At 63.4% G+C, this 52,207-nt stretch carries 44 protein-coding genes and 1 pseudogene; 30 read left to right on the top strand and 15 right to left on the bottom strand.

Features of this window, described 5'->3' with window-relative positions; translation table 11 throughout:
- Positions 1 to 203: 203 nt before the first annotated feature.
- Entirely contained in the window at positions 204 to 1,154 is a 951-nt protein-coding gene (locus ACIP02_RS24400; protein WP_400621783.1) for an aliphatic sulfonate ABC transporter substrate-binding protein, read from the bottom strand.
- Between the two features lie 198 nt (positions 1,155 to 1,352).
- Between ACIP02_RS24400 and ACIP02_RS24395 the strand changes: the two genes are divergently transcribed.
- The 14 genes from ACIP02_RS24395 (at position 1,353) to ACIP02_RS24330 (ending at position 18,988) form a co-directional block, all read left to right on the top strand.
- Positions 1,353 to 2,243, top strand: a complete 891-nt coding sequence (locus ACIP02_RS24395; RefSeq protein WP_400621780.1) for a LysR family transcriptional regulator — start codon at positions 1,353 to 1,355, stop codon at positions 2,241 to 2,243.
- Positions 2,244 to 2,413: 170 nt separating this feature from the next.
- Positions 2,414 to 3,547 (top strand): acyl-CoA dehydrogenase family protein, encoded by a 1,134-nt coding sequence (locus tag ACIP02_RS24390; protein ID WP_400621777.1) that lies wholly within the window; start codon positions 2,414 to 2,416, stop codon positions 3,545 to 3,547.
- Positions 3,544 to 4,488 carry a D-isomer specific 2-hydroxyacid dehydrogenase family protein gene (locus tag ACIP02_RS24385; protein ID WP_400621774.1) on the top strand — a complete coding sequence of 315 codons (945 nt, stop codon included), beginning with the start codon at positions 3,544 to 3,546 and terminating at the stop codon, positions 4,486 to 4,488. The genes ACIP02_RS24390 and ACIP02_RS24385 overlap by 4 nt, the downstream gene beginning before the upstream one ends.
- 17 nt (positions 4,489 to 4,505) lie before the next feature.
- Positions 4,506 to 5,300, top strand: coding sequence for a class II aldolase/adducin family protein (locus ACIP02_RS24380; RefSeq protein ID WP_400621771.1), 795 nt, complete (start codon positions 4,506 to 4,508; stop codon positions 5,298 to 5,300).
- 152 nt (positions 5,301 to 5,452) lie between these two features.
- On the top strand, positions 5,453 to 7,081 hold the full coding sequence (locus ACIP02_RS24375) for an ABC transporter substrate-binding protein (RefSeq protein WP_400621768.1): 1,629 nt from the start codon (positions 5,453 to 5,455) through the stop codon (positions 7,079 to 7,081).
- Complete coding sequence (locus tag ACIP02_RS24370; protein ID WP_400621765.1) at positions 7,078 to 8,028, top strand: ABC transporter permease; 951 nt, start codon at positions 7,078 to 7,080, stop codon at positions 8,026 to 8,028. The genes ACIP02_RS24375 and ACIP02_RS24370 overlap by 4 nt, the downstream gene beginning before the upstream one ends.
- 1 nt (position 8,029) lies before the next feature.
- Positions 8,030 to 8,923, top strand: a complete 894-nt coding sequence (locus tag ACIP02_RS24365) for an ABC transporter permease (protein WP_400621762.1) — start codon at positions 8,030 to 8,032, stop codon at positions 8,921 to 8,923.
- On the top strand, positions 8,920 to 10,539 hold the full coding sequence (locus ACIP02_RS24360) for a dipeptide ABC transporter ATP-binding protein (RefSeq protein ID WP_400621759.1): 1,620 nt from the start codon (positions 8,920 to 8,922) through the stop codon (positions 10,537 to 10,539). Before ACIP02_RS24365 ends, ACIP02_RS24360 begins: the two co-directional genes overlap by 4 nt.
- Positions 10,540 to 11,040: 501 nt before the next feature.
- Positions 11,041 to 12,375: an LLM class flavin-dependent oxidoreductase gene (locus ACIP02_RS24355; RefSeq protein WP_400621756.1), complete on the top strand. Its 1,335-nt coding sequence runs from the start codon at positions 11,041 to 11,043 to the stop codon at positions 12,373 to 12,375.
- 32 nt (positions 12,376 to 12,407) lie between these two features.
- Positions 12,408 to 13,508: an LLM class flavin-dependent oxidoreductase gene (locus ACIP02_RS24350; RefSeq protein ID WP_400621753.1), complete on the top strand. Its 1,101-nt coding sequence runs from the start codon at positions 12,408 to 12,410 to the stop codon at positions 13,506 to 13,508.
- A gap of 380 nt (positions 13,509 to 13,888) precedes the next feature.
- A complete protein-coding gene (locus ACIP02_RS24345) occupies positions 13,889 to 15,451 on the top strand; it encodes a flavin monoamine oxidase family protein (protein WP_400621750.1) in 1,563 nt (520 codons plus the stop codon).
- A gap of 18 nt (positions 15,452 to 15,469) precedes the next feature.
- Entirely contained in the window at positions 15,470 to 15,964 is a 495-nt protein-coding gene (locus ACIP02_RS24340; protein WP_400621747.1) for a RidA family protein, read from the top strand.
- Between the two features lie 34 nt (positions 15,965 to 15,998).
- Positions 15,999 to 18,410 carry a TonB-dependent receptor plug domain-containing protein gene (locus ACIP02_RS24335; protein ID WP_400621744.1) on the top strand — a complete coding sequence of 804 codons (2,412 nt, stop codon included), beginning with the start codon at positions 15,999 to 16,001 and terminating at the stop codon, positions 18,408 to 18,410.
- A gap of 224 nt (positions 18,411 to 18,634) precedes the next feature.
- Entirely contained in the window at positions 18,635 to 18,988 is a 354-nt protein-coding gene (locus tag ACIP02_RS24330) for a RidA family protein (RefSeq protein ID WP_400621741.1), read from the top strand.
- Between the two features lie 36 nt (positions 18,989 to 19,024).
- Here the strand turns inward: ACIP02_RS24330 and ACIP02_RS24325 are convergent, their stop codons facing one another.
- The 4 genes from ACIP02_RS24325 to ACIP02_RS24310 all read right to left on the bottom strand — a co-directional run bounded on the left by ACIP02_RS24325 (position 19,025) and on the right by ACIP02_RS24310 (position 21,955).
- Complete coding sequence (locus tag ACIP02_RS24325; protein WP_400621840.1) at positions 19,025 to 19,774, bottom strand: amino acid ABC transporter ATP-binding protein; 750 nt, start codon at positions 19,772 to 19,774, stop codon at positions 19,025 to 19,027.
- Between the two features lie 11 nt (positions 19,775 to 19,785).
- Positions 19,786 to 20,445, bottom strand: coding sequence for an amino acid ABC transporter permease (locus ACIP02_RS24320; RefSeq protein WP_201200838.1), 660 nt, complete (start codon positions 20,443 to 20,445; stop codon positions 19,786 to 19,788).
- Positions 20,446 to 20,455: 10 nt separating this feature from the next.
- On the bottom strand, positions 20,456 to 21,103 hold the full coding sequence (locus tag ACIP02_RS24315) for an amino acid ABC transporter permease (protein WP_400621738.1): 648 nt from the start codon (positions 21,101 to 21,103) through the stop codon (positions 20,456 to 20,458).
- 63 nt (positions 21,104 to 21,166) lie between these two features.
- Positions 21,167 to 21,955, bottom strand: coding sequence for an ABC transporter substrate-binding protein (locus ACIP02_RS24310; protein WP_400621735.1), 789 nt, complete (start codon positions 21,953 to 21,955; stop codon positions 21,167 to 21,169).
- A gap of 286 nt (positions 21,956 to 22,241) precedes the next feature.
- Here ACIP02_RS24310 and ACIP02_RS24305 point away from each other — a divergent pair, with 286 nt between their 5' ends.
- On the top strand, positions 22,242 to 22,682 hold the full coding sequence (locus tag ACIP02_RS24305) for an Lrp/AsnC family transcriptional regulator (RefSeq protein ID WP_400621733.1): 441 nt from the start codon (positions 22,242 to 22,244) through the stop codon (positions 22,680 to 22,682).
- Positions 22,683 to 22,911: 229 nt separating this feature from the next.
- On the opposite strand, the gene ACIP02_RS24300 is transcribed toward ACIP02_RS24305, so the two are convergent.
- The gene (locus ACIP02_RS24300) at positions 22,912 to 25,959 is read right to left on the bottom strand and encodes an aminotransferase class III-fold pyridoxal phosphate-dependent enzyme (protein WP_400621730.1); all 3,048 of its coding nucleotides are present in this window, start codon (positions 25,957 to 25,959) and stop codon (positions 22,912 to 22,914) included.
- 143 nt (positions 25,960 to 26,102) lie between these two features.
- On the opposite strand from ACIP02_RS24300, the gene ACIP02_RS24295 reads away from it, so the two are divergent.
- Positions 26,103 to 26,543 carry an Lrp/AsnC family transcriptional regulator gene (locus ACIP02_RS24295; RefSeq protein ID WP_400621727.1) on the top strand — a complete coding sequence of 147 codons (441 nt, stop codon included), beginning with the start codon at positions 26,103 to 26,105 and terminating at the stop codon, positions 26,541 to 26,543.
- A gap of 117 nt (positions 26,544 to 26,660) precedes the next feature.
- On the opposite strand, the gene ACIP02_RS24290 is transcribed toward ACIP02_RS24295, so the two are convergent.
- Both ACIP02_RS24290 and ACIP02_RS24285 read right to left on the bottom strand, forming a co-directional pair.
- Complete coding sequence (locus ACIP02_RS24290; protein WP_400621724.1) at positions 26,661 to 27,038, bottom strand: nuclear transport factor 2 family protein; 378 nt, start codon at positions 27,036 to 27,038, stop codon at positions 26,661 to 26,663.
- Complete coding sequence (locus ACIP02_RS24285) at positions 27,010 to 28,401, bottom strand: MFS transporter (protein WP_400621721.1); 1,392 nt, start codon at positions 28,399 to 28,401, stop codon at positions 27,010 to 27,012. The genes ACIP02_RS24290 and ACIP02_RS24285 overlap by 29 nt, the downstream gene beginning before the upstream one ends.
- Before the next feature lie 96 nt (positions 28,402 to 28,497).
- On the opposite strand from ACIP02_RS24285, the gene ACIP02_RS24280 reads away from it, so the two are divergent.
- A complete protein-coding gene (locus ACIP02_RS24280; protein ID WP_400621718.1) occupies positions 28,498 to 29,400 on the top strand; it encodes a LysR substrate-binding domain-containing protein in 903 nt (300 codons plus the stop codon).
- Positions 29,401 to 29,406: 6 nt separating this feature from the next.
- On the opposite strand, the gene ACIP02_RS24275 is transcribed toward ACIP02_RS24280, so the two are convergent.
- The 3 genes from ACIP02_RS24275 to ACIP02_RS24265 form a co-directional block, all read right to left on the bottom strand.
- Positions 29,407 to 30,024, bottom strand: a complete 618-nt coding sequence (locus ACIP02_RS24275) for a dTMP kinase (RefSeq protein ID WP_400621715.1) — start codon at positions 30,022 to 30,024, stop codon at positions 29,407 to 29,409.
- Between the two features lie 224 nt (positions 30,025 to 30,248).
- The gene (locus ACIP02_RS24270) at positions 30,249 to 31,352 is read right to left on the bottom strand and encodes a P1 family peptidase (RefSeq protein ID WP_400621712.1); all 1,104 of its coding nucleotides are present in this window, start codon (positions 31,350 to 31,352) and stop codon (positions 30,249 to 30,251) included.
- Between the two features lie 12 nt (positions 31,353 to 31,364).
- A complete protein-coding gene (locus tag ACIP02_RS24265) occupies positions 31,365 to 32,729 on the bottom strand; it encodes an APC family permease (RefSeq protein WP_400621709.1) in 1,365 nt (454 codons plus the stop codon).
- 224 nt (positions 32,730 to 32,953) lie between these two features.
- Here ACIP02_RS24265 and ACIP02_RS24260 point away from each other — a divergent pair, with 224 nt between their 5' ends.
- Both ACIP02_RS24260 and ACIP02_RS24255 read left to right on the top strand, forming a co-directional pair.
- The gene (locus tag ACIP02_RS24260) at positions 32,954 to 33,742 is read left to right on the top strand and encodes a LuxR C-terminal-related transcriptional regulator (RefSeq protein WP_400621706.1); all 789 of its coding nucleotides are present in this window, start codon (positions 32,954 to 32,956) and stop codon (positions 33,740 to 33,742) included.
- 81 nt (positions 33,743 to 33,823) lie between these two features.
- Complete coding sequence (locus ACIP02_RS24255; RefSeq protein WP_400621703.1) at positions 33,824 to 36,379, top strand: HWE histidine kinase domain-containing protein; 2,556 nt, start codon at positions 33,824 to 33,826, stop codon at positions 36,377 to 36,379.
- Positions 36,380 to 36,459: 80 nt separating this feature from the next.
- On the opposite strand, the gene ACIP02_RS24250 is transcribed toward ACIP02_RS24255, so the two are convergent.
- Together ACIP02_RS24250 and ACIP02_RS24245 are read right to left on the bottom strand one after the other, a co-directional pair.
- Positions 36,460 to 38,019, bottom strand: coding sequence for a diguanylate cyclase (locus ACIP02_RS24250; RefSeq protein WP_400621700.1), 1,560 nt, complete (start codon positions 38,017 to 38,019; stop codon positions 36,460 to 36,462).
- 275 nt (positions 38,020 to 38,294) lie between these two features.
- A complete protein-coding gene (locus ACIP02_RS24245; RefSeq protein WP_400621697.1) occupies positions 38,295 to 39,938 on the bottom strand; it encodes an acetolactate synthase large subunit in 1,644 nt (547 codons plus the stop codon).
- A 185-nt stretch (positions 39,939 to 40,123) separates the two neighbouring features.
- On the opposite strand from ACIP02_RS24245, the gene ACIP02_RS24240 reads away from it, so the two are divergent.
- From ACIP02_RS24240 to ACIP02_RS24195, 10 genes are all read left to right on the top strand, one after another.
- Entirely contained in the window at positions 40,124 to 41,005 is an 882-nt protein-coding gene (locus ACIP02_RS24240; protein ID WP_400621694.1) for a LysR family transcriptional regulator, read from the top strand.
- Positions 41,006 to 41,220: 215 nt separating this feature from the next.
- Positions 41,221 to 42,186 carry an amino acid ABC transporter permease gene (locus ACIP02_RS24235; protein WP_400621691.1) on the top strand — a complete coding sequence of 322 codons (966 nt, stop codon included), beginning with the start codon at positions 41,221 to 41,223 and terminating at the stop codon, positions 42,184 to 42,186.
- 15 nt (positions 42,187 to 42,201) lie between these two features.
- The gene (locus ACIP02_RS24230; protein ID WP_400621688.1) at positions 42,202 to 42,966 is read left to right on the top strand and encodes an amino acid ABC transporter ATP-binding protein; all 765 of its coding nucleotides are present in this window, start codon (positions 42,202 to 42,204) and stop codon (positions 42,964 to 42,966) included.
- Positions 42,967 to 43,027: 61 nt separating this feature from the next.
- Positions 43,028 to 43,867: an ABC transporter substrate-binding protein gene (locus ACIP02_RS24225; protein WP_400621685.1), complete on the top strand. Its 840-nt coding sequence runs from the start codon at positions 43,028 to 43,030 to the stop codon at positions 43,865 to 43,867.
- A gap of 96 nt (positions 43,868 to 43,963) precedes the next feature.
- Positions 43,964 to 45,259 carry an NAD(P)/FAD-dependent oxidoreductase gene (locus ACIP02_RS24220; RefSeq protein ID WP_400621682.1) on the top strand — a complete coding sequence of 432 codons (1,296 nt, stop codon included), beginning with the start codon at positions 43,964 to 43,966 and terminating at the stop codon, positions 45,257 to 45,259.
- Between the two features lie 19 nt (positions 45,260 to 45,278).
- Positions 45,279 to 45,749, top strand: a complete 471-nt coding sequence (locus ACIP02_RS24215) for an Lrp/AsnC family transcriptional regulator (RefSeq protein ID WP_400621679.1) — start codon at positions 45,279 to 45,281, stop codon at positions 45,747 to 45,749.
- 274 nt (positions 45,750 to 46,023) lie between these two features.
- A complete protein-coding gene (locus ACIP02_RS24210; protein WP_201207070.1) occupies positions 46,024 to 46,197 on the top strand; it encodes a hypothetical protein in 174 nt (57 codons plus the stop codon).
- Positions 46,198 to 46,313: 116 nt separating this feature from the next.
- The gene (locus ACIP02_RS24205; protein WP_400621676.1) at positions 46,314 to 47,498 is read left to right on the top strand and encodes an MFS transporter; all 1,185 of its coding nucleotides are present in this window, start codon (positions 46,314 to 46,316) and stop codon (positions 47,496 to 47,498) included.
- Between the two features lie 374 nt (positions 47,499 to 47,872).
- On the top strand, positions 47,873 to 48,724 hold the full coding sequence (locus ACIP02_RS24200; protein ID WP_400621673.1) for a LysR family transcriptional regulator: 852 nt from the start codon (positions 47,873 to 47,875) through the stop codon (positions 48,722 to 48,724).
- A 96-nt stretch (positions 48,725 to 48,820) separates the two neighbouring features.
- Positions 48,821 to 49,816, top strand: a complete 996-nt coding sequence (locus ACIP02_RS24195; protein WP_400621670.1) for an aldo/keto reductase — start codon at positions 48,821 to 48,823, stop codon at positions 49,814 to 49,816.
- Here the strand turns inward: ACIP02_RS24195 and ACIP02_RS24190 are convergent.
- Entirely contained in the window at positions 49,809 to 51,074 is a 1,266-nt protein-coding gene (locus ACIP02_RS24190; RefSeq protein WP_400621667.1) for an ATP-binding protein, read from the bottom strand. The two genes, ACIP02_RS24195 and ACIP02_RS24190, sit on opposite strands and share 8 nt — an antisense overlap.
- The gene (locus tag ACIP02_RS24185; RefSeq protein WP_400621664.1) at positions 51,071 to 51,772 is read right to left on the bottom strand and encodes a response regulator; all 702 of its coding nucleotides are present in this window, start codon (positions 51,770 to 51,772) and stop codon (positions 51,071 to 51,073) included. The genes ACIP02_RS24190 and ACIP02_RS24185 overlap by 4 nt, the downstream gene beginning before the upstream one ends.
- Positions 51,773 to 51,969: 197 nt before the next feature.
- On the opposite strand from ACIP02_RS24185, the pseudogene ACIP02_RS24180 reads away from it, so the two are divergent.
- Positions 51,970 to 52,207, top strand: a pseudogene (locus ACIP02_RS24180) (outer membrane assembly protein); the annotation flags it as partial.

The raw sequence follows: 52,207 nt of genomic DNA, 5'->3' as shown, positions 1-52,207 counted from the left end.
CCGGGCGGCCCCCCCCCCCCCCCCCCCCGCCCCCCCCACCACACCCCCCCCCGCCCCCCCCCCCCCCCCCCCCCCCCCCCCCCCCCCCGCTCCTACAGGTAACGTGTGAACCCTAAACCTGAGCAGTACCTGTAGGAGCGGCTTTAGCCGCGAACACCGGCGCAGCCGGTGCCATACATGCGAGCGGTGCGGCCCTCGGGCTTTCACTGACCCTGCGGCTCATACAGGCTCACCGCCTTGGCATCCACGACCTTGGGCAGCAACCCCTCGCGGTAGAACGCATCGGCGATACGCTGCTGTTCAGCCAGGTTCTCCAGCCTCACCGGCTGCACGTCGTAACTGCGCCGGGCATTGGCCTGTTGCACCGTGGCACTGTCCAGGTTGCCCCACAGTGGGCCGAGGATGCGCGCGGCCTCCGCCGGGTTGGCCTTGGTCCAGGTACCGACTTCGCGCAAGGCCAAGTAGACCTGCTGTAACACGTCGGGGTGGGCCTTGGCGTAGTCGCTGCCAGCCAGGTAGTAACGCTGGTAGCTGGCCAGCTCGCTGCCATCGGCCAGGATGCGTGCATTCTGCTGGCGCTGGGCACTGGCCACATACGGGTCCCAGGTCACCCAAGCATCGACTTTATGGTTCTCGAAGGCGGCTCGGCCATCGGCGGGAATCAGGTAGGCCGGGGTGATGTCCTTGAAGGTCAGGCCGGCCTTGGCCAGGGCCTGGATCAGCAAGTAATGGCTGCCCGCAGCCTTGGTCACCGCCACGCGTTTGCCTTTGAGGTCGGCCAGGGTCTTGAGCGGCGAGTCCGCCGGCACCAGGATCGCCTGGGCAGTGGGCGATGGTGTTTCCCGGGCGAAGTACGTCAGCTTGGCACCTGCCGCCTGGGTGAACACCGGCACAGTGTCGGCGACATCTGCCGACAGGTCGACATTGCCCAGGTTCAACGCCTCCAGCAGTGGCAAACCGCTAGGAAACTCGTGCCAGGTAACTTGTATGCCCTCGGCCTGCAGGCGTTGTTCGAGGCTGCCACGGGCCTTGAGCAGAGTCAGCAGGGTCGAGGATTTCTGGTAGCCGATGCGCAGGGTCTGCTCGGCGGCGCTGGCCTGGCCTGCCAGCAACACTGCCGCAGCAAGGGTCAACAGTTTCGTTCGAATGGACATGGCGCTCCTCGGTGGCTTGGCGGGCGGCTTCATGCGGCCCGGCCAGGCGACTCTAGCGAGAACGACAAAATAAATTAAAGTAGTTTTAGGAATAACCTAATATGCGTTTTCATCCTTACAAATCATGCAGATGGCATTTCCTGCCATTGCGATTATGCTGATACCTTATTTTTACGTTTCATCCTGTGAGCGCCGATTATGAAAATCGATGATATGGACGCCTTCGTCGCGGTCATTCGTTGCCAGTCGACCAACCTTGCCGCCGAGGCCCTGCAACTGACGCAGCCGGCCATCACCCGCCGGGTGCAGAACTTCGAGGAAGACCTCGGCGCCACCCTGCTCGACCGCAACACCAAGCCGCTGAAACCTACGCCCATGGGCCTGCGGGTGTACGAGCAGTGCAAGGCGATCCTGCGGGAGATCGACTCACTGCGCGAACTGGTGGCCAACGATGGCGCACCGTCGGGCACCCTGCGCCTTGGCGTACCGCAGACCCTGGGGGATGTGGTGTTGCTTGACGCCCTGGCACAGATCCGTGAGGCCTACCCACAGCTGCGCACCCAGGTCAGCAGTGGCTGGGGCAGCAGCCTGATCGCGCGCATGGAGAACGGCGAACTGGACGCCGCTGCCGCGTTGTTCCCGCCCGGCAAGATCTTCCCCGAGGGCATCGCCAGCCAGTCCATCGCACGTATGCCGCTGAAGGTGGTGGCGGCCAAGGGTAGCGCGGGCAAGCGCAGCTACAAGCTCAAGGACTGCTATACCCGCGGCTGGGTGCTCAACCCCGACGGCTGCGGTTTCCGCGCAGGGCTGCAGCGAGCGCTGAGCGAACAAGGGTTGAGCCTGTCAATCAACCTGGAAACCTTTGGCACCGAGTTGCAACTGGGGCTGGTCGCCAACGGCCAAGGCCTGGGGCTGGTCCCGGAACCGTTGTTGCAAGCCAGCCGGCATCGCGATGCACTGGAGGTGCTGAATGTCAGCGATTTCAAGCCGCACGTGGATCTGTGGTTGTTCCATCCGCGCTACCTGGGCAACTTGCAGGAGCCGGTGGGACTGTTTGGCGAAGTGGCCGGGCACCGGTTGCTGGGCTGAGCCTGCCGGGGCTGCCAGGCAGCTCTGGCGTTAAATGCAAAAAGCGCATAACAGAAAAAAGGCTAAATATAAAAATCAAATAATTAGCTTAGAACTAAAAAGACTTTTACAGCCTTCATCCATACGAATACGGTCTTAGGCAACACACCGTCATTCAGGGATGAAACCCCATGAGTCACCCCTCCGACAGCACCCTCGCCGAGCTGACGCAGGCCCTTGCGGCCAATGCCGAGCGCTACGATCGCAGTGCCCGGTTCCCCCAGGACAACTTCGACCTGCTGCACCGCCACGGCCTGCTCGCCTTTACCGTGCCGCACGCCCTGGGTGGCGGCGGCGCCGGCCTGGCCAGTGCGCGCCGGGTTATCGGCGCTGTCGGCAAAGGCGACCCGGCCACCGCACTGATCCTGGTCATGCAGTACCTGCAGCACTTTCGCCTGCAGGACGAAGCCCGCTGGCCCGAGCACCTGCGCCAACACGTGGCCCGTGATGCCGTACAGCACGGTGCCCTGATCAATGCCCTGCGCGTCGAGCCTGAACTCGGCACCCCGGCCCGCGGCGGCCTGCCTGCCACCGTGGCACGGCGCACCACCGAAGGCTGGCGCCTGAGCGGCCGCAAAATCTACTCCACCGGTAGCCACGGCCTGACCTGGTACCTGGTCTGGGGCCGCAGCGATGACAGCGACCCGTTGGTCGGCGGCTTCCTGGTTCACCGTGATACCCCGGGCATCACCATCATCGACGACTGGGACCACCTGGGCATGCGTGCCACCTGCAGCCACGAAGTGCGCTTCGATGATGTGCTGATCCCCCTCGACCATGCCGTCAGCGTGAGCCCTGCCAGCGCGCCGAAAGCCGAACTCGACGGCGAAAGCCTGCTGTGGATGGCCGTGCTGCTGCCGGCGGTATACGACGGCGTGGCCCGCGCTGCGCGCGACTGGCTGGTGGGCTTCCTCCAGCAGCGCACGCCCTCCAATCTGGGCGCACCTCTGGCCAGCCTGCCACGCTTCCAGGAGGTGCTGGGCCGCATCGACACCCTGCTGTTCGCTAATCAGAGCCTGCTCGACTCGGCTGCCGCCGGGCAGGTTGCCCCTGCGCATGCCGGGCAGATCAAGCACCTGGTCAGTGCCAATGCCATCCAGGCCGTGGAACTGGCCATCGAGGCCGCCGGCAACCCCGGGTTGTCCCGGCGCAATCCGCTGGAGCGGCACTACCGCGATGTGCTCTGCAGCCGTATCCACACGCCCCAGGACGATGTGGTATTCGGTCAGGTCGGCCGCGCGGCGCTCTCGGAGGTGCAGGCATGAGCCATTCGATCATTGCCAGCCAGCTGGACGCCCAGGTCAACCAGCAATTGCGCGAGCACCTGCCGGACCATGAAGTCATCGACATCGCCTATGGCCAGCTAGCCCTGGAGGCCCCTGCCGACGTGTTCATCCTGCGCCCCATCAACGTGCGCGGGCAGCGCGTCGACACCCCGCCAGCAGGCTGGCCGTGGGGCTTGAAATGGGTGCAACTGGTGTCTTCGGGCATCGACTTTTACCCCGACTGGGTGTTCAAGGGTGCACCCGTGACCAGTGGCAAAGGCGCCAATGCCGAGCAAGTGGCCGAGTTTGCCCTGGCCCTGGTGTTTGCTGCCGCCAAGCAGTTACCCGGGCTGTGGGTCAAGGATGCCGACTGGCGCCTGACCCCGCTGGCACCGCTGCGCGGGCGCACCCTGGGCATTCTCGGCTTTGGCAGTATCGGCCAGAGCCTGGCGCGCAAAGCCGTAGCCTTGGGCATGCGGGTACTGGCCCTGAGCCGCCCCGGCCAGGCCATCGCCGAAGTGCCAGGCGTGGAGCGCGCCGCTGACCTGCGCCAGCTGTTCGCCGGCAGCGACCACCTGGTGCTGGCTGCCCCGCTCACCCCGGCCACCCGTGGCCTGATCGATCGCCAGGTACTGGCCCATGCCCGCCCCGGCCTGCACCTGATCAACATTGCCCGCGGCGGCCTGCTTGACCAGCAGGCGCTGCTCGAGGCCCTGGACAGCGGCCTGATCGGCCGCGCCAGCCTGGATGTTACCGAGCCCGAGCCATTGCCCGCTGGCCATCCACTGTACCGGCACCCACGGGTATTCCTGTCGCCACACACCTCGGCCATTTCCGAGGATGGCTACCCGGCTTTCCTAGAAGCCTTCATCGCCAACTTCCACCGCTACCGCGAGCAGGCCCCCCTGGCCAACCTGGTCGACACCGCACGCGGCTATTGATTACCGGAGAGCACACCATGAGTTCACTGTCTGCCATCACCCCTCGCTCCGACAATGTACGTGGCCGGGTCAGCGCCGAGGAATGGGAGGTGCGCGTCAAGTTGGCCGCCGCCTACCGCCTGGCAGCCCTGTTCCGCTGGACTGACCACATCTACACGCACTTCTCCGCCCGCGTGCCGGGACCGGACGAGCACTTCCTGATCAACGCCTTCGGCCTACTGTTCGACGAAATCACCGCCTCCAACCTGGTCAAGGTGGACGTCGACGGCACGATCATCGACGACCCGCTGGGGCTCGGCATCAACCAGGCCGGTTACGTGATTCACAGCGCCATCCACCGCGCCAGGCCTGACCTCACGGCCGTGCTGCACACCCACACCCGCGACGGTGCGGCGGTGTCGGCACAGCGCGACGGCCTGCTGCCGATCTCCCAACACGCCCTGGCTTACTACAGCCGGGTGGCTTACCACGACTACGAAGGCGTGGCGCTGGACCTGGACGAACAGCAGCGGCTGGTGGCCAACCTGGGCGACAGCAATATCCTGATCCTGCGCAACCACGGGCTGCTGACGGGCGGCATCAGTGTCGAGCATGCGTTCCGCGAGCTGCACGGGCTGGAGCGCGCCTGCAACATCCAGGTGGCAGCCCAGGCCGGGGGCAACGACCAGTTGCTGCATGCGCCCCAGGCGGCGATTGCCAAGGTGCACGAGCAGTCGAAGCGGTTTGCCGATGGTAGGGGCGAAGGTATCCAGCGGCATTGGGATGCGTTGATCCGTCAACTGGACCGGGAGGGCCGGGGTTACCAGGACTGACTGGCCGTTCTTCACTCCTGTGGCCTCTTCGCGGGTAAACCCGCTCCCACAGGTGCTGTGCCGCATTCGGAGCCTGTGTGTTCCATGTGGGAGCGGGTTCACCCGCGAAGAGGCCACCACAAGCAACACACCCCTCACTGAAGGAACGCCCCATGCCCCCATTTCATCTGGCCAGAAACCTGTTGGTCGCAGCTACCCTGGCGTTGAGCCTGGCCGGCTGCTCTCCCTCGGACCAGAGCACCTCCAGCAAAACCCTCAACATCGCCTTCTGGGGCGACAACACCACCCTGGTCAGCGTCGACCCTTTCCAGGTCTACTGGCTGGAGCACCGCGTGCTGCTGCGCAACGTCGCTGAATCGCTGACCGACCAGGACCCGCAGAGCGGCCGCATCATCCCTTGGCTTGCGCAAAGCTGGGAGGTCAGTACCGATGCCCTGACCTACACCTTCCACCTGCGCCAGGACGTGACCTTCAGCAATGGCGAGCGCTTCGACGCCCACGCGGTGAAAACCGCCTTCGACAGCAACAAGGCTTTCGCCACCCAGCTGCCAGCCACGTTCGGCGCCACCTACCTGGCCGGCTACGACCACGCCGAAGTGCTGGACGATTTCACCGTGCGCCTGGTCCTGGCAAAACCCAATGCCGGCTTCCTGCAGGCCACCTCGACCACCAACCTGGCCATCCTCGCCCCGGCTTCCTACAAGCTGACGGCTCAGGAACGCTCGCTGGGCAAGATCATCGGCACCGGCCCGTTCGTGCTCGAACACTACACACCGGAAGTCGGCGCGCGCCTGGTCAAGCGCGCCGACTACGCCTGGCCCTCGGCCAACGTGCATAACCAGGGGCCGGCGCACCTGGACGCTGTTGAAATCAGCTACATCGCCGAGGAAAGCGTGCGCAACGGCCTGTTCCTGCAGGGCAAAGCCGATATCCTGTGGCCACGCAACCCGTTCTCGGAAGTCGACCTCAAGCTGTTCCAGGCCAAGGGCGCGACCATCCAGAGCCGCTCGTTGCCGGGCCCGGCACTCAACCTCTACCCCAACACGCGCAATGACCGCCTGCTCGGTGACCGGCAACTGCGCCTGGCCTTGCAGAAGGCCATCGACCGCACCAGCTACGCGCATACCGTTTACAACGCCGAATTCCCGGTAGTAAGCGGCGTGTATGACGTGACCACCCCCTACTTCAAGGCCCAGGCCGACAAGCTTGCCTACGACCCGCAAGGTGCCGAACGCCTGCTGGACGCCGCCGGCTGGCACAAGGGCGATGACGGTTACCGACACAAGGACGGCAAGCGCCTGACCCTGCGCTACAACCTTACCCCCGCCGAAAGCGCCGGTGATGTACTGGTGCAGGACCAGCTGCGAAAGCTCGGCATCGACCTCAAGCTGAACGTGCTGACCCGCGCCGAGTGGGTGGCGGGCAATGCCTCGGGCAACTACGACCTCACCTCCACCTACATGACCCGCGCCGACCCGATCATCCTGCAGACCATCCTCGACCCGCGCGCCGCCAACAGTGCCACATTGGCCACCAACACCTACGAGCCGCACACCCTGGTAAAAGCGCAAACGCTGTTCGACAACGGCATCACCGCCACCCGCGACGAGCAACGCGCCCAGGCCTACGGCCAGCTACAGGACCTGCTAGTCGACCAAGCCTCGGCGTTCCCGCTGTACGAACGGGTCTGGCAGGCCGCCACCGCGCCGCGGGTCAAGGACTTCCGCTGGACCGCCGAAGGTTTCGCGCTCCTCAGCGACATCCAGGTTGGCCAGCCATGAAACGCTACCTGATAGGCCGCTTCGGCCAGGCGCTGCTGGTGCTGTGGGGCGCCTACACCATCACCTATTTCATCCTTTACCTGCTGCCAGGCGACACCCTGGCGATCATGCTGAGCGCTTCGGGCATGGAAGCCGATGGCCTGTCGCCCGAGGACCTGGCCAAGGCCCGTGCCTACTACGGGCTCGACAAAGGCTTGTTCGAGCAGTACGTCGACCTGCTGTGGCGCGCCTTGCACGGTGACCTCGGGCAATCGCTGTCACTGGGCCGGCCGGTCACTGCGCTGCTGGCCGAGCGCCTGCCGCAGACCCTGGCGCTGGCCGGTACGGCGATCGTGCTGTCGCTGCTGGCCGGGGTCGGCCTGGCCTACCTGACCGCCTACGTCCAATGGCGACCGCTGAAGACCGTGCTGGCGCGCCTGCCTTCGCTGGGCTTTTCGGTGCCGGTGTTCTGGATGGGGCTGCTGCTGATCCAGGTGTTCGCCTTCGCCCTGGGCTGGTTCCCGGCCACGGGCAGCCAGGGCCTGGCCAGCCTGGTACTACCGGCAATCACCCTGGCGATCCCCAGCGCCGCCGTATACGCCCAGGTGCTGCAGCGTGGTTTCCAGGGGGTGTGGCAAGAGCCTTACATCACCACCGCCTTCGCCAAGGGCCTGAGCCGGGCGCAGGTGCAGGCGCGCCATGGCTTGCGCAACGCGGCCCTGCCGCTGCTGACCCTGGTCGGCTTGCAGGTGGGCAATACGGTGTCCGGCGCGGTCCTGGTAGAGACGATCTTCTCGCGCAATGGCGTTGGCCGCCTGGCCCAGGAAGCCGTACTGCGCCAGGACATCCCGGTGGTGCTGGCGATCGTTGCGGTATCGGCCGCGGCCTTCGTGCTGGTCAACCTGATCGTCGACCTGCTCTACCCCTACCTCGACCCACGCATTACCCACGCCGCCAAGGTGAGCTGAGATGACCATCGACATTTCCCGGATCGCCAATAATTCGCTGCCGACCAGCACTTGGCAACGCCGCACGCGCTTGCAGCGCGTACAGCAGGCGCTCGTACCGCTGCTGCGCCGCCCCGGCTTCAGCCTGGCCCTGCTGATCGTGCTGTTCGCCCTGCTGTGCGCGCTGGTCCCCCACTGGCTGACCAGTTTCGACCCCTATGCCACAGCGCCTGCCGCCAAGCTCAGTGCGCCCGGTGCGGCGCACTGGTTCGGCACCGACGAACTGGGCCGTGACCTGTATACCCGCGTGGTATACGGTGCGCGCCTGTCGGTGCTCGCCGCCTTGCTCGCAGTGGCCATTGCCCTGGTCGGCGGCCTCGGCCTGGGCGTACTGGCCGGGTTTGCCGGCGGGCGCGTCGACCCCGCGTTGATGCGCCTGATCGACGTCCTGCTGGCCCTGCCTGGCCTGCTGCTGGCCCTGGCCATCGTCACCGCCATCGGCTTCGGCACGGTGCCGGTTGCCGTCGCCGTGGGCGTCGGCATTATTCCGGGGTTCGCCCGTACCACCCGCGCCGAAGTGCTGCGCATCAAGACCCTGCCCTATGTCGAGGCCGCGCGGCTGGGCGGTGCCAGCTGGGCGCGCACACTGCTGCGCCATGTACTGCCCAACGCCTGGGGCCCGGTGGCCGTGCTCGCCACCCTGGACTTTGGCGCGGCGATCCTGGCCACTGCCGGGCTGAGCTTTCTCGGCTTCGGCGCGGCGCCACCGGCCGCGGAATGGGGCACGCTGATCGCCAACGGCCGGCACTTCCTGATCACCGCCCCCTGGGTATCCCTGCTGCCGGGGCTGTTCGTGGTCGCGGTGGTGTTCAGCCTCAACCACCTGGCGCGCAGCGCCGAGGAGCAAGCCCGATGAGCCAGCCTGCGTTGATCGAAGTACGTGACCTGAGTGTCAGCTACGCCTCTGCCGGGCAACGCACGCAAGCGCTGAGGCAGCTGTCGTTCAGCCTGGCCCAGGGCGAGACCCTGGCCATCGTCGGCGAGTCGGGGTCGGGCAAGTCGACCCTGGCCAGCGCCCTGCTCGGCCTGCTGCCGGGCAATGCACGCATCGACCAGGGCCAGCTGTGGGTCAACGGCATCGAGGTGACCCGGGCCAGCGAACGGGCCAAACGCCAGCTGCGCGGGCGCACCATCGGCCTGGTGCCGCAGGACCCGATGGTCAGCCTCAACCCGACCCTGGCGATTGGCAAGCAGATTGCCGAAGCGCTGTCGCTGGCCCATGGCCGGCGTTATTCGCCGGTGGCTGCCGAGGTGCTCGAACTGTTGGCCCAAGTTGGCCTTGACGACCCGGCGTTGCGCGCCCGCCAGTACCCCCACGAGCTGTCCGGGGGCATGCGCCAGCGGGTTCTGATCGCCATCGCCCTGGCCGGCCAGCCGCGGCTGATCATCGCCGACGAGCCGACCAGTGCGCTGGACGTGACCGTGCAGCGGCGCATTCTCGACCACCTGCAACAGCTGGTGGCCGAGCGTGGTATCTCGCTGCTGATCATCACCCACGATCTGGGGATGGCCTGCGACCGTGCTGACCGCCTGCTGGTGATGAAACAGGGCCAGCTGGTGGAACAGGCCTCGCCCCGGCAGATTCTCTGGGGGGCGCAGCAGCCCTATACCCGCGAGCTGCTCAAGGCAGCGCCCGCTTTTGTGCCGCGGCAAAGGCCGGGTGGCCTAACGGGCCAGGCGCCGCTGTTGCGCCTGAGCAACGTCGGTAAGCGCTTTACCCTGCCTGGGCAGGCTGGCGATTTCACTGCGCTGCACGACGTGAACCTGGCGGTGCAGGCTGGGCAGACTTTGGCCATTGTTGGTGAGTCGGGGTCGGGCAAGAGTACCGCGCTGCGGATTGCCCAGGGGCTGGAGAAACCCAGCCAAGGGCACGTCGAGTTTGCCGGCGAAGATGTCAGCGGCTACAGCTGGCGGCAATTCCGCCCGCTGCGCCGGCGCATTCAGCTGGTACAACAGAACCCGTTTGCCGCACTCGACCCGCGCTTCACCGTGTTCGACAGCATCGTCGAACCGCTGGTGTCGTTCGGCCTGCTCAAGGGCGAGGCACTGGAACGCAAGGCTCGCGAACTGACTGCCAAGGTGCATTTGCCGGTGCACTTTCTCGACCGCCTGCCGCGGGAATTGTCTGGTGGCCAGCGCCAGCGGGTGGCGATAGCCCGGGCATTGGCCCTGGAGCCCGATGTCCTGCTGCTCGACGAGCCGGTGAGTGCGCTGGACGTGTCGGTGCAGGCGCAGATTCTGGCGCTGTTGAACGACCTGCAGCGCGAGCTGGGGATGGCTTACGTGCTGGTCTCTCATGACCTGGCGGTGGTGGCCAGCATGGCTGACCAGGTGCTGGTGCTGCGGCGCGGGCAGGTGGTCGAGCAAGGGCCGGCGGTGCAGGTGTTCAGCGAGCCGGCAAGCGCCTATACGCGGGAGCTGATTGCGGCGATACCGGGGCATTCGCGCAGTGTGCTGCCGGTGGCGGTGTAGCGGGGGTTTGTGTTGTTCGCGGTGTTCGAGGTGTTCGCCTTGGAATGTTTAGCGCCTGTGAAATCGAGCGCCGCCCGCGCGGCGCTTCGCGGGGCAAGCCCGCTCCCACATTTGTTTCGGGCCAATTATTCCTGCATCCATTGTCGCGCGGCCCCTTGTCTGTACGACACGGTATCGTGTCATGCGCCAAGGGGGCGCGCGCCAATGGTGGCAGGATATACTGGCCCGAAACAAATGTGGGAGCGGGCTTGCCCCGCGAAGCGCCGCGCGGGCGGCGCTCGATCTCATAGGCGCAAAAACTCTATCGGCGGACCCATCGCGGCCAACACAAAATCCATATAAAACATATTAAACAAAAAACTAAATAATCATCACGCATATTAGCTTAGAACCACAAAGCCTTTCACAACCCCCACCACCCGCGCTAACGTCACCCTCAACAGTCCGACCCCACACCTGGCGGAGGCCGTCCACACCGACCGTAACCCACAGGTATTCCCGATGAGCAAGCGACAGATTCACCTCGGCGCCATGATCCACGGCGTTGGCCACGGCTGGGGCGAATGGCGCCACCCCGAGGCACTGGCCGACGCCAGCGTTAACTTCGGTTTCTACAAGCAACAGGCGCAACTGGCCGAAGCTGCCAAGTTCGATTTCGCCTTCATCGCAGACAGCCTGCACATCCACGCCCGGTCCAGCCCTCATTACCTCAACCGCTTCGAACCGCTGACCATCCTCTCGGCATTGGCCGCCGTCACCGAGCATATCGGCCTGGTGGCCACGGTCACGGTCAGCTACACCGAGCCCTTCCAGGTCGCCCGCCAGTTCGCCTCGCTGGACTTGATCAGCGGCGGCCGTGCCGGCTGGAACGTGGTCACCTCGTGGCTGTCGGGCACCGCCGACAACTTCGGCAAGGCCGAGCACCCGCCCCATGCGGTGCGCTACCGCATCGCCCGCGAACATGTCGAGGTGGTGCAGGGCCTGTGGGACTCGTGGGAAGACGACGCCTTTACCCGCAACAAGCAGAGCGGCGAATTCTTCGACCCGGGCAAGCTGCACACCCTCGGCCACCAGGGCGAGTTCTTCAAGGTCAAGGGCCCGCTCAACATCCAGCGCTCGCCCCAGGGCCAACCTCTGATCTTCCAGGCCGGCGTGTCGGAAGACGGCCGTAATTTCGCCGCGCAGAATGCCGATGCGATCTTCGTCAGCCCCGAGTCGTTCAGCGATGCCCAGGCTTATTACCAAGACCTCAAGCAACGCGCCGCAACCCATGGTCGCAACCCCCAGGAACTGTTCATCCTGCCGGGCATCCGCCCCATCGTTGGCCGCGACGAAGCGGAAGTGGAGCGCCGTTACCAGCAGGCGGTCGAGTTGGTGAGTATCGAGGACGCTCTGGTCGCGCTCGGCCGCCCGTTCAACGACTACGACTTCAGCCAGCATGACCTGGATGCGCCGTTCCCTGACCTGGGCAACCTGGGCGACAACAGCCACAAGGGCACCGCCGACCAGCTTAAACAACTGGCCCGCGACGAGGGCCTGACCCTGCGTGCTGTAGCACTGCGCTTCTCGCGACCACGGCGGGACTTTACCGGCACCCCGGAACAGGTTGCCGATGCGCTGCAGACCTGGTTCGAGAACGACGCCGCCGACGGCTTCATCATTAACTCGCTGCTGCCCGACGGCCTGCAATACTTCACCGAACTGGTGGTGCCCCTGCTGCAGGCACGCGGCCTGACGCGCAGCGAATATACCGGCAGCACCCTGCGCGACAGCTTTGGCCTGAGCGTACCGACCAACCGCAATACTCTGCGCCGCGAGCAGGCCGCCGTCGCCTGAAAACGCCCCCGATTGAAAAGGAGTTCCACTGCATGAGCCTCGAATTCATCGGCCTGATCGGCCCCCAGGAAAGCAGCGAGTCACAGGCCCCACGCGGGCCATTGGTTGACCTGGCGTTCATCAAGGCCTTCGCCCAGGCCCAGGAATATGGCGGTTTCGACAAAGCCTTGCTGGCGGTCAACACCAGCGCGCCCGATTCGATGATCCTGGCCAGCTACGTTGCCGCGCTGACCGAGCGCATCGGCCTGCTGGTCGCCCACCGCCCCGGTTTCCAGGCACCAACCTTCGCCGCCCGCCAGTTCGCCACCCTCGACCAGCTTAGCGGCGGCCGTGCCTCGATCAACGTGATTACCGGTGGCGACAGCGGCGACCTGCAACGTGACGGTGACTTTCTCGACAAGGATGCCCGCTACGCCCGCACCGACGAGTACCTGGATGTGCTGCGCAACACCTGGACGCAACAGCAACCGTTCGACCACCACGGCGCGCACTACCGGGTGGAAGACAACCTGACCCTGGTCAAGCCGGTGGGCCAGTTGCCGGTGTACTTCTCTGGTGCCTCGGATGCGGCGGTGGAGGTCGCGGCGAAGCATGCGGACGTGTACATGATGTGGGGCGAGCCGCTGGAGCAGGTGCGCGAGCGCATCGCCCAGGTGCGCAAGGCCGCCGCCCGCTACGGGCGGGAAAAACACATTCGTTTCAGCCTGTCTTTGCGGCCGATTCTGGGGGCTACCGAAGAGGAGGCCTGGGCCCGCGCCGAGCGCATCCTGGCCGACGCCCAGCAGCGCATCGGCATACGCCAGGGCAACCGGCGCGAGAAGAACTTCGGCAAGAGCAATATCGGGTCCGAGCGCCTGGTGCAGCTGGCCAGCCAGCGCAAGGTGCACGACACCCGCCTGTGGACCGAGATCGCAGCCCTTGGGGGCGGCGCCGGCAACTCCACCTCGCTGGTGGGCACAGCGGAGCAGGTGGCTGAGGCTGCACTGGCGTACTACGAGCTGGGGGTGAGCACATTCCTGTTCCGGGGTTTCGACCAACTGCGCGATGCCGTGGAGTACGGGCAGGAACTGATTCCCCTTATCCGCGCCCGCGTGGCGCAGCTAGAAACCGACCGCAGCACCAAGCGCGCCTGACCTGTACCGGCCCTTTCGCGGCTAAAGCCGCTCCTACAGGTACAGCGCAGTCCCTGTAGGAGCGGCTTTAGCCGCGAAGAGGCCAGCACAGGCAATCCCCTATCTCATCAACCACCAGTCCATTCCGGGCCTGCACCGGCGCGCGCGCGGCAATCTCAAAATTATAATTACGCATTTAACAAGAAAATTATTATCAGTAAATAACATACTTAACTTAGAACAAAAAAGCCTTTCACACTTCGCTGAAAGTCCATTAGGTTCTACTCACCGACCCCAACATGGCGGAGGCAAATGGATTTGTGCCAGCCGCCGTCGAGCCCTTCACCAGGGCAGCCCACCCGTTGCGCACATCCGGACCTTACTTTCTCGGAGCACGCGACATGGGATTGTCCCGTAGAGATCTGATCGCCCGCCTCGCCGCCATTGGCGGCTATTCGGCGGCCCTGGGCGCACTGGGCAACAATGCCCTGGCCGCCACCTTCGAACCCCTGCAACTGGCCGCCAATGGCGGCAACGGCAAGCGCGTGGTGATTGTCGGCGCCGGTATTTCCGGCCTGGTATCGGCCTACGAGCTGCGCAAAGCCGGCTTTTCCGTCACCGTGCTCGAAGCCCGTGACCGCGTCGGCGGCCGGGTCTGGACCCTACGCCACGGTGACCGCATCGAGCACAACGACGGCAGCACGCAAACCGTCGGGTTCGACCCGGGCCACTTCTTCAACGCCGGCGCCGCGCGCCTGCCCAGCCACCACCTGACCATTCTCGGCTACTGCCGCGAGCTGGGCGTGGAGCTGCAGGTGCTGGTCAACAGCAGCCGCAACGCCCTGGCCCAACCCGACCTCGCCCGCCCGCCACTGCTGCTGCGCCAGGCGGTCAACGACACTCGCGGCCATTTCAGCGAACTGCTGGCACGCAGCGTCAGCCGCAACAGCCTCGATGCCGAACTCGACAGCGGCCAGCGCAAAGCCTTGCTGGAGTTCCTCAAGGTTTATGGCGACCTCGACAGCCAGCAGCAATACCGCGGTTCGGTGCGCGCCGGCTACACGCGCTTTGCCGGTGCCGGCGACCAGACGCCGATCCAGCGCCAGCCGGTGCCGCTGGACCAACTGCTGGACAGTAACTTGCTGCTGCCGCTGGTGTTCGATGAGATTCCCGAGTTTTCCTCGACCATGTTCCAGCCGGTCGGCGGCATGGACCAGATCCCCAAGGCCTTCTACCGCCAGGTCAAGGACAGCGTGCGTCTGGGCGCCGAAGTGCTTGGCGTGGAGACCGGCGAGCAAGGTGCCAAGGTGGTGTGGCGCGACCGCAACAGCGGCAAGCAACACGTGGAGCAGGCCGACTACGCCATCGTCACCCTGCCCCTGCCGCTGCTGTCGAAATTGCCGAACAACTTCAATGCGCCCTTCAAGCAAGCCATCGCCAGCGCCGAGGGCGACAAAGCCAACAAGGTGGCCTGGCAGTCACCGCGCTTTTGGGAGACCGACTTCCAGATTTACGGCGGGCTCAGCTACATCAACCACGAGGCACGCACCCTGTGGTACCCCAGCGACCACCTGAACAGTGCCCAGGGCGTGTTGGTGGCCACCTACAACACTGGCGCCGTGGCCCAGCAGTTCGCTGGCAAATCGCTTGAGGCACAAATCGCCTCCTCGCGCCAGGCGGTGGAATCTCTGCACCCCGGCCACAGCCACAAGCTGGGCCGGCCGGTGGTGGTGAACTGGTCGAAGATCCCGTACAGCGAAGCGCCGTGGATCGTCCACGACGAGGTCGCCCAACCGGGCTACGACGTGCTCAACCAACCCCAGGGCCGCACCTGGCTAGCCAGCGACGCCCTCGCCCATGGCGGGGTCGGCATCTGGCAGAACAGTGCTGCCGAATCCGCCCGCCGGGTGGTGGGCCTGATTGCCCGCCATGCCAGCCAGTCCCCTCGCGGCGCTGCCGCCTGACCTGCAAGGAACCCTGCCATGCCTCGTCTTCTTCTGCTTGCCGCAGCACTCATGTCGCTGACCCTGAACGCCCACGCCGACGGCATCAAACGGGTCGCGCCACCTGGCTCGAACTTCCCCATCTCGCAGCTTGTCACGGTACCGGCCGGCAGCCAGCTGACCTTCGTCAGCGGCACCCTCCCGGACGTGGCCGACCCCAAGGCGCCCAAAGGTAGCATTGCCGCCCTGGGCAACACCGAAACCCAGACCCGCTCGGTGCTGAACAAACTGCGCACGGCATTACGCAGCCAGGGCCTGGACCTGGGCGACATCGTGCAGTTGCGGGTATTCCTGGTGGGCGACCCGGCCAACGGCGGTGCCCTCGATTTCGCCGGGCTGCAAGCGGCCTACACCGAGTTCTTCGCCACCGCAGAACAACCCCGCACACCGACCCGCACCGCTATCCAAGTGGTGGCGCTGCCGCTGCCGGGCGCGCTGGTGGAAATCGACGCGATCGCGGCCAAGGCGCCGTGAGCGCGCCCGCCCTGCCAGACAAGGAACTGCGTGCATGAAGCAAGCTTTTAAATCTGCCCCCTTTTTCAGCGTGGCCTTGGTCGCCGCGCTGCATCCCGCCCCGACCTTGGCCGAAGAAGCCGCCGCCCAGGCCCTCGGCACGGTGATCGTCACCGGCAACCGTGGCAGCGAAAAGCGCACCGTCACCACCAGCCCGGTGCCCATCGACGTGATCAGCGCCAAGCAGTTGCAGGAAACCGGCAAACCCGGCCTGATGGAAGCCCTTAGTGCCAGCGTGCCGTCGCTGACCCTACCGGAAAAAACCGGCTGGGACGCCAGCGGCATGGCCCGCGCGCCAAGCCTGCGCGGGCTCAACGCGGCCCAGGTGCTGGTGCTGGTAAACGGCAAGCGCCGCCACACCAGCGCCACCTTGAACATCAGCGGCATCAACGCCGGCGCGGCGCCCAGCGACCTCGACCTGATCCCGATCAGCGCCATCGACCATGTCGAAGTGCTGCGTGACGGGGCCGCGGCCCAGTATGGCTCCGACGCCATCGCCGGGGTGATCAACGTGATCCTCAAGGCCGACACCAGCGGCACTGCAGTGACCACCGCCGGCCAGGGTTACGACGGCAAGAAACAGACCGTGCAGCAAAGCCTGAACAAAGGCTTCGAGCTCGGCCGCGACGGTATCCTTCAGCTGGCCCTCGACGCCCGTAGCCAGAACGACGACAACAAGGCCAGCGCCAACGGCTACAGCCAGGCCGAAGCGCTGGACCGTGCCGGCAAGGTCACCTACGGCGGCTATGGCACGCCGAAGATCAACCTGCTGACCCTGGGCTACAACGCCGAGCTGCCGCTGGAAGACGACCTTACCCTGTATTCGTTCAGCACCTGGTCGTACCGCAAGGCCGAGCAAGGCCAGAACTTCCGCCTGCCGACTATCGTCAACACCATTACCACTGGCCCCAACGGGCGCCCGTCCGGCTACACGCCCACCTGGTACATCGAGGAATACGACTACCAGGCTGCGCTCGGTGCCAAGGGCCTGGCCGGTGACTGGGACTGGGACCTGTCCAGCACCTATGGGCGCAACCAGGCCGAACAGGGCACCTGGAACAACCAGAACCCGTCGTTGGGCGAAGCCACGCCCAACCATTTCGAATCCGGCACCTGGGTCAGTTCGCAGCTGACCAGCAACCTCGACCTGCACCGCAACTTCGAGGTGGGGCTGGCCAGGCCACTGGACTTCTCCTGGGGCCTGGAGCAGCGGCGCGACACCTACCAGGTACAGGCCGGCGACTGGGCCAGCTGGGCAGACGGCGGTTACTGCGCGGCGCCCGGCAACTGCGCCGCATCCGGCGCCCAGGTCACCAACGGCATTTCCCCGGCCGAGGCCGACAGCGCCAGCCGCAACAGTTACGCCGGCTACGTGGATGTCGGTTTCAACCCGCTGCCGCAATGGTACTGGGGCGCGGCCCTGCGCTACGAGCACTACGACCGTGGCATCGGCGCCACCCGCAGCGGCAAGCTGACAACCCGCTACGAGCTGACCCCGGAACTGGCGGTGCGGGCCACGGTGAGCAACGGCTTCCGCGCGCCATCGCTGGCCAACAGCCTGTTCAGCGCCCGCTCAACCACCTACGGCGTGGTCGATGGCGTGTACCAGTCGATCAACTACGGCGTGCTGCCGGTGGACTCGGCCGCTGCCCAGGCCTTGGGCGCCGAACCCTTGAAGCCGGAGAAGTCGACCAACTACAGCCTCGGACTGACCTGGCAGCCCAGCGAGCGCCTGGCCTTCACCGCCGACGCCTACCTGATCAACGTGCGTGACCGCATCACCCTCACTGGCACCCTGCTCGGATCAGAGGTAACCCAGACCCTGCTGGCCAACGGCATCGATTCGACCTCGGGCGGCCAGTACTTCACCAACGGCGCCGATACCCGCACCAAGGGCCTGGACCTGGTGAGCAGCTACGACCAGGACCTGGGCAGCGCCGGTACCGTGAAATGGACAGCAGCCTTCAACTGGAACGACACCGAGATCCTCGCCTACAAGGACAGCGTAAACATCCTCGGCACCTCCTACGAGCTGATGAACCGCCAGGCGCGCAACTTCCTTACCGATGTACAGCCGCACACCAAGCTGATCCTCGGTGGCAACTGGCGCCTGGACCGCTACCGGGTCAATCTGGGGCTGACCCGCTACGGATCATGGCGTGAAGTGAACGCCGCCAATGACCGTTCGCTGGACCGTGAGTACAAGGCACGCTGGATCACCGACCTGGATGTGGGTTACCAGCTGACCAAGGACCTGGAGCTGGCAATAGGCGCGCGCAACCTGTTCGACGTGTACCCCGAGCGCCAGGCGCCGAGCAGCAAGACCATGACCAAGGGTTATGGGGCCTATTCGCCATATGGTTTCACCGGGGGCTACTACTTCGGGAGGCTGACCTATAACTTCTGAAATCGCGGGGGCTCCCACAGGGCCCCTGCCCATTGCGCCATTGTCGTTCTACAGAGCAAGAGCTGGTGCATTACTACAGAACCTCAAGCCTCACGCAACACGTTGTTTTGCCGCCATTAATAGCCAAAATCCTGCCTTCATTCAGCTAATTCAACTGGCTGCCTCTCGCTACACTTTCGAGCTTCGCATTCATCACGACAACAACCACAAGGTAACCCGCAACCATGGCTATCCAGCGTCTGCACAGCAACAAGCGCCTGAGCAACACCGTGATCCACAACGGGGTCATCTATCTGGCCGGCCAGCTGGCCAACAACCATGAAGCCGATATCCGCACGCAAACCGCCGAAACCCTGGCCAATATCGATGCGCTGCTGGCTGAAGCCGGCAGCGACAAGTCGAAGATCCTGTCGGTCACCATCTACCTCAAGGACATCATCAACGACTTCGCCGGGCTCAATGAAGTCTGGGAGGCCTGGGTGGCAGAAGGTCACGCCCCGGCACGCGCCTGCGTCGAAGCGGCCATGTTCAAGCCGAGCCTGTTGGTGGAAATGTCCGTAGTAGCCGTGCAGGGCTGATCACCTGAGAACCGGCCTTCAGGTTCTGCCTGCAAACTAACGGTCGTGCAGGTGCTTTTTCAGAAATGCCCGGGTGCGATCCTGTACTGGATTGCTCAGGATTGCACCCGGTGCCCCCTGCTCCACCACCACCCCGCCATCCATGAACACGATCTGGTCGGCCACCTCGCCGGCGAAACGCATTTCGTGGGTGACAATCAGCATGGTCATGTGCTCGGCCGCCAGTTGCTTCATGACCAGGTTCACTTCCTCGACAAGCTCGGGGTCCAGCGCCGAGGTCGCTTCATCGAACAGCATGACCTTCGGTTGCATGGCCAGCGCCCGGGCAATGGCCACGCGCTGCTTCTGCCCGCCAGACAAACGTGACGGGTACTCGTCGATCTTGTTGGCCAGCCCGACCTTTTGCAGGTACTCCAGGGCCAGTTCCCGGGCCGCACTTCTCGAATAGCCTTTGAGCTTCATTGGCCCTATCGCGATGTTTTCACACACGGTGAGGTGCGGGAACAGGTTGAAATGCTGAAACACCATGCCCATTTGCTGGCGCACCCGGTTGATATGCTGCTCGAAAGCGCGGCCCTTCAAAGGCCGGTTGACCTGGTCGCCGTCAAGCCAGACCTCACCATCATTAAGCGCTTCAAGGTGATTGATCGAGCGCAGCAAGGTGCTCTTCCCCGAACCGCTGGGGCCGATGATGGCGTAGATCTGCCCACGCGACACCGACAGGTCGATACCCTTGAGTACCTCAAGCGCGCCGTAGGCTTTACGGGCGCCCTTCACTTCCACCATAGCGTTGTTGTTCATCGTGACATCTCGACCTTTGCTTCAATTAGATGCAGCCCAGCCTCGAGCACCAGGTTGGCCACGTAGTAGATCAGCGCAACGGCGATGTAGAACTCGAACGGGCTGTACGTTTCGCTGACCGCCAGTTGTGCGCTGTAGACGAGTTCGGCAATGCCAATGATCGATACCAGCGAGGTGTCCTTCAGCAGCACGATGAGGTTGTTGCCCAACGGCGCAATGGTCTTTCTCAGTGCCTGCGGCACGATGATGTAGCGCTGGGTCATGGCCCTGCTCAGGCCAATCGAACGTGCGCCTTCTATTTGCCCGGGGTCGACCGCCTCGATGCCGGACTTGATCACGTCAGCGTTGTACACCGCAAAGTGCAGGCTGAGCCCGATGATGCCCGCCGCGAGTGCCGGAATATCGATACCCACCTGCACCAGCCCGTAATAGATCAGGTACAGCTGCAACAACAATGGCGTGCCCATCAACAGCCAGGTCACGAAGCGTACCGGCAGTGCCAAGGCTTTGGGTGCATACAGGTCGATCAGGGCAAACAGCACGCCCACTACCAGGCTGATGACGCTGGAACACAGAAACATGACCACCGTCCACCACAGCCCTGTCGCCAGCATGTCGTAATAAGGCGTGATGACACTCAGGTTCAATCCTTCCATTGGCAAGCCCTTACTGGGTGGCGTAGCGCCGGTCCAATACCTCGACCAGGTACTTGACCGAGTACACCATGACGATATAAAGCAGCGCCGACACCATAAAGATCTCGAACGGTTTGTAGGTTGAACTGATAAAGCGCTGCGCGGTGTAGGTCAGTTCAACGACCGAGATGGCCGAGACCAGGGCGGAGCCCTTGATCAAACCAATGGCATTGACGCCCAGCGGCCTGATCATCAGTTTCAGTGCCTGGGGAATGATGATGTACAACAGCGTCTGCCTGCGGCTGAAGCCAATCGATCGTGCGCCTTCCGCCTGACCAGGGTCGACGTTATCGATAGCCCCGCGAATGGACTCCGACATATACGCCGCGATATTCATGCCCAAACCGATTACTGCGGCAGCAAAGGGCTCAAGTTCGATCCCTATTTGTGGGCCGCCAAAATAGATAATGAACAACTGCACCAGGCAGGGCGTACCACGAAACACGCTGACATAGAGTTTGGCGGCCCACCGCAGGAGGGCCAGCGACGATAACCTGAGTGCTACCAGGATGACTGCCAACACCAGGCCAAGTATCAATGCCAGCAACGAGATCTGCACTGTGACCCAGGCGGCTTCCATGAAAAACGGGTAGGTGCGATGGATTAATGATAGGTCCATAGATACCACTCACAAAGTCTGCCAACCCAGCCCAACCCGCGGTCAGGCCACGACGGGTACGTGTCAGCGAATATCGCGACCGACCCATTTCATCGAGATTGCTTTGTAAGTGCCATCAGCCAGGATGTCGTCCAGGGCCTTTTGCAACTGGGCCTTGAGTTCCGGGTTGTTTCTACGGATGGCAATGCCAAGGCCCTCACGACCGCCCTGATCGTCTGGCAAGCTGATGATGCGTACTTTCTGCCCGGTCTCTTTTACCGCAACCATGACGGGAATGCTGTCCATGACCACCGCATCAATGCGCCCGGCATCCAGGTCAACCAGCATTTCCGGCAGCCCTTTATAGGTGCGCACTTTCAAGTTGCCGCGGGCGCGTGCCCATTTGTCATGGGAGTCGCCCAAGGTGACGCCAACCGTGACATCCTTGAGATCATCCAGCCCTTTGATCGGTGAGTCTTCCTTGACGCCAATCGTGCGGCCAGCGTGGTAGTAAGGCCCGACGAAGTCCACGGCTTTCAGGCGCTCGGGAGTAATGGTCATCGAGGCGATGACAGCGTCGTACTTCTTGGCCAACAGCCCGGCGATAATGCCATCGAACGGGGTGGTGATTATCTTGATCTTCACGCCCAGGCGCTGCGCAAGTGCCTCACCAATGGAGGCGTCGAAGCCGACAATTTCATTTCTTTCATTGGCAAAGCTGAACGGAGAGTACTGCCCGCTCATGGCCACACGCAGTACTTTCGATTCCTGAATGGCTTGCAAGTCATCGGCGTGCGCGGCGCCATAAGAGAACAGTGCGGCTGCCGCTACAGCGGAGGACGCCAGTAGCATTCTGGTTGTTCTTGCCAGCATCGAGGCACTCCTTGGAAGTTTGTATTTCTTATTGTTCTGGACGTCAAAGTCCCAACCTTCCGCAAAAGCTTTGCATACTGAAACCTTGAAAGCACCCTGCAATGTGCGTGTTCGACGGGCACATTGCCGGAATCGACCGACATAATGTCGGTGCTATTTCGTGCCGGGGAAAATTTGAAGTAGTGTCTGGTAATGCACGATAAACAAGCAAGTATCCAGCTGGTGTGCACCTGCATTGTGCAGTGGCGGCCGGCTTTTTACCGGTGATCCGTCAGGAGTGTCAGCATTGCGCGAATTAGACGTCAAGGATCGGGAAATCCTCGAGATACTTTCCAAGGAAGCACGTGTTGCGCTCAAGGCACTGGCAGCCAGGATCGGGCTGTCCAGAAGCGCCACCAGCGAACGGGTTTTACACCTGGAACGCAGCGGGGTCATTCGCGGGTATCGTGCGGATATTGGTGAAATCGATGCCAATGTCATACGGGCGATCATCCTGGTTTCACTCAAGCGCACACCGGCACTGGGGCTGCTGGACCTGCTGGCACAGAACGCCCAGGTAAAACGGGTTTCATCGGTCAGCGGGCAACTTGACCTGGTGATCGAGGTTGAGGCGCGAACGATTGATGACTTGAACCGGGTTCGTGATGCCGTGGCCAGTCATGATTCAGTAGATGACATTACTACGGCGGTGGTGTTGCGGCGTGATATCGACAGGCAGAAGGCCTGATTGAATTTGCATGGCACCGGCTGCGCCGGTGTTCGCGGCTGAAGCTGCACAGGTACTGCACATGGCTCAAGCATTATGCTGGTCCATGTAGGAGCGGCCTTGCGTCGCGAAAGGGCTGCGCAGCAGCCCCAGCAATTTGTGCGGCTGCGCTGAAATCCCGGGGCTGCTGCGCAGCCCTTTCCGACCGGTCCGGCGCCCCGGCAAGGCCGCTCCTACATAAGAAGGTGTGTTACTTCAACGCTGCGGTGAAGCTGTCCTTCAGCACCTCCAGCAAGAAGTCGGCATTGGCCCGGCTGAAAATCATCGATGGGCGCATTTTCAGTACGTTGTCATGTGGCCCTTCGGTACCGATCAGCACGCCGCGCTCTCTGGCGCCATCCGCCACTCTCCTGGCCAATGCCGTCGCCGGGGCCTTGGATGTGCGGTCGGTGACCAGCACGATGCCGAGGAACAGGCCTAACCCGCGCACATCGCCAATTACCTCGAACTGCTGCTGCAGCTTGCGGAACCCCTCAAGCAGGTAGTTACCAACGTTCAAGGCGTTCTCTTTCAACTGGTCTCGCTCGATTGCATTGAGTACCGCCAAACCTACCGCGCACGACACCGGGTTGCCGGCAAAGGTGTTGAAGTATTCCATGCCATTGTTGAACGCATCGGCAACCTCACGGGTGGTCACCACCGCCGACATCGGGTGGCCGTTACCGATCGGCTTGCCCATGCTAACCGCGTCCGGCACAACGCCCTGGGTCTCGAAGGCCCACCAATGGCTACCGACGCGGCCAAAGCCGACCTGCACCTCATCGGCCAGGCACAGCCCGCCTTCTGCCCGCACCATCGCATACACCTCCTTGAGGTATTGCTCGGGCAAAAACACCTGCCCCGCCACGCTGGGGATCGACTCGGCGAGGAAGAACCCGGGGCGTTTGCCGGCCTTGCGCATGGCAGCCAGCTGCTCTGCCACCGACTCGGCAAAGCGCTTGCCGTGCTCGTCCAGCGGCCAGTCCTCGGGGGCGTAGTAGCTCTCAGGGACCACGGCCTCGTAAACGTGCGCCGCCCTGCCCTTGCCGGCTTTGCGCTTGTACTTGTAGGGGCTCAGGTCGATGAGCTCCTGGGTGGTGCCGTGGTAGGCCCAGTCCAGCACGATCGCCTGGTCACTGCCGGTGTAATTGCGCGCCATGCGCAGCATCAGGCTGTTGGCTTCACTGCCCGAACAACCGAACGACGCTACGCAAAGGCCCTCTGGCAGCGTGCCGGTCAAGCGCTCGGCGTATTCGACGATGTTGTCGTGCAGGTATCGGGTATTGGTGTTGAGCAACGCAGCCTGGTGTGTCAGGGCTTCAACCACGTCGGGGTGACTGTGGCCCAGGTGGCAGACGTTGTTGAAGCAGTCCAGGTAAGCCCGCCCGAAGTTGTCGATCAACCACACGCCATCGCCCCGTACGAATTTGATCGGGTCGGTGTACGAAATGGACAGGTTCGGTAACAACAGTTCCTTGCGCTTGGCAATGATACGCGCCTTGGTCATGCCCTGCTGGTCGTAGGTTTCTGGCGGGATACCGGCCAGCGCCGAGGCATCCGGGAACAGGTCCGCCCACACTTCGCGGTACTCCGGCTCACCTACGCCAATCACCTCGCTGGCGGTCAACCCGGTATCGGTGGTCATCTGCAGATGCAGGTGCGGAATCCAGCCGCCGTTTTCGTGGTCCGCGCCCATGTAGCCGACCAGGTCGCCGGCTTCAAGCATGTCGCCCGCCTGCAGGCGGGTGAGCGCCTCATGGGCCATGTGCCCCCACAGGGTCAGGAACGGCGGGCAACCTGGCGGCGTATGCTCGATCATCACCAGGCCACCGTAACCCAGTGGGTCGGGCTCGACTTCGACGCTTTTGACGGTGCCGGCGACGGGTGCATACAACGGCGTACCGGCAGGCATCACCAGGTCAACCCCTACATGCAGGGTACGGCGTTGCCCCTTGATGAAACGCGACTCGAAGGCGCTGTCGGTGTAGATGGTGCGCAGTTCGCCCCATGGCCCGATGGCCAATGGCACCTTGTGCGCAGCCGAGTATTCGTTCCACCATCGGGTTGCGTCGGCCGGGCGCTGCTGGGCCGAGGCAATGGTCATCTCGTGGCCGGCGTCGCCAAACGGCGCGATCACTTTGTTCAGGATGGCAGCTGACGGGCGCACCAGGTCGGCAAAGGTTTTTTGATTGGCGGCGACCCAGCGACGGACATCGCCGGCACCGTCGATGGCATCAAAACCACAGGCCTTGCGCAGAATGCCAGTGGCCAGCCGCGGGTTCATCGCATCCAATTGCTCCAGCAGGCGCCAGGCAGGCGCCTCGCTGATGGCCAGGTAGGGGTTGTCGTCGGTCTGATCATGGCGGGAAGCAGAGAACGTGACGCTGATGACCAGGCGCATGGCGATCAGGTCGAACAGCACATCCAGCTCTTGTGCCTGCAGCGGGTACGTTTCATGGAAACCGGCCACCAGCGCGGCAGCCGCGCCGATCGGGTCGTCCATGTCGAGGATGGCATACGCACTGGCAATCGCGACCTCGGCAATCAGTACGGTGTGCACGGCATCGCCGAAGTCGATGAAACCAGTCACGGTGCTGGTGGTTTCGGCATCGACCAGGATGTTCCAGTCGTTGGCATCGTTGTGGATCACCTGGGCACGCAGCGCGGCCAGCCTTGGCTGTACGGTCTGTTCGAAGCGGGTGATAAAACGCTCGACAATCGCCCGACGCTCCGGGCTCTTGATGAAGTGCAGGCGCGAACGGGAGCGTGCGGCATGGCGCAGGTCCCAGTCCAGTTCGCGCACCGCACCCGGGTGCATGAAGCCCTGCAGGGCACGGTCAAGCTCACCCAGCGCCCGGCCGAAGTTGCTCATCAATGCAAAGCTGCGCCTGGCCTCGGCAAGCGGCGTGCCCGGTAGCCAGCTGACCATGCGCAAGGCGTGCTGCTCACCCGCGGTGCTGGCCACCGTTGGCAGGTAGCCCCCCGCGGTGCTGGCCCGCAGGTGCGGCACGCCCAGGTGTGCACCCTGCACCGCCAGGTGCTCTAGCAGTGCGGTTTGAAACGCGCTTTCTACCTGGGGTTCACTGGCGTTGACGATTTTCAGGATCCAACCCGCATCTGTGCCGGTTTCCAGCCTGTAGTTGCGGTCACGCTCGCCATCCAGGGGCGTTGCCTTGCCGGTGACATTGAAGAAGTCTTTTGCGAGGCCCTCAGCATCGCTTGCCGAAAACCGAGGTGCCGGGTGGGAAAGGTCTGTCATATCATCACGTTCCGAGCGAGCAAATTGTTTTTTCAATAGCTTGTCATGCACCACCGAAACCGACACCCTGCATACGGTCGGGATCAACAGGCATTATGCCGGTTCTGACCGGCATAAAGACGGCGGGCTTATTGGGTGGTGCAATGCGTGACCTGGACGCAAAAGATCGTGAGATTCTTGAAGTACTCTCGAAGGACGCGCGCATTGCGCTCAAGGCGCTGGCTGGCCGCATCGGCCTTTCCAGAAGCGCCACGACCGAGCGCGTAGCCAACCTTGAGCGCAGTGGGATCATTCGCGGTTACCGCGCCGACATCGGCGAAATAGACGCCAACGTGATACGTGCGATCTTGCTGGTGACGTTGCAGCGCACACCGGCCATGGGGCTGCTCGACCAATTGGCCACCGATGCGCGCGTGCGGCGGGTTTCCTCGGTGAGCGGCCAGCTCGACCTGGTAGTGGAAGTCGAAACCCGTACCATCGACGACCTCAACCAGGTACGTGACAGCGTGGCACGGCACGAATCGGTGGATGACATTACCACCTCGGTGGTACTGCGCCGGGACATCGACCGTCAGGGTGCTTGAGCAGCCGCAACGGCCCTGCACAACCTATCAAGCCAGTGCAATTGTGGGAGCGGGCGTGCCCGCGAACACCGGCGCAGGCCGGTGCCATCCTGCACAACGCCCACTGGGCGGGCAGTTTCAGGCCGCCCAGGTTTCCTGCAGATGGCGCCACAGGGGGCGCCCCCCTTCAACAGTGAACACGGCGGTCGAGAGCCGCGTCTTCGCCTGTTGACCGGGCAAATGGTGCGTCTCGCAATAGCGCACCACTGCACTCTCTGGCCATTGCGCGAGGGTTTCCAGCCCGTTGAGCTCAATGCTTAAACCAGGCTGGGCGCCTGTGCGCTGGGCAAACAGCGACGCGACCTCGGCAAGGCCGATCTGGGCACCGCCAGGTGTGACCATCTTAAAATCACGGTGAAAGCGCTCGAGCATGGCTGCAACAGTGCCCTCAGCGCGGGCAAACAGCGTTTCGATCAAGACATGCAAGTCAATGACTTCTTTCAGATAACGGTCCATGAAGTTCCTTTGCTTTGGTGAGTGAGCGAATCCGCAGCCAGATCAGGGCGACCAGGCAGGTTGCCTGCAAGCCCCCCGCCAGCATGAATGTACTCTGATAGGCCTGCCGTGCCCCGATTTGCGAAGACAGCAAGCCGAACACCAGGCTGACCGCCGTGACGCCCAGGCAGAAACTCAATTGCCGGTTCAACGCCCAAAGGGTACTGCCCTGGCCGAGTGCCGAAGGGGCCAAGGCAGAAAACGCGGCGCTTTGCGCGACACTGGTGCACAGGCTGCTGCCAACACCCAGCAGCGCGTAGGCCAGCATGAGCGAAGGCACGCTCGATGCCAGCGCCAGCAGCGCATAACCCGGTACCTGCAGCGCCAGCCCGAGCACCAGCAAGGCGCCAGGGCCGACCAGCCTGTAGCACCAGGTCGTGCAGGCAATTGCCATAGCCGCACCTGCAGTCCAGGGCAGCATCAGGCTGCCCGCCGCCTTTGCGCTCCAGCCAAGCTCGGCCTGCAGGTAAAGCATGGCCAACAGGTTCACCCCGATGAACAACCCTGGCACCGCCAGATACAAAATCAGCGAGCCGGCGAAAACAGGCTCACGTGCTACCGAAAAATCCACCAGCGGCGCAGCGCTGCGCCGTGAGTGATGCCAGTAACCGCCCAGCAGAATTGCCGACAGCAAGGCCCACATCAGTGCCGTGCCGCCCTGGCCATTGCCCGCTGCAGTCATACCCAGCAGGCCAATCCCCACACCCGCGCCGGCCAACAGCAAGCCCTTGCCATCGAAGGGTTCACTGCGCATTGCTGCGGGTACCCGCGGTAACCAGCAAGCGCCCAGCAGCAATGCCAGCAGCGCCATCGGCAGGCTGGCGACCATCACCCACTGCCAAGGCAACCGTAACGACAACCAGCCGCCCAGTAGGGGTGATACGGCTGGCGCCAGCAAGCCTATGGCCATGATCGCCATGGTCACCTTTGGCCGTTCATTGGCTGGGTATTGGCGATAGACCAGTGCCTGCCCTGCGGGAATGAACAGCCCGCCAGCAAGACCTTGCAAGCCGCGTAATGGCAATAGCGTAAGCATCTGTGCGCAGCTGCCGATCAGCAATGTCGCAATTGAAAACAGTGCCAGCGAAACGAGCAGCAGCGGGCGGTCGCCCATGCGTTCAGCCAACCATCGACTGGGCAACATCCCCAGCGTCAGCCCCAGTAGGTAGGCCGTGCTTACCCAGGCCAAGGCGGCGACATCGGCTTGCAGGGCCGCACCGATTATCGGTGAGACGACCGCCGTGATGAAGGTATTGATCAGGTCAACGAAGAAACCCAGGAGGTAAAAAAGTGTGATACGACGGCGTTGGTTGAGTAAGGCCACGATGAACTCCATTCAGCGAGCCCGACTGTAAGCCTTCGGCTGCAGCGACATAAGTGCTGTAATATCAGCCACACTGTTAACTGTTTTTTGACAATGATGCTCGACCTTAATCGTGTTGCCAGCTTCATCGCTGTTGCGGACAGCGGCAGCTTTACCAAGGCGGCCCAATTACTGGGCCTGTCCAAGGCACGTATCAGCTTCAATGTGCGGCGCCTGGAGGCTGAGCTGGGTGCAGGCCTACTGGCGCGCAATACCCGGCATACCGTGCTGACCGATTGCGGTGAACGGTTTTTACGCGAGGCGCGGCAGCTGCTTGACCAGGCAGAACGTGCGTCAGCGAGCGTGCAGCCTTCGCCTGCCGGGCTCAGCGGGCGTTTGCGCATTACCAGCACGTCAGCCTTCGCGCTGCAGGCGGTGCTGCCGGTGTTGGCCCACATGGCCGAGGCTCATGCCGAGCTGGCAATCGAGCACGTCGCCTCGTCGAACCTCTGTGACCTGGTTGCCGAGCGCTTCGATGTGGCTATCCGTCTAGGCGAGCTGGCTGATTCCGATTACAAGGCGGCGAGAATCGGCGACTACGCTTTGCAACTGGTTGCCAGCCCGGCGTACCTGCTGCGCCACCCGGTGGGTTCGGCAGACGCGCTCGCGCAAGTGGACTGGCTGGCGCATACCCACCTGAGTGATGCACCCTGGCGATTCTTCAATGCCCCCGCCACGACTGAACCCAGCCGCTTCGAGCGCCAGCCCCGCTTGCAGGCTGATAGCGCCGAGGCGTTACTGGCCATGGCCTTGCGCGGGCTTGGTGTCGCGCTGCTGCCGGGCTGGCTGGTTGACGATGCCATCGCCCGGGGTGAACTCGTCAGTGTGATTGACCCTGGCCACTTCGCACGGCAACCGATTCATGCGCTGTATCGCAACAGCATGTATGTGCCGGCGGCAATACGGGTTTTCATCGACCTGCTGACTGCGCGATGGAACGATCAGGAAAGTGTGCGGTAACAGAACTCACGCGTTGCGCAGCACTGCCTGTATCTCGCCAACCACCTGCCGCGTTGCCTGGTCGACAGTGCCTTCATTTCGGCACAGCACCCAGCCATGCTCCGCAACCGCCCGCTCGAATGCCGCAGTGCAGGCAACCTGTTCATCCAGGCTGTGAATCACCGTACTGCCCAGCCCGCGGTTGCGCGCTGCAGCCCTTGCCCATGAGATTTCAGGGGCGGTGACCACACCGACATGCAGGTCTGGCACTTGCACGCCGCGCTCAAGGTTCAATTGCAAGATCTGCGCAAACGGCACGCTACGGCGAAATGCTGCGTCAGAGGGGTACCAGCGATCGATCAGGATAATGCTGTCAGCGGGCTGCTTGGGCAGTACCGTGCGAGAAATCCAGGCACGGCTTTCTGCGAAGCGCTCGCAGACCTGGTATTCCAGCGCCTGGCAGGGGTTTCTGGCGAGCCTGTTGACCAACACCATGGTTTCGCTGCGGTAGGGGTCGTTGTTTCTCTCGCAAAGGCGGACCACCTTGTGCCCGTCCAGCCTCAGTGCTTGAGTCACGGCCTCCAGCAGTGTGGTCTTGCCGGTGCCCTTGGGGCCATCGATGGAAACAAACAGCGGGTGGTTCATCGTTCAATACCAGTAGGCTCAAGCGCGCGATGAGACCATTTATTGCGGCTTGCCTTCAAGCGCCTGTCGAATGGAGTACATATGTTCTCCACAGGCGAAAGGCGGCATAGGCCGCCTTCGCTACCCAGGGCCCCGTAGGCGGCTTTAGCTACGACACCGGCGCAGCCGATGCCATGCACCGCGTTGGATGCTTCGCGGCTAAAGCCGCTCCTACATTGACCGCGTCAGCTTTGGGCCTGCCAACCCATTTGCTTGAGCGCCGTGAGCAAGCGTTCACCCTCAAGGCCTGGCACTTCGCGCCCGTCGTCAGCCAGCATCATGCGCCCCGCCAGGATCGCATTGACGATGGCCTCCTCCACTGCCTCGGCTGCCGCTGCGAACAACGGCGAGATATGGTCGTTGTTGGCCATCGCCACCTGCGCCGTCATTGGCAGGTCGCGGCGGTTGTAGTCGGCCGGTGCCAGCCCAGTGTTACCGGTCGAAAACGCCAGGAAAATATCGCCGCTGGAGTCATCGGTACCGCCCCCTGTGCGGGCAATGCCCAGCGCCGCCCGTTGCGCCAGGCGCTGGCACTGGTGCGGCAGCAACGGTGCATCGGTGGCCAGCACTACCACGATCGAGCCCATGCCTGGGGTGTCCTGCTGATCAAAGGGCGAAGGCAGATCGAGCAACACCCGGCCCACCGGGTAACCATCCACCCGCAACTCACGACGCTGGCCATGGTTGGCCTGGACAAAAGCACCTACCGTCCAGCTTCCCTCCCCGGCCGACAGCACCCGCGACGCCGTCCCGATGCCGCCCTTGAATTCATGGCAGATCATGCCGGTACCCCCGCCAACCGCCCCCTCGCCCACTGGCCCGCTGCTGGCTGCGCCCAACGCCTGCTGGACCAGGTCGGCATTTACATGCTGGCCCCAGATGTCGTTCAGCACGCCGTCATACGTTTCCATCACCACCGGCATGCACCAGTAGGTCGAAGCATCAGCCAGGGTCGCGTGCTCATGGGCAATCAGCGCATCGCGCACTACGCCGACACTGTGGGTGTTGGTGGTGGCAATGGCGGTGGTCAGCAGGCCCGCTTCCCGAACCCACTCAAGGCCGGTGGCATCGCCATTGCCGTTGAGCACATGGCAGCCGGCAAAGCATGGCTGATAGCGCGCCGGGCCTTCTCGCGGCTCGATAATGCTGACCCCGGTGCGCACCGCTTTGCCGGCGTGGGTGGTATTCAGGGTGGCGTGACCAACCCGCACCCCCGGTACATCGGTAATGGCGTTGTGCGGGCCGGGCTGGCCAAGGCCCAGCGTGATACCAAAATCGCGTGCTCGCATCTTGTTTCTCGCTCAAAGTTTCTGAAAGGCTGGGCTCAACTTGCCATAGGTGCCGTACAGCAACACCGAGGTAAGCAGAATGCCAACGATGATGAATATGTCCCGCGCCGAAGCCGTGCTCAGCAAGGTCGTCAGCAGGTACCCGGCACCGATCACCGCCGCCAGTGCCGGCAGCGGCCACAGCGGCATGCGGTACGGGTGTTCACGGTCACGGCGCACTACCCGGCTGAACAGTGCACACAAGCCCACCACCAGGTACACGCAGAGGATCAGCAGCACGGTGAACGAAGTGAGCTCCGACAGGTTGGAACTGAAGGTCAGCGCCGCAGACGGCACGGCGAGGAATAGCGTGGCCAGCCACGGCGACTCCCACTTGGGATGGATCCGGGTAAACGCACGGTTCAGGGTCGGCATCCACAATGCGTCGCGCCCACTGCTGTAGATCACCCGCCCGCTCTGGATCACCAGCGCGATGATCGCGTTGAACACCGAAAGGAAGATCCCGGCGCTTACCAGGCGCGACAGGGTTTCGTTGCCATGAGCGGTCAGCAGGTAGCCAATCGGATCGGGGCTGGCCAGCATCGCTTCCAGCGAGGGGGCACCGACCAGAAGCGCCACCAGCGGGACCACCTCGATAGCCACCACCAGCACCAGTGACCACAACACCGCTTTGGGTATGCCGCGCCCGCCGCACTTCATGTCTTCGGCCAGCAGCACGGCGCCACCATAACCGTTGAACGAGAACAGCGCGGTGCCAATCGCACCCACCACCAGCGCCCAGGGCGCCGCGTGCAGTAGGCCGTTGTCGAGTACCAACGGGCTGACCAGGCTGCTGACCGGTTGCTGGGCGTGACCGAAGCCCAGCACCACGATCACCATCAACGCCGCCACTTCAAGCAGAAGGCAGATGCCGGTGACCCACGCGTTCAGCTTGATGTTGAGGATCCCCAGCAGGTAACCCAGGGCCACGATCACCAAGGCGACTGCCTGCCCGTCAAGCTGGGTGCCCAGCGCCGCATTCAGGTAAGTGGCGGCCCCGGTGGCCAGTACCGGTGGAATGAACACCAGCATTGCCAGCACGGTTAGAAAGGTGGCATAGCCGGCCATGCCGCCAAACACGCGCTTGGCAAACACGTATTCCCCCCCTGCCACACTGTGCGCACGGCCCAGTTCGGCATAGCAGAGCGCGAACATCAGCGCCAGTACGCCGCCGAGCATGAAGGCCCATATGACCCCGGTGCCGGCCTGGGCGATGGCAAAAGGCGCGATGACGAACACCGAACTGGCGGGGGTGACCGAAGAAACGGTAATGGCGACTACATCAGCGACGCTTAGCGTCGGTTTGAGCTCTGGAGCGGGTGCACTGCTGGACGTCATTTGTTCATCCTCACGTTATTGTTGGTGTCAGGAGGCAGAACCAGGAAGCGAAGCGTGGCGGGCTCGACGGCCCGCTTGATGGGTACGGAATCTATGCGGCGCTAGCTGGCCGGACAATTCCCACAAAGGGGTACCCCCGGTTGACAGCGACGGTGAATCAGGCGCCAATGCCCCAGGGCTGCGTTGCAGCCCCTGCTTGCTCTACCCCTTCCAAGGATGCAGTCGTGGACATTCTCTTTCATGAAGTTGCCGGCCACACCGCCTTGGCCCGGGCGATCGAGCACATCGGCAGCACGCGCTTCTGGCGCCAGCTGATCTTGTTACTGCGGCATTGGGTACCGTTCGACAACGCCCTGGCGATTCACTTTCCGGCCCAGGGCGCACCGCACGTGCTGGAGGAATACGACGCCGCACCGGCACCCGTGGCCGGCGAGTTGTACCTCGACGGCTTGTACCTGCTCGACCCGTTCTACCAGGCCGCCCGCGAAGGCCTGGCTACTGGTTGCTATCACCTCGAGGAAGTGGCGCCGGACCATTTCTGGCAGACCGACTATTACCAGAACTACTTCCAGGACCATGTGCTGGTGGATGAAGTGCAGTTTCTGCTGCAGCTGCCTGCGGGTGTGCTGTCGCTGTCGCTGGGCATGCGTCGCGCCTTCGACGCAGCAGAGCTGGGCAAGCTGAACCTGGTCAGCGCCTGGGTGCTGGCCCTGCTTCAGCAACACTGGGCACGCAGCGGCCAATCGCTGCCAGTGCAAGCTCCGGTTGGCGATGCCCTGGCCAGGTTTGGCCAAGGCTTGCTGTCCGAGCGTGAGCTGGAAATTGCCCGGCTGATCCTGCGCGGTTACTCGTCAAAAGCCATGGCACAACGGCTGGGTATCTCACCGGAAACCATCAAGGTGCACCGGCGCCACCTGTACGCGAAACTGAATATCTCGTCGCACCCGGAGCTGTTCTCGATGTTCATCCGTGAGCTGGGGTTCTCTGATGACCGCGGGGATAGTGCCGTGTAGGCACAAGGCGGGCAAGGCCTGCTAGGCTGACGAACGATGGCCACCTGCTGGTAGCCTCTACTTCCCCTACAGGCACGGCCAATGACCTCCGATACCCCAGTAAACCTGACCAACTGCGACCGTGAGCCGATCCAGATCCCCGGTAGCATCCAGCCCCATGGCTGCCTGCTGGCCTGCGATGCATCGGCGACACTGGTCTTGCGCCATTCGGTCAATGCCCCGCAAATGCTGGGCCTAACCGGCGATATCAATGGCCTGAAGCTGCAGGCGGTGTTAGGGGATGAGGTCGCCCATACCCTGCGCAACGCGCTGGCCCGCACCCGGGAAGCCGCACGGCCCGCACTCAGCTTCGGCGTCAGGCTGCCCAATGGCCAGGCCTTCGATATCGCCGCCCATCTGTTCAAAGGCACGGCGATCCTCGAATTCGAACCCGCAGGCGCCAACATCGCCGAGCCCGTCGAACTGGCCCGTACACTGATCGCCCAACTGCGTGAAATCGACAAGACCGGCAAGCTGTTCCGCGACGCTGCGCGGTTTATCCGCGCCGTGCTCGGTTACGACCGGGTGATGATCTACCAGTTGGGTGCGGACGGCGCCGGCAAAGTAGTCGCAGAGGCCAAACGCAGCGACCTGGAAAGTTTCATGGGCCAGTACTTCCCGGCCTCCGATATCCCCCAGCAAGCGCGTGCGCTGTACTTGCGCAACCCGATCCGGGTGATTTCCGATGCCCAGTTCAAGACGGTTCCCCTCGACCCGGTGCTCGACCTCTCCGGCGAGCCGCTTGACCTCTCCTACGCGCACCTGCGCAGCGTCTCGCCTATTCACTGTGAATACCTGAACAACATGGGCGTGGGCGCATCGATGTCGATTTCGGTGATCGTCAACGGCGAGTTGTGGGGGCTGATCGCCTGCCACCACTATGCACCGCGCACGCTGGCCATGGGGCTGCGGGTAGCGGCGGAAATGTTTGGCGAGTTCTTCTCGCTGCATATCGAAACCCTGCGCAGCCGGCAAAAGCTTGAAGCCGCCGTGCAGGTGCACAAAGCGCTGGACAGCCTGCTGCGTGACGCCAACCAGGCCGCTGACATCGACGGGTTCTTCCATGCCCGCTTGCCCCGGCTGATGGCGTTGATCCCCTGCGACGGCATCGGCATGTCACTGCAGGGCCGCTGGGCGTCCGTCGGGGTGGCCCCACCGAAGTCGGCCGTGCCTGATCTGCTGCGCCTGGCCGACATTGTCGGCGACGCCCGCACCTGGGCGTCCAACCGCCTGTCGACGGTACTGCCGGCAGCCAAGGCGTACTTCACCGACGTGTCTGGCGTGCTGATCATTCCGATGTCGCAGCACCCCAGGGATTACCTGATATTCTTCCGCAAGGAGGTGGTCGAGACGCTCGACTGGGCCGGGGACCCGAGCAAGACCTACGCCAGTGGCGCGCTGGGCGACCGCCTGACACCGCGCAAAAGCTTCACCCTCTGGAAAGAAACCGTTCACCAGCAATCGTTGCCGTGGTCCGAGCAGGACCGCCAGTTTGGCGACGCCATCCGCACCGCTATCGTCGAAGTGGTGCTGTACAACAGCGAACTGCTGGCCAGCGAACGCGCCAAGGCTGAAGTGCGCCAGCGCATCCTCAACGAAGAGCTCAACCACCGGGTCAAGAACATCCTCTCGCTGATCGGCGCGCTGGTTGCCCACCCGACTTCGGAAAGCCAGACCCTGCACGACTACGTGGCAACATTGAGAGGCCGCATCCAGGCACTGTCCCTCGCCCACGACCAGGTGGTGCGAGGTGACGGTGGCGGGCGCCTGGCCAAACTGCTGGAGGCCGAGCTATTGCCCTACCGCACTGGCGCTGGCGTGATCGAACTGCAAGGCCCGAACGTGATTCTGGATGCCCGCGCTTATTCGGTCATGGCCTTGGTGCTGCACGAACTGGCGACCAATGCCGCCAAGTACGGCGCGCTGTCGCGGGCCGGCGGCACACTTTGCGTAGGCTGGAGCATTGAAGCAAGCGGCGCCTGCGCCATTACCTGGCGTGAAAGCGGCGGCCCGACGGTACGCCCGCCCAGCCGCACTGGCTTCGGCTCGGTGCTGATCGACCGCAGCATCCCGTTCGACCTTGGCGGCACCAGCGCAGTGGACTATCACCCCGAGGGCCTGCAAGGGCTGTTCAGGATCCCGGCCAAACACCTTTCCGTGGCCGAAGCAACCGAGCCTGCCGGCATCGCCGCGCCGATCGCGCAGGCCGCCGATGCCTTTGCCGCACGGGCAGGCTTGCGCGTCTTGATCCTTGAGGACCAACTGGTGATCGCCGTTGGCCTGGAGCAGATTCTCAATGATGCGCAGATCAAGGACGTGATCACCGCCAGTTCCGAGGATGAGGCCATACGGCTGCTGGCTGACCGCGCACCGGATGCCGCGATCCTGGATGTAAACCTGGGCACCGGCACCTCCATATCGGTGGCCGATGAGTTGGTGCGGCGGCAGATTCCATTCCTGTTTGCCACCGGTTATGGCGACGGCATCAGTATTCCCGAGCACCTGCAGCATGTGCCGGTAACGCGCAAGCCCTACGATGCCAATGCCATTCTGACCAGCTTGCAAGGTTTGTTGAGGACCGTGCAGGCCTCAGGCTGACGCGGTCCCTGTAGGAACGGCTTTAGCCGCGAACACCGGCGCAGCCGGTGCCCTGTACCAATTTGGATAGATGATGGCGTTCAACCCTGTGCCACAACCTGGTTGCGCCCGGCCTGCTTGGCCAGGTACAAGCGCTCATCGGCCTTTTTAAGCACCGCTGCCGATAGCTGCCCGGCCGACTCGCGGCCGGCAACGCCGATGGAAATGGTCATCACCCCGACCTTGTCCAGCGGGCGGGTGGCTATTGTCGTGCGAATACGTTCGGCTATCTCGGTTGCCATCGTCAGGCTGGTGTCCGGCAGCAACAGACTGAACTCTTCACCGCCCGCCCGGCACGCCAGGTCGCCGGTTCGCGAACAGGCCTGGATGATGCCGGCAATATGCTGCAGGGCGACATCGCCGACATCATGCCCCCAGGTGTCGTTGACCCGCTTGAAGTGGTCGATGTCCAGCGCCAAGGCGCAGTAGGGTTGCCCCTGCTGATCGAGGATGGCCAGGGCTGCATTCATGCCTCGGCGATTGATCAAACCGGTCAGCGGGTCGCTCTCGGCAACGTGGTTGAGGTCGCTGATTTTCTGGTCCAGCGAACGCACCCCGGCCAACAGTGCCTTGCGAATGGCCGCCGCCTCGGCGTACCAGGCATTGACTGTTTTCAGCTGCTGGCTGGCACCAAGGTCAGGGACCTGCTGTGCGCTGTTGGCCAGTTGGCGCAATGGACGAGTGACCAGGGTCGAGACAGCCAGGATCAACACTAACCCCAGCAGGCTGACCGGCAGTAACTTCAGCAGCATGTCGTGCATCAGTGCGCTCAGTGGCTGCAGCGCGTTTTCCCGCGGTTGCTGGGTCACCACCGCCCAGTGTGCGCCTTTCACTTCGGCATACCCTGCCAACATGGGTATGCCGCGATAGTCGGTCGACTCCAGTTCACCCTCCCCTCCACGCAAGGCCGCATGCGCCGTGGCACTGGTATTCAGCACCGCACCCAGCCTGGACGGGTCGGGGTGGTAGAGGATCTGCAAGTGATCATCGACAACGAAGGCGAAGGCGTCTGCCAATTGGTGCGTACCGATCATGATGCTCATGACCCCGCCTTCGCGAAGCTTGACCAACCCGGCAAGCACGCCAAGTACATCGCCTTTACCATCGCGTATGGGATTGGAAATCAGCACGCTGAAGGTGCCATCTGGTGACGTAAAGGCCTGGCTGACCAGGGGAAGGCGGGCACTTGCTGCCTGGCGGACCGCCTCGTTGAGTTTCTCTGTGGTGGAGAAATCCAATGGTGGGTAGCCGTCAAGGATCGTCCCCGAGGCATCGGCAACGACGACCAGTTCAAGCTCGGCGTCCTGCACTTTCAAGCGTTTCGCTTCTGCCTGCGCGAGCCTGCGATTGCTGAAATCATGCCCGATCAACTCGCTGCTGTACTGCAGGCGTTCATGCACCGAGTCGATGAACGCATCGACACCCGACGCCACTTTGTAGGCATAGGCCCTGTGCGACTCTAGCGCCGAGTGGATCAAAGCGTCCCGCACCACCCCATGCGCCACCACCAGGCAGGTGGCCAAGGTGACCAGCACACTGGCTGACAACAGCGACAGCATCAAGCCGCGAATACCGATGTATCGCGCATTTATCCTTAACATGAACCCAGCTCCCCCAGCTCCCTTCAGAGCGTAGAAGACTGCGGCAGCTGAGCAAGTACCGTGATAGATGGCACCGGCTTTGCCGGTGTTCGCGGCTGAAGCCGCTCCTACAGGGATCGCGTCAGCCTGAAGCCAGCACAGTACCTTGGGGAGCGGGCGCGCCCGCGAAGAATCCAACGCGGTGCATGGCGCCGGCTGCGCCGGTGTTCGCGGGCTCGCCCGCTCCCACAGGGGGATTGGCGCCAGCCATTGCGGTTGGCGCCGGACCTCAGGGTTTACACCGCCAGCGCGCGCTCACGCAGCTCGCTGTTGAGGATGCGGTCGTTTTCGCTGTAATCGACCGGGCAGTCGATCACGTGCACGCCCGGGGTCTTGATGCAGTGCTCCAGCAGCGGCAGCAGGCCTTCGGCGCTTTCCACGCGGTGGCCGTTGGCACCGTAGGCTTCGGCGTATTTGACGAAGTCCGGGTTGCCATAGTCCAGGCCGAAATCGGTGAAGCCCATGTTGGCCTGCTTCCAGCGGATCATGCCGTAGCCGTCGTCACGCAGGATCACCACGGTGATGTGCATGCCCAAACGGACTGCAGTTTCCAGCTCCTGGCTGTTCATCATGAAGCCGCCGTCACCGCACACCGAGATTACCGGGCGGTCCGGGTGCACCAGGTGCGCCGCCATGGCCGATGGCAGGCCAGCGCCCATGGTCGCCAGGGCGTTGTCCAGCAGCACGGTGTTCGGTTTGTGCGCCTTGTAGTTACGGGCAAACCAGATCTTGTAGATGCCGTTGTCCAGGGCAACGATGCCTTCGGACGGCAGTACGCGACGGATGTCGGCAACCATGCGCTGCGGGTAGACCGGGAAGCGGTTGTCGTCGGCGCCTTCGGCGATCTGCGCTTCGTTGGCTTCACGGATCGCCATCAGGCGGGTGAAGTCCCAGTGCGCAGTGTCGTTCAGGGCTTCGCTGATCTGCCACACGGCGTTGGCGATGTCGCCGATCACTTCCACTTGCGGGAAGTAAACTGCGTCGACTTCGGCAGAGCGGAAGTTGATGTGAATGACTTCGGTGCCGCCACGGACCATGAAGAACGGTGGCTTTTCGATCACATCGTGGCCGATGTTGATAATCAGGTCGGCCGCTTCGACGGCGCGGTGCACGAAGTCACCGGACGACAGTGCAGCGTTACCCAGGAAGCGCGGGTGGCGCTCGTCGACCACACCTTTACCCATTTGGGTGGTGATGAACGGGATACCGGTCTTGTCGATCAGCTGCTTGAGGACCTTGGCGGTCATCTTGCGGTTGGCGCCAGCGCCGATCACCAGGATCGGGTTACGGGCGGCCAGCAGCTTCTCAACAGCAGCTTCAATGGCCACGTGCTCGGCCAGCGGGCGGCGGTGCAGGCTGCGCGGGATCGGCAGCGCGTCGGTCTGCTCGGCGGCGATGTCTTCTGGCAGTTCGAGGTGCACGGCGCCCGGCTTTTCTTCTTCAGCCAGGCGGAAGGCTTCGCGCATGCGCGCCGGGATGTTGTCGGCCGAAGCGAACTGGTGAGTGTACTTGGTGATGGGGTCCATCATGCCGCACACGTCGATGATCTGGAAGCGGCCCTGCTTGGACTTCTTGATCGGCTTCTGGCCGGTGATCATCATCATCGGCATGCCGCCCAGGTAGGCGTAGGCGCTGGCAGTAACCAGGTTGGTGGCACCAGGGCCGAGGGTCGACAGGCTGACGCCGGTCTTGCCGGTCAGGCGACCGTAGGTGGCAGCCATGAAACCTGCAGACTGCTCATGACGGGTCAGTACCAGCTTGATCTTCGACTTGCGCAGGGATTCGAGCAGGTCGAGGTTTTCCTCACCAGGAATGCCGAATACATACTCGACACCTTCGTTTTCCAGACATTGCACAACGACATCGGCGGCCTTGGCCATTTGGGGTACTACCTCAAAATCTTTGTGGGATTGCAGATTTATTAAGCTGGGTGACTGAGATGTTGCAGGATGTCTCAGTGGCGCGCATCGTAGGCCCTCTGGTTAATAATAATAAATATATTGTTATGATGCTTAGCATCACAGTTCGTTATGAATGCAACTGGCATGAAAGGTAGTACCCCTCGATGAACCTCAAGGCATTGCGTTGCTGCGTCGAAATCGTCCGGCAAGGCAGCTTCACCAAGGCTGCGCAGCACCTGCACATTGCCCAGCCGGCGCTGAGCATGGCGGTAACCCGGTTGGAAGAAGAACTGGGCGTGACCCTGTTCAACCGCACCACGCGCAAGGTCATCCTTACTGCCGAAGGTGAGCAGTTTCTGCCGCGCATTGCCTCGGCCTTGCGCGAAATGGATGTCGCCCGGCAGGAACTGCGCGACATGGCCGACCTGAAGCGCGGCGAAGTGCGCCTGGGTATCCCGCCGATGTTCGGCCTGCATTACGTGCCGGGGTTGATGAACGCGTTTCGCAGGCTGTACCCGGGCATTGCCATGACCGTGTTCGAAGGCAGTGCCGAAGACATCGGCCACCGCCTGGAGCAGCGGGAAATCGACCTGGCGCTGCTGGAATCGCGACGGGTGCCGGCAGACAAGGAATCGATCCTGCTGGGCAGCGACGAGATGCTGGCCTGCATGCACCCCGACCACCCGTATGCCGGCAAGGCTTTCCTCACTGCCGAAGACCTGCGCAACACCGACATGGTGGTATTTGACCGAACCTTCGTGCAACGGCACCTGCTGGACGCATTCTTTGCCGAACACGGGATCACCTATCAGGTGGCCCTGCAGAGCAACTTTGTCTCGCTGGTGGTGCAGGCGGCACTGGACAACATGGGGGTGGCTACCCTGCTGCGCTCGGTGCAGCAGCGTACACCGGGCATCGTGGGCGTGCCGTTCCGGCCGGCGCAGCAGATGAGCTTCCGCCTGTGCTGGCGGTCGGGGGAATACCTGTCTTTGGCGAGCAAGCGGTTTATTGATTTTGCCGCGCAAACGCATTACCTGGAGCGTTGATGCCCGCCTGTTCCGGCCCTTTCGCGGCTAAAGCCGCTCCTACAAAGGAATGCGCTTCTGCCGGGTCTTCAATTGCAAATGTCATGGATAAGACCCGGCAAATGCCAAGATAAACTGCTGATTCGTTACATTTCGACAGGTTCTTGCCTGCGCTTCGCCTCCCTACAATGGCCTCACAACAACAAACGAGCCCAGCTCCGTGAGGCACGATCCCCATGTACAGAGACCATATCGTCAAACCGCGCGCGACCGACAACCCGGCTTTCATGGGCCTGGTCACGGCCGCGATCTTCGCCCTCGCCCTGTTCTATGGCGTGGGTGACGGCAGCCTGGCCAAGCTGATGGGCCCGATCGTGCTCGACCTGCAGGCACCGCTACTGCGCAACCTCGCCGTGGCGGGCACCCTGACCGTCACCCTGGTGTTGAACCTGTTCATTCTGGGCCGCTTTCCGCTGCGGGCCCAGGTGATCACCGTCTGGTGCGAACTGTTGCTGCTGTTCCTGCTGTTTTTCGACACCTTCGACCTGTCCTACAGCTTCATCGCCAGCAAGGTCGGCTTCATGATCACCCAAGGGGTGTTCACCACCGTCTATGTGTCGACCATTTCCATTGCCATCGCCTTCGTCCTGGCGTTGTTGGGGGCCACTGCGCGGCTTTCGTCCAACGGTTTCGCCATTGCCATTGCCAGCTTCTACACCTCGTTTTTCCGCGGTGTGCCGCTGCTGATCCAGATCTACCTGATCTACCTCGGCATCCCCCAGCTCGGCTACGTGGTGGGTGCAGTGCCGGCGGGCATCCTCGCCCTGTCGCTGTGCTATGGCGCCTACATGACCGAGATCTTCCGTGCCGGCATCAGCAGCATCCCGCGCGGGCAATGGGAGGCGTCGCGGGCGATTGGCCTGACGCCGTTCCAGGCCATGACCCGGGTGATCCTGCCGCAGTCGATGCGCCTGATCATTCCGCCCACTGGCAACCAGTTCATCTCCATGCTCAAGGACAGCTCGCTGGTATCGGTGATCGGTGTGTGGGAGCTGATGTTCCTCGCCCGTACCCAGGGCCGTGCCGAATTCCGTCACCTGGAAATGCTGATCACCGCCGCCGTCCTGTACTGGGTGCTGTCGATCCTGCTCGAAACCGTGCAGGCCCGCCTGGAAAAACGTTTCGACCGCGCCCACCGCTGATCGAGGAACCTGATGATGAACCAGCCTTTCACCCCCAGTGCCGCCCAGGCCGCCGTATCGATCCGCGGCCTGCAGAAATGGTACGGCGAGTTTCACGTGCTCAAAGGCATCGACCTGGAAATCGCCAGCGGCGAGATCGTGGTGGTCTGTGGCCCGTCCGGCTCCGGCAAGTCCACGCTGATCCGCTGCCTGAACCTGCTGGAAGACTTTCAGAAAGGCCAGGTGCTGATCGCCGGCAACCCGCTGAACCGTGATGCAGCCAGCGTGGCCGGCATCCGCCGCCAGGTCGGTATGGTGTTCCAGCAGTTCAACCTGTTCCCGCACCTGACCGTGCTGGAAAACCTGATGCTCGGCCCGCGCCTGGTCAGCAAGCTGAGCGAGGCCCAGGCCCGCGCCCTGGCCCTGGAATACCTCGACCGTGTGCGCATCGCCAGCCAGGCCGACAAGTTCCCCGGGCAGCTTTCCGGCGGCCAGCAACAGCGTGTGGCCATTGCCCGTGCGTTGTGCATGAAGCCGCGCATCATGCTGTTCGACGAGCCCACCTCGGCGCTGGACCCGGAAATGGTCAAGGAAGTGCTCGACGTGATGGGCGAACTGGCCCAGGACGGCATCACCATGCTTTGCGTTACCCACGAAATGGGCTTCGCGCGCCGGGTCGCCGACCGCATCATTTTCATGGACCAGGGCCAGATCATCGAACAGGGCCGGCCCAACGAATTCTTCGACAACCCGCGCCATCCGCGCGCCAAGGAGTTTCTTTCGCAGATCCTCAGCCACTGAGGCCTGTGTCTACCGCTGTGCCAACACCACAACAACAATCGCATGCCCGGAGACTTACCGAATGAACCCAGTCGCACGCTTGTTCGCCCTCACCGCCGTTGCCGGCAGCCTGACCCTGATGGCCGGTGCCGCCTGGGCCGGTGCCACCCTCGACCGCATCCACCAGAGCAAGGTGATGAAGGTCGCCACCGCCGCCAACTGGCCACCGCAGTCGTTCCTCGGCGAAGACAACACCCTCAAGGGCTTCGACATCGATGTGGCCAACGAGATTGGCAAACGCCTGGGCAGCAAGGTGGCATTCGTCACCCCCGAGTACGGCATCATCACCGCCGGGCGCTGGGCCAGCCGCTGGGACCTGTCGGTCGGCTCGATGACCCCGACCACCGAGCGTGGCCGCGTGCTGGATTTCCCCGCCATCTATTACTACACCCCATACGTGTTCGCCGTACACAAGGACGCCGCGGGCGCCAGCGCGGCCGACCTCAATGGCAAGACCATCGGCGTAGAAGCCGGCACCACTTCCGAGGATTACATCAACCGCCGCCTGAAGATTGATGCAGCCGACGTGCCGGCCTTCACGTATGAAGTAGAACCCGGCGATGTGCAAACCTACGGCGACAGCATGGGCCCGCTGGATGACCTGCGCATGGGCAACGGCACGCGTCTGGACGCCACTTTGTCGGCACTGCCCACCATCATGGGCGCGATCAAGGCCGGTTACCCGATCGCCCCGGTACAGGGCAAGCCCGCCTATTACGAACCGCTGGCGATCGCCACCGACAAGGGCGACGACGCCTTCAATGCCGAACTGGCCAAGGCCGTGGCCAGCATGAAAGCTGACGGTACGTTGAAGCAACTGTCCGAGAAGTGGTACGGCGCCGACCTCACCCAAGTGCAGTAACCCCCGGCCCCGCCTGCCGACGCCCTTCAACTGGAGGGCGTACGGCACCCCATACCCGCAAAACCTGCAGCGCCCAGTAAAAGGATGACCCAGCCGATGTCCAGCTACAGCAACAACTACTACACCGGGACCATGCGCCCTGCCCCGCAGCGCGCCGCTTTAGCCGGCGAAACCCGGGCCGATGTCTGCGTGATCGGTGGTGGCCTGGCCGGCCTTAGCGTAGCCCGTGAACTGCTGGCGCGCGGGCGCTCGGTGGTATTGCTGGAAGCGGCGCGGGTGGCCTGGGGCGCCTCCGGGCGCAATGGCGGTTTCGTGCTGCAGGGTTGGTCCGAGGGGCTGACGGCGATCGAGCGGCGCTGTGGCAAGCAGACAGCGGCGGCGTTGTTCCGGCTGTCGCTGGAGGGCGTCGATATCGTCCGCGACACCATCGCTCACCATCAGCTGCCTGGCTGCGCCGCCACCACCGGCAAGCTCAGCGTGGTGCGCTACGACGACGCCGACAACCTTCAGCGCACTCGCGACCGCATGGCCCGCGACTTCGACTTCAACATGGAGTACCTCGATACCCAGGCGCTGCGCAGCCGCCTGAACACCGACCGTTACTTCCAGGGGCTGCGTGACAGCCATGGTTTTCACTTCCACCCCTTGAACTACTGCCTGGGCCTGGCCGAACTGGTCGAACTTGCTGGTGGCCGCCTGCACGAGCAGTCGCCCATGCTGCGGGTCGAGCGCAAGCACGGTCACCACCGGGTGGTCACCGCCCAGGGCGCGGTCAATTGCAACGATGTGGTGTACTGCTGCGGCGGCTATGGTGGCTCCGAGTTTGGCCAGTTGCGCCGGGCCTTCCTGCCGATTGCCACCTATGTGGTACTGACCGAACACCTGGGTGAACGCCTGCATGACGTAGTACGTACTACAGATGCAGTCGGAGACAACCGCCGCGCTTCCGACTACTACCGCATCGTCGAGGGTGATCGCCTGCTCTGGGGTGGCCACATCACCACCCGCAACCTGCAGGATGAACAGCGCCTGGGGCAGTTGCTGACCCGTGACATCCTCAGCGTGTACCCGCAGTTGCAGGGGTTGAAGATCGCCAAGGCATGGTCCGGCTTGATGGGCTATGCGCGCCACAAGATGCCGCACATTGGCCCGCTGGGCCCGGGGTTGTGGGCTTGTACTTCATTTGGGGGCCATGGTATGAACACCGCACCCGTGGGCGCGCGGGTAGTCGCCGAAGCGGTCTGCGGCGACAGCGACCGCTACCGCCTGTTCGATGCCTACGGCCTTGAATGGAATGGTGGGCCGTTCGGGCCGGCGGCAGCACAAACGGTGTATGCCGGGCTGAAGCTGATGGACCGCTTCCAGGAAGCCCGCGCGCAGTACAACAACTAGAACCTTACCAGGAACCGCCATGGATGCCCTGCCCCCCGGCGCGCTGTTCAAGCTCACCGAAAAAGACCGGCAACTGCTAGGCCTGCTGCAGGCCAACGCCCGCGAACCCACCGCCTCGCTGGCGCGTACGCTGGGCGTGTCGCGCTCCGCCGTGCAGGAACGCATCAACCGCCTGGAAAACGCCGGCGTGATCACTGGCTACAGCGTGCGCATTGACCAGGACAAGCTGCAGCAGGTAATCAACTGCTTCACCATGACCTCGTGCAGCAACAAGAGCTACACCGACGTGATGACCGCGTTGCGAAAGATGGACTCAGTGCAGGCGGTGTATGCGGTGTCGGGGGAAATGGACTTCATCATCCACCTGACCACCCACACCCTGGGCGAACTGAATGCCGAGCTGACCCGAATCAACTTGATCAAGGGGGTGGCCCATACGGCTTCGCATATCGTGATGGAGACCAAGTTCAGCAAGAAGCTGACCCTTTGATTTCAGCCCGCCTTAAAGCCCTTGTAGGAGCGGCCTTGCGTCGCGATCGGGGTGCGAAGCGCCCCCAGAATTTGTGCATCAGGCGGCTATTGCCGGGGCCGCTTTGCGGCCCTTTCGCGACACAAGGCCGCTCCTACAGGGGATCTGCGTAAAGCAGCATTATGGATGTCTGAAAAATAAGCTGAAAGATGCTTGCTAGAGCGGTTATTTCATTTTAATTAGCCAGCTAATCAAGCTATTCTCGCCCGCGCCAGAACAACATCAAGGAGCAGGCATGAAGATCGAAATCGTACGCAATGAGCAGGACGCAGGCTGCAAGGTGATCATCGACGGGCACCCCGTGTCGTTCGCTGATATCCAGCACGCCCAAGCCTACGTGGACCAGTTGCAGTCCCGCCTTCAGGCCGCTCCGGCAGCCTTCGCCAACCCGGCAACCGAACCCGCCTGACCCCAGCCAGCACGCGGGGAAGCCGTTCAGCTTCCTCGACGTTGCAGTCATGGATTGACTATCATCCCGCCTTGAACGTTTCAGCATGTTTCACGCATGCCTCAATAGGGATACAGATGTCAGTCCAGGAACTACCCCCGCTCCCCAGCAAAAGCACCGTCGCCAAGATGGAAGCCGCCATGGCGCTGGGCAGCTTTGCCATCGGCACCGGCGAGTTCGCCATCATGGGCCTGATGCCCGATATTGCCAGCAACCTGCAACTGAGCGAACCGCAAGTGGGCCATGCCATCAGCGCTTATGCGCTGGGGGTGATGGTCGGCGCGCCGACCTTGGCGATTCTCGGGGCCAAACTGCTGCGCAAGCACATGTTGCTGCTGTTGATGCTGCTGTATGCACTGGGCAACCTGGCCACCGCGTTTGCACCATCGTTCAGCGGCCTGGTGGCCTTTCGCTTCATCAGTGGCCTGCCCCATGGCGCCTACTTCGGTATTGCCGCCGTGGTGGCGTCGAGCATGGTGCCCAAGGACCAGCGCGCAGGGGCCGTGGCCCGGGTGATGATGGGCCTGACCCTGGCCATGCTGCTTGGCAACCCGGTAGCCACCTTCCTCGGCCAGTACTTCGGCTGGCGCTCGGCGTTCGTGCTGGTCGGCGCAATTGCCCTGTGCACCATCGCCATGGTCTGGCGTTATGTGCCGCAGCGTCACGATGAAGTGCGCAGTGACCCGCGCAAGGAGCTGCAAGCCTTCACCCTGCCGCAGGTGTGGATGGCGCTGGCCATCGCCTCGATCGGCTTTGCCGGCATGTTCTGCGTGTTCAGCTACCTGGCGCCGACCATGCTGCAGGTGACCCTGGTGTCCCCACAGTGGATTCCGTTCGGCCTGGCAGCATTCGGTGTGGGCGGTATCGTCGGTAACATCGCCGGCGGCAAGCTGTTCGACCGTTTGCAGTTCCGCGCGGTAGGGCTTGTGCTGGTGTGGTCGATTGCCGTGCTGCTGTTCTTCACCTTTGCCGCACAGGCATTGTGGAGCCTGCTGCTGGGCATCGGCCTGGTCGGCACCATGATTGCGCTGGCGGCGCCGCTGCAAATTCGTTTGATGGACATTGCCCATGAAGCGCCTAGCCTGGCGGCGGCGTCGAACCACGCGGCGTTCAACCTGGCCAATGCGCTAGGGCCGTGGCTGGGGGGTATGGCGATTACTGCAGGCATGGGCTGGACCAGCACCGGGTATATCGGTGCGGCGACAGCGCTGGTCGGGCTGGGCATTTACCTGGTGGCGCGGCGGATGAAAGGCGGGCATTGAGCTCAGGCATTTGGGGCCGCAAAGCGGCCCCCGCTTCAATGATCAACCCGGCAGGCTGAGCCGCGCCACCTCGGCAAAATAGCGGGCCCCGGTCGCCAGGATCGCATCATTGAAATCATACGCCGCGTTATGTTCCCTGTAGGAGCGGCTTTAGCCGCGAACACCGGCGAAGCCGCTGCCATCCCCGGCGCCGCCTGCTTCGCGGGTAAACCCGCTCCCACAGGTGCAATGTGAACTCGGCCATTGTGCTTGACCTGTGGGCCTTGCCGGGGCGCCGGACCGGTCGGATGGGCTGCAAAGCAGCCCTGATATGCCCGTCATTGGCATAAAGGGTTACCCTAACCCTTTCTACCCTCGCCACCGCCGAGCCATTCATGTTCGATTGGGAAGACCTGCGCCATTTCTCCGCCTTCACCTCGGCCGGTTCGTTGTCCGCCGCCGCCAAGGCCCTGGGCGTCGACCACGCCACCGTAGCCCGGCGCATCGCTTCACTCGAAGCCTCGCTCAAACTCAAGCTGGTCGACCGCCGCCCGCGCGCCTATGCCCTCACCGACGAAGGCCGGCGCGTTGCGGAGCTCGCCGAACAAATGGCCACGTCGTCGTTCGCCCTGGAACACTTCGCCAGCGCCGGCCAGCACGCAGTAGAGGGCGAAGTGGTGCTGGCGGCGCCGCCGGCACTGCTGGGCAGCATTGTCGCCCGGCGCCTGGGCGAGCTGTACCAGCGCTACCCGCAACTGCGCCTGAAGCTGGTCGGCAGCAAGTCGAAGGCCTCGCTGGCACGCCGCGAAGCCGACATCAGCATCGCCCTGGCCAGGCCGACCGAGCCAACCCTGGTGGTCAGCCTGCTGGGGCACCTGAACTACCGCTTGTACGCGTCGCCAGGCTACCTGGCCAGCGCCACCTCCCGTCGCTACATCGGCTACGACGAGTCCCAGGCCAGCTCGCCACAACAGCAATGGCTCAACCGCCAGGCCGGCCAGCAGCCCTTCGCGCTGCACAGCAACGACCTGCGCATCCAGGCCCAGGCCTGTGCCGGCGGTATCGGCATCGCGTGCCTGCCGGCGTTCATGGCTCAGGAACATGGCTTGAAGGAAGCCGGAAGCGCCGAGCAGACCATGAGCATTGAAATCTGGTTGGCGGTGCATGAAGACGTGCGCGCCACGCCACGGATCAAGGCGGTTACCGATTTTCTCCAGCAACAGGTGCGGCCACTGCTGGACTTGTGAATTTTTGCGGATGAAACCTGCAGCAATGCAGAATTTTCGCGCAAGGCTGCCAGCGTTAGGCTTACTCCATCACCAGTGCCTTTGAAGGAGACGACCATGCAATACGTAAAACTGGGTAGCACCGGGCTGGACATTTCCAGGTTGTGCCTGGGCTGCATGACCTTCGGCGAACCGGATGCCGGCACCCACCCGTGGACGCTGGGCGAAGACGCCAGCCGGCCGATCATTCGCCACGCCGTCGAGCAAGGTATCAACTTCTTCGACACCGCCAACAGCTACTCGGCCGGCACCTCGGAAACCATCGTCGGCAAGCTGCTGAAAGAATTCACCCGCCGCGAGGAAACGGTGATTGCCACCAAGGTGTTCTTCCCCGCCAACATGTGGCAAGGCACCAGCCGGCCGAATGAACAAGGCCTGTCCCGCAAGGCCATCATGGCCAGCATCGACGCCAGCCTTGCGCGCCTGGGCACCGACTACGTCGACCTGTACCAGATCCACCGCTGGGACTACCACACCCCCATCGAGGAGACCATGGAAGCCCTGCACGACGTGGTCAAGGCCGGCAAGGCCCGCTACATCGGCGCTTCGTCGATGTATGCCTGGCAGTTTGCCAAGGCGCAGCAGGTGGCAGCCAGCAATGGCTGGAGCCGCTTCGTGTCGATGCAGAACTACCTCAACCTGATCTACCGCGAAGAAGAACGCGAGATGATCCCGCTGTGCCTGGACCAAGCTGTCGGCCTGATGCCCTGGAGCCCGATGGCACGTGGGCGCCTGACCCGGCCGCACGGGCAGCAGACCGAGCGTACCCGCACAGACCTGTCCGGGCAGTCGTTCTATGAAAACACCGAAGTCGAAGACGGCCGGGTCATTGATGTGGTCGAGCAGATTGCCGGCGAACGCGGCGTACCCATGGCCCAGATAGCGCTGGCATGGGTGCTGGGTAAAACCGGCGTTTCAGCGCCTATCGTCGGTGCCTCGAAGCCCGCTCACCTGGACGATGCGCTGGGCGCGCTGTCGTTGCAGCTGAGCGAGGACGAAGTGGCGCGCTTGCAGGCCCCTTACGTTCCGCACGCCGTGACCGGCTTCAAATAGCGCTGGCTTGTGGCAGCTCGATGCGTACCCGCAAGCCCCCGGTGGTGGCGGCCAGTGCGGTGATGCTGCCACCGTGCAGGGCGATGGCCCGCTGGGCGATCGCCAGGCCCAGGCCGAAGCCGTCACCGTTGCTGTCGGTACCCCGGTCGAACGGCTCGAAGATGCGCTGCAGGCGTGCCGGGTCGACGCCAGGGCCATGGTCGCTGACGCACACCTGCAACCACTGCCCACCCGGTGCCGGTGCGGCCTCCACCAACACCGCCGTGCCGGGCGCGGTGTAGCGCACGGCATTGCGGATGATGTTCTCGAAGGCCCGGTACAGCAGCTCTTCATGGCCATGCATGAGAAACGCGCCCTGCGCCAGCAAGGACACTTGGCACTGCTTCATGCTGGCCTCGAAACGGGCGTCCTCAACGATCTGCGCCAGCAGCTCGACCACATCCACGCTGGCAAAATCGCTGTTGCCCTGGCGGGACTGGGCACGGGCCAGGGTCAGCAGTTGCTCGATCAGGTCATCCATGCGCCGTGACTCGCGCTCGACCCGTTCGAGCATGTCGGGCCGGTCGGGTTGCTGGCGCATCAGGCCGATGGCGGCGTGCATGCGGGTCAGCGGTGAGCGCAGCTCGTGGGAAATATCATGCAGCAGGTTCTGCTGCGCCTGTACCAGGGCCTTGAGCTGGCCGGCCATGCGGTCGCAGTCCTCGGCCAGCTCGACGATCTCGTCACGGCGCTTGCCCAGCCGCGGCCTTACCCGCACATCGAACCGGCCCTGGGCCACCTGGCCCATGGCCTCACGCAACCAGGCCAGCGGGCGGGTCAGGTACAGGCTGCACAGCAGGGCGAACACCGCACTCATCAGTGCGCCCGTCACAAACGGGCCCACGTTGCGTGGCCGCGGCGCCATACCGACACTGGTCGCCACCGAAGCACGCAGCACCAGCGGGCGGCCGTCGCGATCGATCAGCGCCTGCTCGAAACGCGCCGTGTGCACTGTCTTGCCTGCCAACAGTCGGCCTTGATCGTCGTAAAGCCCGACCTGCACATCCGGCGGTTGTGGCGACACATCGAGCAATTGCCGACCGGCCCGTTCGCCATGGCGTTCGAGCAGTTGCAGTTCGGTGGCCAGTAGCGAGCGCAACCCGGGGGTATCGCCGCGCAGGTCATTGAGCATGAAAGCCCCCGCCCCCACCAGGAAGGTCAGGGTATTGGCCAGCCAGAAGGCCAGAAACAGCTTCCAGAACAGGCGCCGGCGCATCATTCGACGATCAGCATATAGCCCATGCCGCGCACGCTCTGGATCCAGCTGCTGCCGTCGGCACGGGGGCCAAGTTTTTGCCGGATGCTGCTGACGTGCACGTCGATGCGCCGGTCGTAGCGGGTCAGCGGCCGGCCCAGGGCGTTCAGTGACAGGTCCTGCTTGCTGACCAACTGGCCAGCCTGGCGGGCCAGCGCTTCGAGCAGGCTGAACTCGGAGCCGGTCAGCTCCAGCGTGGCGCTGCCCCAATGCGCTTCGCGCCGGCCTGGCCACATTTTCAAGGCGCCGCTGCGCACCTGTTCGGGCGCCTCGGGGGCACTGGCTTCGCCCATCAGGTGCGGCTTCACGCGGCGCAGTATCGCCCGCAGGCGTGCTACCAGCTCACCGGGGGAGCTGGGCTTGGGCACATAGTCATCGGCACCCAGCTCCAGGCCGGCGATGCGGTCGATGTTGTCACCACGGGCGGTCAGCAACAGTATCGGCACCTGGCTGCGCACACGCACACGGCGTAGCACTTCGATGCCTGAAATACCGGGCAGCATCACATCCAGCACCACCACCTGGAAATTGCCGGACAACGCCTGGGTCTCGCCCTCCTCGCCGGTGTCAACGGCCGTGGCCTGGAAGCCTTCGCGGGCCAGGTACAAAGAGAGCATTTCGGTCAGTTCGCGGTCGTCGTCGACCAGCAGCACAGGGATCATCAGGGCCAGGTATCAGGTTTGCAGGGGTGATAATGATCGCCCCGCAGGCCGGCGCTGTCACCGCCGGCCGGTCGGACTTTACACATCTTTACCCTCGGCTAACCGCGCCGTACACAGCCCGCCCGTATCCTCATCGCCCGCTGCTTGCGGGTTGCCCGCGCTTGCTCCCCTCCAAATCCGCTTGTCTGGAACCCCCGATGAACTACCCGCGCCTGTTGCTCTCCATCCTGCTGCTGAAAGCCACGCTGGCCCATGCCGCACCGTTCAGGATCGCCGACATTCGCGTCAACGGCCTGCAGCGGGTTTCCGCCGGCAGCGTGTTCGGTGCCCTGCCGCTGAACGTTGGCGATCAGGCCGATGACCGCCGCCTGGTGGACTCGACCCGTTCCCTGTTCAAGACCGGGTTCTTCCAGGATATCCAGTTGAACCGCGATG

Source organism: Pseudomonas sp. NPDC089408 (genome assembly GCF_044749445.1).
Classification (GTDB): domain Bacteria; phylum Pseudomonadota; class Gammaproteobacteria; order Pseudomonadales; family Pseudomonadaceae; genus Aquipseudomonas.
This window is presented reverse-complemented; position numbering and strand designations above follow the sequence as displayed.

Excerpts from the sequence above, each read along its gene's own strand:
- ACIP02_RS24400 (WP_400621783.1), bottom strand. The coding sequence starts at position 1,154 with ATGTCCATTCGAACGAAACTGTTGACCCTTGCTGCGGCAGTGTTGCTG.
- ACIP02_RS24395 (WP_400621780.1), top strand. The coding sequence starts at position 1,353 with ATGAAAATCGATGATATGGACGCCTTCGTCGCGGTCATTCGTTGCCAG.
- ACIP02_RS24390 (WP_400621777.1), top strand. The coding sequence starts at position 2,414 with ATGAGTCACCCCTCCGACAGCACCCTCGCCGAGCTGACGCAGGCCCTT.
- ACIP02_RS24385 (WP_400621774.1), top strand. The coding sequence starts at position 3,544 with ATGAGCCATTCGATCATTGCCAGCCAGCTGGACGCCCAGGTCAACCAG.
- ACIP02_RS24380 (WP_400621771.1), top strand. The coding sequence starts at position 4,506 with ATGAGTTCACTGTCTGCCATCACCCCTCGCTCCGACAATGTACGTGGC.
- ACIP02_RS24375 (WP_400621768.1), top strand. The coding sequence starts at position 5,453 with ATGCCCCCATTTCATCTGGCCAGAAACCTGTTGGTCGCAGCTACCCTG.
- ACIP02_RS24370 (WP_400621765.1), top strand. The coding sequence starts at position 7,078 with ATGAAACGCTACCTGATAGGCCGCTTCGGCCAGGCGCTGCTGGTGCTG.
- ACIP02_RS24365 (WP_400621762.1), top strand. The coding sequence starts at position 8,030 with ATGACCATCGACATTTCCCGGATCGCCAATAATTCGCTGCCGACCAGC.
- ACIP02_RS24360 (WP_400621759.1), top strand. The coding sequence starts at position 8,920 with ATGAGCCAGCCTGCGTTGATCGAAGTACGTGACCTGAGTGTCAGCTAC.
- ACIP02_RS24355 (WP_400621756.1), top strand. The coding sequence starts at position 11,041 with ATGAGCAAGCGACAGATTCACCTCGGCGCCATGATCCACGGCGTTGGC.
- ACIP02_RS24350 (WP_400621753.1), top strand. The coding sequence starts at position 12,408 with ATGAGCCTCGAATTCATCGGCCTGATCGGCCCCCAGGAAAGCAGCGAG.
- ACIP02_RS24345 (WP_400621750.1), top strand. The coding sequence starts at position 13,889 with ATGGGATTGTCCCGTAGAGATCTGATCGCCCGCCTCGCCGCCATTGGC.
- ACIP02_RS24340 (WP_400621747.1), top strand. The coding sequence starts at position 15,470 with ATGCCTCGTCTTCTTCTGCTTGCCGCAGCACTCATGTCGCTGACCCTG.
- ACIP02_RS24335 (WP_400621744.1), top strand. The coding sequence starts at position 15,999 with ATGAAGCAAGCTTTTAAATCTGCCCCCTTTTTCAGCGTGGCCTTGGTC.
- ACIP02_RS24330 (WP_400621741.1), top strand. The coding sequence starts at position 18,635 with ATGGCTATCCAGCGTCTGCACAGCAACAAGCGCCTGAGCAACACCGTG.
- ACIP02_RS24325 (WP_400621840.1), bottom strand. The coding sequence starts at position 19,774 with ATGGTGGAAGTGAAGGGCGCCCGTAAAGCCTACGGCGCGCTTGAGGTA.
- ACIP02_RS24320 (WP_201200838.1), bottom strand. The coding sequence starts at position 20,445 with ATGGAAGGATTGAACCTGAGTGTCATCACGCCTTATTACGACATGCTG.
- ACIP02_RS24315 (WP_400621738.1), bottom strand. The coding sequence starts at position 21,103 with ATGGACCTATCATTAATCCATCGCACCTACCCGTTTTTCATGGAAGCC.
- ACIP02_RS24310 (WP_400621735.1), bottom strand. The coding sequence starts at position 21,955 with ATGCTGGCAAGAACAACCAGAATGCTACTGGCGTCCTCCGCTGTAGCG.
- ACIP02_RS24300 (WP_400621730.1), bottom strand. The coding sequence starts at position 25,959 with ATGACAGACCTTTCCCACCCGGCACCTCGGTTTTCGGCAAGCGATGCT.
- ACIP02_RS24295 (WP_400621727.1), top strand. The coding sequence starts at position 26,103 with ATGCGTGACCTGGACGCAAAAGATCGTGAGATTCTTGAAGTACTCTCG.
- ACIP02_RS24290 (WP_400621724.1), bottom strand. The coding sequence starts at position 27,038 with ATGGACCGTTATCTGAAAGAAGTCATTGACTTGCATGTCTTGATCGAA.
- ACIP02_RS24280 (WP_400621718.1), top strand. The coding sequence starts at position 28,498 with ATGCTCGACCTTAATCGTGTTGCCAGCTTCATCGCTGTTGCGGACAGC.
- ACIP02_RS24275 (WP_400621715.1), bottom strand. The coding sequence starts at position 30,024 with ATGAACCACCCGCTGTTTGTTTCCATCGATGGCCCCAAGGGCACCGGC.
- ACIP02_RS24270 (WP_400621712.1), bottom strand. The coding sequence starts at position 31,352 with ATGCGAGCACGCGATTTTGGTATCACGCTGGGCCTTGGCCAGCCCGGC.
- ACIP02_RS24265 (WP_400621709.1), bottom strand. The coding sequence starts at position 32,729 with ATGACGTCCAGCAGTGCACCCGCTCCAGAGCTCAAACCGACGCTAAGC.
- ACIP02_RS24255 (WP_400621703.1), top strand. The coding sequence starts at position 33,824 with ATGACCTCCGATACCCCAGTAAACCTGACCAACTGCGACCGTGAGCCG.
- ACIP02_RS24250 (WP_400621700.1), bottom strand. The coding sequence starts at position 38,019 with ATGTTAAGGATAAATGCGCGATACATCGGTATTCGCGGCTTGATGCTG.
- ACIP02_RS24245 (WP_400621697.1), bottom strand. The coding sequence starts at position 39,938 with ATGGCCAAGGCCGCCGATGTCGTTGTGCAATGTCTGGAAAACGAAGGT.
- ACIP02_RS24240 (WP_400621694.1), top strand. The coding sequence starts at position 40,124 with ATGAACCTCAAGGCATTGCGTTGCTGCGTCGAAATCGTCCGGCAAGGC.
- ACIP02_RS24235 (WP_400621691.1), top strand. The coding sequence starts at position 41,221 with ATGTACAGAGACCATATCGTCAAACCGCGCGCGACCGACAACCCGGCT.
- ACIP02_RS24230 (WP_400621688.1), top strand. The coding sequence starts at position 42,202 with ATGAACCAGCCTTTCACCCCCAGTGCCGCCCAGGCCGCCGTATCGATC.
- ACIP02_RS24225 (WP_400621685.1), top strand. The coding sequence starts at position 43,028 with ATGAACCCAGTCGCACGCTTGTTCGCCCTCACCGCCGTTGCCGGCAGC.
- ACIP02_RS24220 (WP_400621682.1), top strand. The coding sequence starts at position 43,964 with ATGTCCAGCTACAGCAACAACTACTACACCGGGACCATGCGCCCTGCC.
- ACIP02_RS24215 (WP_400621679.1), top strand. The coding sequence starts at position 45,279 with ATGGATGCCCTGCCCCCCGGCGCGCTGTTCAAGCTCACCGAAAAAGAC.
- ACIP02_RS24210 (WP_201207070.1), top strand. The coding sequence starts at position 46,024 with ATGAAGATCGAAATCGTACGCAATGAGCAGGACGCAGGCTGCAAGGTG.
- ACIP02_RS24205 (WP_400621676.1), top strand. The coding sequence starts at position 46,314 with ATGTCAGTCCAGGAACTACCCCCGCTCCCCAGCAAAAGCACCGTCGCC.
- ACIP02_RS24200 (WP_400621673.1), top strand. The coding sequence starts at position 47,873 with ATGTTCGATTGGGAAGACCTGCGCCATTTCTCCGCCTTCACCTCGGCC.
- ACIP02_RS24195 (WP_400621670.1), top strand. The coding sequence starts at position 48,821 with ATGCAATACGTAAAACTGGGTAGCACCGGGCTGGACATTTCCAGGTTG.
- ACIP02_RS24190 (WP_400621667.1), bottom strand. The coding sequence starts at position 51,074 with ATGATGCGCCGGCGCCTGTTCTGGAAGCTGTTTCTGGCCTTCTGGCTG.
- ACIP02_RS24185 (WP_400621664.1), bottom strand. The coding sequence starts at position 51,772 with ATGATCCCTGTGCTGCTGGTCGACGACGACCGCGAACTGACCGAAATG.